The following is a 57671-nucleotide window of genomic DNA, read 5'->3' on the forward strand; positions in this document are numbered from 1 at the left end:
GCATACGGATCTATTGTCGAAAATCTAATAAAAGCACTAGCAAAAGAGGGTAAAGCAAGGCTTGAACATATGGCGAGAAATTCTTCAATAAACTCGGAAGGTAGTACTAATAAAAGCACTCATACAAATGCTGAGGAAGGAGGTATCACAGGAATTTTTAAAAAATTATTTGGCTCAAAAGAAGTTGCAAATGCTGTTAATACAGCAGCAAATGCCACCAATAATATGACATCGAGCCAAATCGGCAGTATCGGTGCTATTGCTGGAGCCATACTAGGAGGAGGAAGCTCCTCAATCAAGGGTGCATTAGGTGGCGGCGCATTAGCAATGCTAGGAACGCTTGCTATCAACGCATTGCAAAACAAATTGAATATCCAACCTACCGCAATGGCTTCAGAACCATTAGAAAAAATCCTTAGTAAAGATCAGATCGAATCCATGAAATCAGAAAACACTGAAAAATTAATGTTATGTGCGATGATCAGCGCAGCAAAAGCCGATGGTCAGTTGGATGATCAGGAAATGGACAGAATCATGGGAAAAGTCGGTGAAAATGGCATTACCGCAGAAGAACAAAATTTCATTCGTAGTGAAATTAATAAGCCTCTCAATATAAAAAATCTTGTTACAAGCGTTCCGAATGCTTTAGTAGCTGCGCAAGTTTATGCTGCTTCATTATTTGCAATCGACATTAATACCGATGCCGAAAGGCAATATTTAAAAGAATTGGCTCAAGCACTTGGTTTAGATGCAGATACGGTAAAGCGTATTCATGATATGATCGGCACGCCCTCGACCTAACATTTTGTATTTTTGCAGCAATTAATCAAAAATATTGCTTGATAATGTAATGCATCTAAGCAAAAATATCCGTGCGGTCCGTTCTCATCCAGTTCAGTGATATGGATTACCGTAAACCATATTGTTTATATTTAGGAGAAATAATGAACTCTCAGCCAAGGCATTTCAAGCTTATAGCATCATTTAAATTATTATTCTCAATGATATTTTACTTTTCTAGCACAAGCTTATATGCAAATTGGTCTTTTACTGAACTAGGATCGCTGGGGGGTAATCAAAGTAAAGCAAATGCAATTAATGATTCCGGTCAAATTGTCGGTCAATCGGTTAATGCTGCAGGTGAATCGAAAGCCTTTATTATTCAATCTAACGGCGCAGGAATGACTACGTTATTTCCATCGATTAATGCCAGTAATGCGCAGGATATTAATGACGCCGGGCAAATTACCGGAACTTATTATTTACCTACACTTCCCGGGCAAGGTGAATCCCCATTTCACGCCTTTATTACAGGTGCAAATGGCCAAGGCATCATTGACTTGGAGGTAGGCAGCAAGATGAACTCAGGGATTTCAATCAATAATGCCGGTCAGGTTTTAGGACGAACCTTTGAGATGGATGGTTCTTCTTCAACTTTTATTACAAGTGCTAATGGCATGAATGTACGCACTTTAGAGACCTTTAATGACAAATCGATTATTCCCGCCGGTATTAATGAACACGGCCAAATAGCTGGATGGGCTGGTGATTGGTCTATGCCAAAATTCAGTGTAATTACAGCTCCCAATGGCGTGGATATGCATGAGATAAAAGGATTGCCCGGTAGCAATGGCGTAACTGCTTTCGGTATCAATAATGCCGGTCAAGTAGTAGGGTCTGTCGATATCCAGACAGATTCTGGAGGCAACCTAGCATATGCCTTTTTAACAAGCGCAGACGGGAATAATATGATGAACCTGGGTGTATTAAAAGGGGATGACTCTTCTTCCGCAGTAGGCATGAATGATTTAGGTGAGGTTATAGGTTCTTCCTCCAGCTTTGATGTGGATCATAGTCGGATTTTTTTATATAGTCATGGAGGCATGACGGATTTATCAGCGCTAGATGTAGTGACGGATTCCGGGTGGAGAGACCTTTTCATCTCGGACATTAATAATCACGGCCAAATGGTAGGATTTGGCACCAATAAAGACGGTGCCACAGAAGCTTTCTTATTGTCCTATACGGCTGATACTATATTTAATCCGCAACCTATTTATATCCCTCCCGTACCAGAACCAGAAACCTATATGATGTTGTTGATAGGACTAGGACTTATCGGTTGGTTTGTCCGGCGTCAACGATCCGTAGCGCATTGATTCTCAAATTGAATAAGAAAGGGAGCCTCTGCTCCCTTTCTTGTTTTTGAAGAAATTTTCCCCGCAGTAAGCACTGATTGGTATCATCTTTTTTTGATTTGACACAACACATCATGATTTGGAAGCCCAGTACAACCGTTGCAGCTGTTATTGAGCAAAACGGAAAATACCTGTTGGTCGAAGAAAAGCCTGAACCCGATTCAGACTTGCTCTTAAACCAACCGGCGGGACACTTGGACCCGGGAGAATCGCTACTACAAGGCGCTGTCCGTGAAACCTTAGAAGAAACTGCTTACACTTTCGTACCCGAGTATTTAATTGGTATTTATCAGTGGCACTGCAAACGCGCTGATACTACCTATATTCGCTTTGCATTTGCCGGATCCATTACGCACTATGACCCACATCGCACGCTGGATGATGGAATCGTACGCGCAACCTGGTTTAATTTCAGCGAAATTTCACAGCAAATCCATCGACACCGCAGCCCACTAGTTATGCAATGCATTCTAGATCATCGCAATGGAAAGCAGTTTCCGCTTGACCTGATCAAGTATTATGACTAATACATCAAAGAAACAACGCGTCGTTGTAGGCATGTCGGGCGGAGTAGATTCATCTGTGGCTGCCTACTTATTGAAGCAACAAGGATTTGACGTGGTAGGCGTCTTTATGAAGAACTGGGAAGATGACGATACGGACGAATATTGCTCTTCACGCCAGGATTTTTTGGATGCAGTATCCGCTGCCGATGTATTAGATATTCCTATTGAAATTGTGAATTTTTCGATGGAATACAAAGATCGGGTTTTTTCTAATTTCTTGATGGAATATCAAGCAGGTCGGACGCCCAATCCTGACATATTGTGTAATGCAGAAATCAAATTCAAAGCATTCCTTGAACATGCGATTCAATTGGATGCTGATTACATCGCCACAGGACACTATGCGCAAATCAGAAAAACCGGAAAACTCTTCCAATTGCTCAAAGCAGAAGACGGTACTAAAGATCAAAGTTATTTTTTGTATCGCTTAAATCAGGCACAATTGGCGAAAGCACTTTTCCCAATCGGTCATTTATATAAACGTGAGGTACGTAAGATAGCCGAGGAAATTGCGCTTGCTAATTTTGCCAAAAAAGATAGCACCGGTATTTGCTTTATCGGCGAGCGCCCTTTCCGTGAATTTCTTAATCGCTATCTACCGCAACAACCAGGAGAAATACAAACACCCGACGGCAAAGTAATTGGACAGCATATGGGTTTAATGTATTACACCATTGGTCAGCGACAGGGTTTGGGCATCGGTGGAACACGTGAAGGTATTGATGCTCCTTGGTTTGTATCGAATAAGGACATGCAACGCAACGTACTTATTGCAGTGCAAGGACATGACCATCCTGATTTGTTGCGCTCAACGCTACGAGCGACGAACTTAACTTGGATCAGTGGTAATCTCCCTCATTGTCATTGGGTTTATGCCGGCAAAACGCGCTACCGACAAACTGATGCTCCCTGCGCCATTTCAGAACTTACGCAAAATTACTGTCAAGTGGATTTTGCACAATATCAATGGGCAGTTACACCCGGTCAGTCGGTTGTTATCTATGAAAGCAAAGTGTGCTTGGGAGGAGGCATCATTGATGATAAACCTTTACAGAAATAGATGCAGCACAATCTTATATAGATATATAAAAAACTCCAAAGATACTGTTATGCAGAAATTTTGAGAGATATTACAAAAATCTAAAGAACAAGACTAATTATGTCAATTGGTTTAATTTATCGCCTCAAACAGCTTGAGATTCTTGATGATGAAGATTTTCTAATCATGGATTCTATGATGTTAGCACAACGCAATACCCCTAGACACTTCTTCATTATCAGTGAAAAGTATCCTCAGCCGCATATCCATTTTGTGATAGAAGGCTGGGCAATCAAATACAAAACACTCGAAAATGGTGAACGGCAGATTATCAATTTTGTTTTGCCGGGGGATATTGTTGCTATCTATTCACCGCTTTTCCAAAATTCGGAACACACAGTTGAATCTATCACTGAAATGCGCTTGGGTTATTTCTCCGCAAGTCTTTTTTTTGAAACAATTCGTAAATCGCCCCGCTTGGCTGCGGCTTTAATGTGGATGGCCGGTCAAGATGAACGTGTACTTGAAGAGCAGATTGTTCGGGTAGGCCGCAGGCGTTCAATCAAAAGAATGGCACACCTATTAGCTGAACTCCATCGAAGATTGAGACTTGCAGGTTTATCGCGCGAGGAAGCCCAATTTTTGCCGCTTAATCAATCATTACTCAGTGATGCTTTAGGATTGAGTCATATTCATGCCCATCGTATTTTTCGCGAACTTGATAAGATGGGCTTGATTGTGCGTACTCATAACAGCATTCAGTTGCTAAATTTAAAGTTACTCGCTGATTTTGCAGATTTTGACGCAAGCTATCTAGAGCCTATAGCAAACAGTAGTACTGCCAAAACTTTAAAATCTTCCTAAAATTATTGCCTGATTTTATCAAAAGTTAAACTAGCGTTACCATGTAATAAGATAGACTTCTGTATTACATGTGTTACTTAGAGCTGAATTGTAAAGCATAAGAATGAGTCGCTATGTAAATCAGAAATTAAGAAAACCTGTTTCTCAAGTTGTTTACAGATCAATATACCGAAGGAAAAAACAATGAATGATCGAGATAATTACTTCAAAAAAATTGAAACTAAGCTTGATGAATGGGACTCGGATATTGAAGAACTTACAGATAAATTGAAAACTGTCAGTGCCGACGCAACAATTGTGTTGAATAGCAAGCTGAAGCAATTATCAAAAAAACGAAATGAAATCAGTGACAAACTCGAAGAATTGCGAGATGCCAGCGAGGATACTTGGGAGGATGTTCGCGACGATATCGAATCGACTTGGAAACAGGTTTCAACGGAATTTGACAATTTAGCAAATCGTTTAAAATCTTGATTTTGCTCTAGTTCTATATTAATACATAAGAAGTTTTACCAGACGTCATTTTAATAGGAGATATCCTATGTTTAACTGGGCCGTAACTTTTTTAATCATCGCTATCATTGCAGCTGTCTTGGGTTTTGGCAGTATTGCGGGGGCGTCTATTGAGATGGCGAAAATAGCTTTCTTTATTGCCATTATATTAGCCGTGATCTTTTGGTTTCTCGGAAGACGAGGACCACCCGGATGATTGCATCATACGCACCTTGGATAAGATTGTTTTTCCAAGTAGAATTGAAAAGCTTTTAATAAAGCATAAAGCACCCGTTGCATACAACGGGGGAATTGAACCCAATGAGATTTAAAAAAATACTTTATATAATATTCTGGGAAAGGAGTTCTTATGAGAAGCAATCAATGTATTTCCAATCGTTTAAGTAGCATCATGACTGTACTTGTAATATTTTTTAGTATGATGATGTTGATTGGTTGTAGTTCAACCGAAACGCAGTCTAGTACCGGTGAGCTTATTGATGATTCTGCAATCACAATGAAAGTTAAAGCTAAGTTGTTTGATGATGCGATTGTAAGATCAGCTGCTATCAGCGTTGAAACGTTCAAAGGAACTGTACAACTCAGTGGCTTTGCAAATTCCAAAGACGAAATCAAACAAGCAGAAAGCCTGGCCAAAAGTGTCGAGGGTGTTCGAGCCGTTAGAAACAACATCATTTTGAAATAATAACTTAGGTTGGGTTCCGAATAGATCGAGTTTGACAAAACTGGTAATCAAGATTGTCTATTCCGATCCTAGGTCAGAGCCTGCCAAGGAAACTCTGAATAACTACAGCTCCCATTCCGAGCACTGCGCGAGATTCTCAGTAGTAATGCGATAGATTTCTTACCTTTGTTCGAAATTATGGCTTATTCATTCAGGGTTTCCCTAACACCACCAAAGTAAGTCTATCAGATTCTGATATATGTTGATTTTCAAGGAATCCAAATTTCATAAAACACTAAGCTCGTTGAAAATCAAAGCTTGTATGCGTTTATGTAATCCTCAATATAACTAAATTCACTATAAGATATTTTTCTCAGGCGCATAAGCCGCAATGAAATCCGTCGTGGCTTCTGAATATGCGAATTAAATCGCATTGAATTGGAAGAATTTCCTAATTTTTGTGTACGCACCATAATCTGGTCAATCGTTGTCAAGAATCTATATATTCGATAATTTCTGAAGAATCCTACCAGCATGGCATAGGAGGCATAAATAATTGAGAAATAGGCACCTATTCCTGTCAGCATGGCCACATCCAAGAAAAATGGCGGATTATGGGTATAAAACCTGCGGGCGCCGTCATGCATTGGATAGAATAATTCTTTGGAAGGATCGTTATCGGTAGTACGCGCTAAGTTGAGCGGTACATCCCATAAGAGATCCTGGATATGTTCAGTTAATTTTTTGGTGATTTCGTAAGCTTCAGAATCTCCCAGCTCGGTTGATGCCACCAGAACGGTATGAGTACCAATGGTCTGGATTTCATTCTGAACATTCGTGTAAATTGCTGAAGGAATCGTTAGAGACTCTAAATAGGGAAAAAGCGTTCTTAAACTGTCGGTATTTGTAATGGGTAATAGCTCAAACTCATTGCTATCTTGCAAAAGAGATCGAAGTACCTCGTTATGAAGCCCTGCCAGAAAAAAACCGACATCAAATTCACCATTGATGAGCGCTTCAGCCGCTTGTTCAAAATCCAGCGTTTGCCCTTTTCGGTCGATCGACAAACCAAAATGCTCAACAATCAATCGACTAATGAAATGTGTCGAATTTCCATCGCTTCCGAGATAGGCTTTTAAACCCGGTGGCATTTCTTGTAAATCACGGAGTGCTAATTTTTTGCGTGCAACGATATGGAGCGGCGACTTGTACAAGCTCAGTAGCACTCGCATTTTGGTGCCAGCTCCCATTTTCTCGATACTCTCTTGCTCTGGCTTTGAAATCGATGAACAGTGCGCCGGTAAGACTGAATCTCCAAAAAAACCATCTTCGGCAAATCCAAGATGAGCCACTCCGGTATTGATTTGCAGGCTCGTATCTAAGCCGCCACACGATGATCGCAATTTAAAATCTGGAACGATATTAAAATGAAGAAATTTCTCAATCGAATCGGGTGTATTGAGAATCGACTGAATGCGGGGAGCAATATAAGCGGTAGTGCTTCCTGACGATCCTGTAAGAAAAATATACTGCGTGTGAGCACGGCTAATAAGAAAAATTCCGATAGCAATGATAGGTATTAGCAACACAAAAATTAATACAAAACTTATCACACTGATCATCGGTCGGCGAAAAAAAGTCTTATGCCTCAGCTTGATAAAGCGACGGTTTAATTTATTAAGATAACTATATAATTTTGTTAATCCGTCTGGAAAATCATCACTCATATCCTCTCCTTTCTGGAAACATGTTAACCAAAGGAGCACTACCGAGAGTTCTATCCACCATAATTGTCATGATTTTATTTTATCTATAGCTTAGCCAGAAGAGCCAGTAACTTTGAATCTTGTAATACTTAGTCATGCATTGATAAACTCAGGAGGTTGAGGTTGTCTAATTTTAATGGGCATTTCTTTCATTGAGCGAGGAGAATCTTGATCTATGAATGAGGAGTGTAGCTCGCCACGATTTTATTTTCCTCATTCAATTTTTTTCAAAATTGTTGAGCGGTAAGTATCTCAACCAGAAAGCCTAAGGGCCAAATTGTATCAGAACTCAATCCAAGTGAATACGAGCAGCCTTGCTCTAGTTTTATTTCTCATGGGTATCTATCGATCAGATCACATTCCACAGATTATCAAAAAATTTCAACCATCATACTATCGCAGGTATTGTAAACTCCCCATGGAAGGATGCCCCCATTTCCTTATATCACTTGCAAAGCTCAATATTGATTATTGACTTTCAGATTCCAAGTAATCTGGATTGCAACAGTAATAAGTAGTTATGTAACAGTTTATATATAATGACTTCACCCACAAATCGACTCAAGAGTTTACCCACAGGGAGTTTCACTTTGAATCTTAAGGATAAAAAAGTGACAGCATGCTATCACCGCCATAACACCCATAAGATGTATATAATAGAGAAAGTCAAAATCACTAACAAAGATTTGTTATAGCTAGTACATATCCATGATATTGCTACATATAAAAATAAAATTTAACAGGAAAGTTTTCAATGCTGGCATCACTATTCCAGACCATCTCCCCTATTGATTTATCTACCAAGCCATCACATATCCTTGTAATTTTTCCTAAGTTAGAAAAACTTCCCAAGAAATATAGCGTTCCTGGTGAAGAAGTATTAGAAAGATTGCTTTTAAGGCGCAACATGCAGCTGCATGACATTTTGAATGCTCCTGTTAGTGCTAATCTGGATAATGGCGAGCTTTGCGCTTGGGTGATGCTAGACACCGAACACTCTGTATTTGAACAGCAAGTCTGCTTAAGAAAAGCACTTAAACTGCTTTTAACTGAAAATCCAACGGAAATTTTTATCTCCGTGCATGGCACGATACAACAGAAAAAAGTATTTGCCGAGTTAGCGACCTACGTTACGTGGCTCAATGGCGCAATTCTACCTATACGAAAAAGTAAACCGACAAAAAAGCCCTTGAATAAGATTTTTCTTCATAATTATAAAGATGATAATAATTTCTTGTCCCAACGAGCCGTAGCGGAAGGCAATCTGTTAGCACGTGGTTTAACGATGTTACCCGCTAATGAATTAACACCCAAAACCTACCGGGAACAAATTAAGAAACTCGCAGAAAGCGAGGGATGGAAGTATCAAGAATTTGATTTTGACACGCTAAAGCAGATGGGAGCAGGCGCTTTTATTGCAGTAGCACAAGGCAGCCAGGATCCGAAAGAAGCCTCCATTATTCATCTACAGAATACTTTCAAGCAAGATCAGCCGCAAAAACAGGTTGCCATTGTCGGAAAAGGCATTTGCTTTGACACAGGCGGGCTCAATTTGAAATCCGCACGCTATATGCAAGGCATGCACGAAGATATGAATGGCTCGGCCGTTGCATTAGGGATTCTACTGGCTGCAACACGAGCAGAAATTCCCGTACAAATCGATTGTTGGTTAGCAATCGCACAAAATCACCTCAGTCCAGGCGCATATAAGCAAAATGACATCATTTCTTCACTGAATAAGATATCGATTGAAATCGTGCACACCGATGCTGAAGGACGCTTGGTTTTGGCGGACACCTTAAATCTCGCGGCAAACTTAAAACCATATTTGATTATCGATTTCGCCACTTTAACTGGCAGCATGATATCCGCGGTCGGATCACGCTATAGTGGGATTTTTAGCAACCGAGGAAATCTCGTTCAAAAAGCCATAGTGGCTGGAGAAGCAAGCGGCGAGAGAGTTTGCTGGTTTCCTATGGATGCAGATTATGATGAAGATCTCGAAAGTGAGGTTGCTGATATCAAGCAATGTACACTCGATTCAAATGTTGATCACATTTTAGCCGCACGCTTTTTAAACCGTTTTGTTAACGACATTCCATGGATACATATGGACTTGTCCGCTTGTAATCACAAGGACGGACTTGGTGCCGTAGATAGCCAGATCACCGGTTTCGGCGTCAACTGGGGAATACAGTTTCTGAAGTCTTTGCGATAAGTAGTTCTAAAATAAAGCTTGACCAATTAATGCGCGCATCAAATATTAATTTTTTGCCAATAACAGTTCTTGCCCAATTGATAAACTGATATCACTATTATTGTTCCACTGCTTGATTTGATCAATCGTTGTACCGTAACGCTTTGCAATGTGGTACAAGGTATCGCCTTTTTTAACAATATAAATATCCGCTGAAGCTTTTTTATAAGATACGGATGCATCAGACTGCTTGCTTGAAGAGGGAATCAATAACAATTGATCATTAGCGAGAGCGATTTGCTTATTGTCGAACAAGTTATTCATTGCTCGAAGCAGATGAACGGTTGTTCCATGTCTATTTGCAATTAATTGAATATTCTCACCTTTCTTGACATGAAATAATTGCCAAGGCACTTTGGCATTCTGATATATCTGCAGGTTCCTTAAAAAAGTTTTACTATTATCTCTAGGAAGCAACAATGTTCTTGGTTCATTAAAAACTTTGACAACAAAACCATTGTAAGCGGGATTTAGCTTGATAAACTCTGTTTCGGAAATATTGGCTAGGCGAGCAACGACAGGAACTTCAATAGGCTTGTGAATCTTGACTGTATCAAAATATGGTTGATTTGGTACCGATCGAAGCTTTATACCATATTTCTTTGAATTGGCAATAATATCTTTGACAACTAATAGCTTATAAACATATTGCTTAGCCTCAATCGGCAAATTCAGTTGATAAAACCCCTTCGCTTTATCTTTTATGGAGGTTTTGGCTAAAATTCTCCCAACGACACCTTCGCCGATATTGTAAGAAGCAATGGCAAGCTCCCAGCTATCAAATCGATCATACAAGTACTGCAAATAATTAAGCGCCGCTTCAGTTGAGGCGATTACATCACGACGGTCGTCATACCACATTGTTTGTGACAATCCTAAATATCTGCCTGTCCTGGGAACAAATTGCCATAATCCTGTCGAAGGATTACCTGGTGTTGCTTTTACAAGAGGATTATAAGAGCTTTCTACGACGGGTATGAGTGCAATTTCTAACGGCATACCACGCCGCTCAACTTCTTCTACGATATGAAATAAATAACGCTCACTGTTTGAAACTATGCGATTAAACATCCTAAGATTCTTGGCATACGATGCTTGGATAGTTCGTCTTTCTTTGCTATCAGGTGGCGCCGCTAATGTAAATCCATTCCTGACACGATCCCACAAATTTGTTTGCGAATTATTGTCTTGCAAAAATTGATTAGCAGAGATATTAAACGGTACTAGCAAGCAGATCCAAAAGAACGATGCCGCAATTCCCAGAAATTCTGTTTTTCTTTTTAAAATCATCTATATAAGTCATTTTATAACCATACGATCTAACAGGATAACCAAATTTTTAATTTTTGCAAACAACTTTTTTCTATGATTGATAGAGCAATATCGCTTAATTTATTAGATATCAATCGATTAAAAAAATATATTCTAGTTATCTATAAGCTACTTTCTTAGTTAGTATTCGATTGACTTTCGAAGGTTTGTAATTGAACAATCGATTTCGCTTTCCATCCCTTTTTTCTGTATTCAACGCTCACATCAGTAAAAATCCCACCGCGCACGTAGAAACGCGATATTAGGCGCAGATACCTCGGTTTTAACAAAGCAACGAGATCATCCATAATTTTGTTAGTTACCGCCTCATGAAATGCACCTTGATCGCGATACGACCACATATACAATTTCAGGCTTTTTAGCTCGACACATTTTTTATCAGGAATATAATCCAAAACTAGCTTTGCAAAATCAGGCTGGCCTGTTTTGGGACACAAGCAAGTAAATTCTGGAATCTCCATATGAATTTGATAATCCCTCTTAGTATAGGGATTATCGAAAGCCTCTAGTTTCTTATCAGTTTTATTCGTCATCATTCGCATCCACTACGCAAGGGTATTCGGTTACAATAAAAGTAATCGCGTTGAATTATCTTTACAATTTTAACTTTACATTATCTCATAAACTCGAATTGCGCTTAACCTGTATCAAACTCGCTGGCTTCAAATCGTTTGTGGATCCGACCACCATCCCTGTTTCAGCTAACCTGATCGGAGTTGTGGGACCGAATGGATGCGGAAAATCTAATGTCATTGATGCAGTAAGGTGGGTTTTGGGTGAGTCGAAAGCATCCGCATTGCGTGGCGATTCGATACAGGATGTCATTTTTGCAGGTTCCAATAACCGCAAAGCCATCGGACGCGCAAGTGTCGAAATTGTTTTCGATAACGAGCTAAAAAAAGCGCCCGGGCAGTGGCTAAATTATGCAGAAATTGCTATTAAGCGCGTGCTCCAACGCGATGGTATTTCCAACTATTACATTAACAACACTCAGGTACGCCGGCGTGACATTTTTGATCTTTTTTTGGGAACAGGTATTGGCGGTCATGGCTACGCGATTATCGAACAAGGTATGCTGTCCCGAATTATTGAAGCAAAACCTGTTGAACTCAAAGGCTTCCTAGAAGAAGCAGCGGGAATTTCGCAATACCGAGAAAGACGTCAAGAAACTTCCACGCGATTGATAGAAGCTCGAAAAAATTTAACACGCTTGGCAGACATTCAGCAAGAACTCATCATTCAGCTACAACACCTAGAGTTGCAAGCTGAAGCAGCCGAGCGCTATCAAATTTATCAACATGAATTACACATAGCTCAGTCGCTGCTATGGCTACACAAACGAAATGATGCATTGCAACAACGAAGCGTCGCCACAAATACAATTCTAAAACTTGAAACTGAATTAGCGCAGGTGTTTTCTACTCAGAGTAGCGCCGAAGTGGAATCTCAACATTACCGAGAATTGCAAAATCTCGCTAATGACAAGTTACAACTTGTACAACAAGATACGTATACCGTGAATGCGCAAATAAGCCGCATCGAACAAGAAATCAAGTACCTGAGAGATAATAAACATCGCTTACAAAATCAAAACATAGAAATACAAAATCAACTTGAAAAATCTTCTCAATTAAAAACGGATACTTTAAAAGAACAGCAATTTTGGTATCAAGAAAGAGAAAAAACACGACTGGTAGTCGATGCAAATGCACACAGACAAGAATACGAATACAACACGCTATCTGAGCTAGAGAAAGTAGTATTAACGCATCGAGAACAATATAATCAATGCCAACAAGAGCTTATTATCGTTGAACAAAATAACCGTCTTGAAAATACACAGCTTGCGCATTGTGAAAAAAATATCCAGCAGCTTAAAGTTCGTCGCTCACGATTGCTGGATGAACAAAGCCAGCTTCTGCAAGTTGATCCTGCAAAACTAAACACATTGCGATCAAAAATTAAACAAATCGAACTGGCGCTGGAAAAAGACAATCTTACACAGCAAAATGTGGTACAGCAACTTACGGCAGTAACTCATCAGAAGCAAGAAATCAACCTTAGCATCCGAGAATTACAAGATGCGCTCTCCCAGGCCACCGCACGATTCAAAGCAATCAATAATCTACAACAGAAACTCCAAAACGCTAATCATTCGGATTCCTGGTTTCATAGAAACCAGCTTGACCGAACACCCAAGCTATGGCAGAAAATAAGTATCCCCATCGAGTGGGAAAGCGCGCTTGAGTCAATTTTGCGGGAAAAATTGAACAGTATCGAATTGAAAAACCTAGATCATTTTCAAACCTGTATTGATGACGCTCCTAATAGCAAATGGATCGTTTACGAAAAACCCAGCAACGTTTTGTACACGCAACCATGCATCGAAAGTAATACCGCACATCACAGCATTAATTTTAAGAAATTACTGGCTTTGATCAACACTAAAGAACCAGAGATTTTATCGGTCTTACAAGAATGGTTAAATCACGTCTATGTAATCGAAAACATTGAACTGGGCTTTCAGCAACGCGGGCATTTAAATCATGGTGAACTTTTAGTAACGCCACAAGGGCACATCTTCACGCAGTCCAGCTTTTTCTTTTACGCGCCGGATTCGGAGTTGCATGGCGTTCTGTCACGACAGCATGAGCTTGAAGAAACGCAACAAGAAATGCATCGACTCGAATCGCTCGTAAACCAACAAAAAGATACGTTGCAACTGATTGAGAACGACTTTACCAAGCTAAACAGCATCGTTGAAAACACGATGAGCGAACGCAAGCAGAACGAAAAAAACAAGCATGATTTAGAACTTGAATTTGCTAAATTTTCACAGCTAAGTGAACAATTCCTGCACCGATATCAGCAGATAGATTCTGAATTGATAGAAATCAAGCAGTCGCTTGAACAAGAGTATGAATCGCAACAATTGACAGAAGCGAGATCGGAAGAAGCTTTGGAGCAGATTCAAGCACTCAAAGAGTATGCCGAACAGTATCAAAGAATCTGGGAAACATCAGATCAATCCCTGAAGGAGCAGCGAAAAAAACTGCACGAAATATCGCAACAATCTCAACAAACCGCACTGTACGTTAATACTTGCGATAATAAAATTAATACGACAAATAACAAGCTAGCATCGATCGAAGAAAATTTACAACAATTGGCTGATACGCAACAGCGTGTAAACGATGAGATTCACGCATTAAATGAAGACAATTTGCATCAACAACTCACCGCACTACAATCGCAACGCACATCGACCGAGCATACTTTATCAGTAGCTCGACAAGAAATTGAAACGATTATGCATCATCTACGTGAAACCGAAAACACGCGTCTAACTTGCGAACATCAAACCCATAAAATCAAAGACGAAATCAATCAAATCCGCCTCAAAGAACAAGCATCCACAATCAGCATTGAACAATTCGATGAATTGATCAATAATGCGAAACAAAGCATTGATGAATTGGCACCTTTAGCAAGTAAAAAAAATATTCCCGTCCTCCAATCTGAAATCAATCGACTTAACGCAAACATCGCTGCGCTGGGTACGGTTAACCTGGCATCTTTGGAAGAATTAGCCAACGCCAGAAACCGAGAATCCAATCTAACCAGTCAAATAGCGGATCTCAATGAAGCCATCGTAACTTTGGAAAATGTTATTCAGAAAATTGACGCTGAAACGGAATCGCGCCTAAAAGAAACTTTTAATCAAGTCAATCAATATCTCGGCGAGATTTTTCCAATCATTTTTTCTGGCGGCAAAGCAAGACTGGAATTAAACAATGATCAAATACTTGATGCCGGATTAGTATTAACCGCTCAACCTCCGGGAAAAAAGAACAGCTCAATCCATTTACTCTCGGGTGGAGAAAAAGCATTGACGGCTTTGGCACTAATTTTTGCACTATTTCGCCTCAACCCCGCCCCTTTTTGTTTATTGGATGAGGTGGATGCACCTCTGGACGATCGAAATACCGAGCGATTCTGTGAATTAGTAAAAAAAATGGCACTACAAACGCAATTTTTATTCATCAGTCATAATAAAATCACCATGGAAATGGCGCAGCAGTTAATCGGAGTTACGATGCAAGAACAAGGAGTATCAAAAATAGTTGCAGTGGATATTGCTGACGCCATTAGAATAGGCAGGCAAATTAAGCAGCCGAATCTAGTATAGCTGTGTTGATCCGCTTTCGTTAAAATGGTCTAATCTTATACGCTGTGCATCAGGATTTTAGGAGACAAAATGGATATATTTACCAACATGAGCGACTTGCAACTAAGCCTCATCATCATTGGCGCAATTATTATAGCCGGGGTAGCAATTTTCAACTGGATTCAACAACAACGCTATCAACGCAGAGTACAAGCCGCATTTGAATACAAACATGATGATGTTCTCCTAGACGCGGACTCAGATGATTCTATATCAGAAAGAATCGAACCTGTTTTTAACAAATCGTCACTGCATGAATCCGATGCTTATCATTCACATGCACAAGATATCAGAAAAAATGCGCCGATATCGCCAACGCCATCGACCGCTCCATCAAATACTGCCACCAGTAACTCGGCAATGCCTACATCGGTATTGCTAGATTACGACAACGCTACCAACTATATCGTCAATATTCGCTCGGATTCTCCAATTGCCAACACATATATTGCAAAACTGCTGCAAAGAAAGTTTGATTTTGGTAAAACGGTTGCTTGGCTTGGACAACGTAATAGTGACGAGCCTTGGGAAGAAATAACCAATGAAGCAAATATCGAGAGTGACGGATACAGACACATCAAAGGTTGTTTGCAATTGGCAGACAGAGCAGGAGCTATCAGTGAGGTCAACTTATCGAAATTTCGTGATCTGGTTGAAGAATTCGCTTCGCAAATTCAGGCAACTGCGGAATGCCCAGACATTGTATCAACGCACGAGAAAGCTGTTACTCTGGACAAGTTTTGTGTTGACGTGGATGTGATGATTGGCATCAATATTATCAGCAAAGACGACGGCGCCTTTGTCGGCACCAAGATTAGAGCATTGGCTGAAGCATCAGGCTTCAAGTTGGATGCAGATGGTGTTTTCAAATATCGTGATGATAATAATCATGTATTATTTACCTTAAGTAACTATGAATCGTCACCATTCTTACCCGAAAATATGCGATCTCTTAATACACATGGTGTCACTTTCTTGCTTGATGTTCCCAGGGTAGCACATGGAGAGAGAATTTTTGATCAAATGACGCACCTTGCCAAAATTTTCTCTAATACGTTGGGAGGTATTATCGTTGATGATAATCGCGTTCCGCTTAGCGAAAGTGGCTTACAACGAAGCAAACAGCAATTAATCGATATACAATCAGCGATGAAAAGAAACCATATTCACGCGGGCAGTGCCAGTGCATTGCGTTTATTTGTCTAAGCATCTAATATTTAATATACTTTGCTGAACTTGATCGCATTTGCGTCTTACAACACTGGATATGCGCTGAATTCAAGATATTTGAAAAACATTCTCTGCTGTCTCTATAAGCAGCACCGGAGCTGGGAAGAGATTATTTAGCTGTATTTTCATTTAATAATGAATCACTTTAGAAAGTGATGTGAATATGAAGGCTGAACTAAAATCTTTACAAGAGAAAACGCTTACACTTATTGTCTTATATCGAAAAACTCGTCAAGAAAACTCTAGACTACGCAAAGAACTTACGAATGCACAATCTCAAAACAAGAAGTTAAATGAAAAGATAACGACTGCAACCGAACGGCTTGAAAAGCTTTTGTTGAATATTCCAGACAATGAATCCTAACAAAACATTGAGTCTCACGATTATGGGGCGGGGTTTTTGTATTACTTGCCCAGATGATGAAAAAGAAGACATTCAACTGGCTGCCGCTTATTTAGATCAGAAAGTTCAAGAGGTTAAAACCGAAAGCAAGATTGTTGATTCCGACAGAATAGCTTTGATTGCCGCACTGGGTATTGCGCACGAATTATTAATGTTACGCAACGAAACAGGTTTTGACATAGCAGAGTTTAAGCGTACAATTAAGGTAATCGATAGGCAGCTTGATGAAGCTATCAATAGCAGAGAAGAGTAAAAATATGTAATTGTTTATACGGTTACTCCCTGCGGTGTTCGTTTAAGACTTATATTCTTTGAACTAATTGTTAGAAAATGGCTGTGGATTTTAGTGATGCTGTTGTGTGCGCCTACTATAGGATGTACCTGATGTATCCATGAAGCAGCCACCTTGAACCTACGGTTCAAGATGAAAAAGTCTGACGGCATATGCGGGGGTCCTCTTTTTCGTATCTTTGCTTAAAGCGTGACTGATATTGAAATTCATCAATGTCAAGAGACTCTGGGTACAAATTCAAACACTAGATTACTCACTAACTTTGTCAAATCTTGCTTGTCCGGCAAGCCACACCAACATCAAAACAGGTAATCCCAATATCGCGGTAGTAATGAAAAAGCTTTCATAGCCATAAGCATCCACGAATTGTCCACTAAAACCCGCAATAAATTTAGGCAGTAGCAACATGACCGAGCTGAACAAAGCATATTGCGTTGCTGAATAAGCAGAGTTGGTCAAACCAGATAAATAAGCAATAAAAGCACTGGAGGCAATCCCAGCCGATAAATTGTCTGCCGAAATGGTAAAAATTAAACCACTGACGTCATGGCCTTGTCTCGCTAACCAAACAAATAATAAATTGGTAACTGCCGATAATACAGCACCTAAAAACAAGGTACGCATAATACCAATTTTTGCCGTCAATACTCCGCCAATAGCCGCCCCAGCAATGGTCATAATCACACCATACACTTTTGAAATGGTAGCAACTTCTTCTTTTGTATATCCCATATCGACGTAAAATGGATTACTCATCACCCCCATCACTACATCCGATATCCGATAAACTGCGATCAACGCCAAAATCAGCAAAGCCTGCTGACCATGATGTACGATAAAATCCCTGAAAGGCGCAATGAGTGCACTATAGAGCCATGCCAACAATCGCTTGATTTGCGGGGAAAGATTCCATTTTGCCACTGCTTGTAGCGCAAACTCTTCATTTTGAGAGATTTGATCGTTGTAAGGTACTTGGGGCTCACGGATGACAAATGTTGTGACAATACCGATCATCATGCTGCAAGCCATAACAAGATACGCAATTTGCCATGGTAAATGCTCGTAAGTTGCTTCGGATAAATCTATTGCTGCAGCTATCCACAATACTCCTGCCGACGCCAGGATCATCGCAACTCGGTAACCAGCTTGATACGTGGCAGCCATAGCGCCTTGCAATTCAAGGGCAACGGCTTCAATACGATAAGCATCCAATGCAATATCTTGCGTTGCTGATGCAAAAGCAACCGCCAACGCAAAAAATACCAACTGCGTCAAATTTAATAGTGGATCGGTAAAAGCCATTCCTACCAAAGCAATCGTGATAACAACCTGCGATAGCAGCAACCAAGCGCGCCGACGCCCGAGAAGTCGCGTTAAAATCGGCAATGGCATACGATCAACCAATGGTGACCAAAGCCATTTGAAACTGTACGCTAAACCGATCCAACTCAAATGGCCAATCGTAGCACGATCAATACCCGCCTCACGCAACCAAAATGAGAGCGTTCCAAGAATCAACAGTAATGGCAATCCAGCTGAAAATCCCAGCGACAGCATACCAAGCACACGTGGATGCCCATAGATACGCAACGCACTCGACCAATTGGAAATTTCACCAGAGTTCATTGTTCATCATATCGTATGATTGTAGTCAATGATTAAGGGCGCATGGTCAGAGAAGCGTTCTGTTTTATAGATCGACACCTTTTGCGCTTTGCTCGCGATCCCTGGTGTGGCAATTTGATAATCAATGCGCCACCCCACATTATTTGCCCAAGCTTGTCCACGATTTGACCACCAAGTATATTGATTCGGTTCGTTATTCAGCAAGCGAAATACATCGACAAAACCTAATTCATTCAATACCTTGGATAACCACATTCGCTCCTCCGGCAAGAAACCGGAGTTTTTCTGGTTTGTACGCCAATTTTTCAAATCGATTTCCTGATGTGCAATATTCCAATCCCCGCATAAGATAATCTCTTGTCCGCTATCTCTCAGTATTTTTAGAATCGGAAAGAATTTCTCCATAAAGAAAAATTTTGCTGCCTGGCGATGTTCACCACTAGAACCTGAAGGAAGATATAACGAAATAATACTTAATTGATCATAAGTTGCCTGAAGAAAGCGACCCTCGACATCAATCTCAGCAATCCCAACACCTTCTATGACGCGATCTGGCTGGATACGAGAGTAGATGCCAACACCGCTATATCCTTTTTGTTCTGCACAGTGAAAATAACCGTAATAGCCGTTCGGCTCGAGTATATCTTCAACCAGATCCGGTGCTTGTGCTTTTAATTCTTGCACACATACGATGTCCGCCGATTGCTCTACCAGCCAAGATAGAAAACCTTTTTTTGTGGCCGCACGAATTCCGTTCAGGTTAAGCGTTATAATTTGCACTCTATTTTATAGCTGATTCAAGTATGTTGGACTTCCAGAAAGCATTCATACAATTTTCCATTGACCGCAATGTACTCCGCTTTGGCGAATTTAAAACCAAGGCGGGGCGGCTGTCACCCTATTTCTTCAACTTGGGATTATTTAATGATGGTGACTCATTGCGTTTATTAGGAGAATTCTACGCGAAAGCAATCCTCGCTGCAGCGTTACCGTTTGATATGTTATTTGGTCCTGCATACAAAGGCATTCCACTAGTAAGCACAATTGCAGTAGCATTATCCAGCATGGAACATAATTACCCTTACTGCTTTAATCGCAAAGAAACTAAAGATCATGGCGAAGGTGGCGCACTAATCGGTGCACCGCTCGTTGGACAAGTACTCATTGTTGACGATGTTATTTCAGCAGGTACCTCGGTACGTGAGTCAGTAGATTTGATTCGCGCAGCCAATGCACTACCAAGCGGCGTCATGATTGCACTGGATCGCATGGAACGTGGCACGGAACAATTGTCAGCCGTGCAGGAAGTCCACAAAGCATTCGGAATACCGGTTGCTTCGATTATTAATCTCGATCATTTGATTGAATATCTACCAAATGATAAAAATCATACGCATCACTTACATGCAATAAGGCGTTATCGCGATACGTATGGTGTTAAATAAGATTAAAGCTTAACCCTGCCAGAACCTAATTCGACCGGTATCGATATGTATAAAATTGGATCCGGGGTAGTAACCAACCCCCCCCATTTGCAAACCCAGTGCGGCTTTATGCACGTTATTCAAACGGTGACCTGGCAAGCGAATATCAATCGCTTTGCCAAGTGTGTGCAGACTCGATTTCGCCACGCCACCGCTTTGCGCTGCGAGCATTTGATTCGTCTGCATTGACCGATAAGCGGAAATCACATGAAACTCTTGTTTAGTTTGCAGTTTGCGTTGCAATATATACAACGTATCCAACAAATCTAAGTCGATCGGCACACGGTCGCCGGTACGATGATCGCGCAGCACTTTATAGATACTACGTAATGAGTCAGCAACATAATGTCCATTAGCCCAGAAAACAGAATGAACTCTCTCTCCAGTATGCAAATTGAGCAAGCTGATCTTTTTCTCAAAGGGCTTACGATTGAAATTGGCGCTAACAACGGGTGCTGCCATGGACAGTGCGAGCATCGTACAAGCACCCAAGCCTGCTTTTAATAAGCGACGGCGGCTCTGCACCTCGTGATTTTGATTTGAAACATTTAAATCCAAGTCTGTTTGGATCGGCATCGTATATTTTCTCCCAAAAAATACAACTGATCTGTAAGAACTATTTACCAGCCGGCATAACGCAGTGCTCGCATATCCCGATCGTATATGTCGGGTGAAAAGTGCACGCTTTGCTGCTCGTCCACCCAGGCCGTAATATACACCAAGTAAATAGGTAATTGTTTAGGTAAATGTATAGTGGTAGTTTTGCCTTCCTCCAATTTGGTCATAAAATCTTCTGGCAATTCTTCTCTCCCGAGTACAAAAGCAGCCAACTCGAATGGTTTTTCGAGTCGAATACAACCAGAGCTAAAAGTACGAATATCCTTCTGAAACAAGGATTTTGATGGCGTGTCATGCAAATAGATAGCAAATGAATTTGGAAACATGAATTTTACTCGACCTAATGCGTTATTTTTCCCAGGTTGCTGCCGCAGCAAGAAAGGAAAATTTCTCAGCGAATGCCAATCAACCGATGCTGGATCAATAGGTTCAGCATTGCGATCATAACTGGTATACACTTTAAAGTGCGATGCAGTAAAAAACGTAGGGTCTTTTTGTTGTTTTGGCAATAAATCTTTTTGCGCAATCTTTGCAGGAACAGTCCAGTATGGATTTACGACCATATGTGACATGGCGCTCTTGAAGCTTGGTGTAGAACGATAACCCATTCCAACAATGATGCGCATGTCTAGCAGCGATTTATCCTGCTCGACCGCAGTCAACCTAAAACCAGCAAGATTGACTAAAATATGACGATTTCCTAAGTTTCTCGGTAGCCATCGCAAACGCTCCATACTCATGCGCAATTGGCGAATTCTCCACTCCAGCGATAGATTTAGTGCTTTTAAAGTATTTTTTCCAATCACGCCATCCGCATTCAAGCTATGCTGAATTTGAAATGCTCTGATCGCATTGACCAATCCTTCGTCGTAAACAAGACTGTCACTAGATTCCACATTGTAGGCTTCATTTCCATCAACCGCATACATTTGCGCAATTCTTTGGCGTAGCAATGCAACCACTTGATCAGTTGCGTTCGGACGTAAAGGTGGGATATTAGGAATCTTTACCCAATCTACATTATTGCTAATCTGACGATAGTGAATTAACGTTTGTTTGAATCGCTGATAGCTCGGATGCTGCGGAATCAAGGCATTTAATGCTGAGATTAGATCAGATTGAAGCGCTTTCTGCAAAAAACCCACCGCATCAAATGCAGGTTGAGGAATATGCCAATCCGGATCGGCATCGCTCGCGATCAGTCGACCACGCGCCAAATCTTTTGCCAATATCAGGATTGATTGCGTTGTTTGTAACTCTAATGTGAGCGCTTCTGAAGAAGCATGTTCCACTTGTTCTTTCAATAGCAGCAGCTTTGGCAATTGATAATCACGGCTATCCAATCCCTCGTTATCTATATTTCCAATAAATTCCAGTATGCTTTCTAATTGAGGTGATGCTTTTTCATATAAAAACCAGACCGGTTGAAAATTACGCGCTTTATAAAAACGTAGCAAATCAGTCGCATCATTTTTGTCTACTGAATTAACGTGCGTTTCTGTAGATAGTTTTTGTTGCAGCATTTTGCTATCTAAAGCAAACGCTTTCAATAAGCAAGGACTCCCCAGCAACAATATGCAGCAAGCAAGGCGTAATAATAGCGAGTAATGAAATTCAACTCGTAAGTACTGCATACATTAATTCCTTAACTGAATAAAATCAAGGCCAACAGAAAATACTGACTGTTTATTTTGTAACCTAACAATCCCGTTCCGCAACTTCAAAACTTAATAAGTAGCATACAGATCGAATAAGGGGATCGCTATTTTACTATCGTTCGGATAGGTGCGTTACGACTAAATGAGGATATTCAACGCGGCTTATTACGAAATTGAAGTGCAGACAAGATTGGCCTCGTTCATATTTCAAGTCTTCGCGCAAATTCATCCACCCTTCTAAATCTATGATCTTGGCTCAAATCCGGCGCCTCCCGAATGATGGCATCAAGGCATTGGCGCAGTTCTTCTGGTGATAACCCCAATGATTGGTCGCCCAAGATGGTGAACAGCAACTGCATTGCGTCTTTTGGAAAACGCGCAGATAAGCCGGATTCTGGAGTTGGAGTTGTCCCATTTTGACGGACAGTTTTTTCATGGAGCCGAGAAAGTCTCGACTTATGAAAGCGGGTTAAAGTTTATTGCGATTTGATCATTCTCATTCAGTTTCCTCTCAAAATTGTTCGGTGATAAGTATCCCAGCCCAGAATGCCTGCGAATGGGGTTGTACCAGGACTCGATCCAGGTAAATATGGCCAGCCTTGCTTCAGTTTTGTTTTTCCAGGAACGCCTGTCAACCAGTTCACATTCCAGGGAAGCAAAAAAGCTCTCAGCCATTGCGTTATCGTAGGCATCGCCTATACTACCCATCGAAGGACGCACGCCCATTTCCCTGCATCGTTTGCCAAACTCAACGCTGGTGTATTGACTGCCCTGATCGCTGTGGTGAATCACTTTGCCCGGTTTCCGGGTGATTAGCGCCATATTCAAAGCACTGATCACTAGGTTTGCTGTCATGGTTTCACCGAAAGACCAGCCCACTACCTTACGGCTGAATACATCAATGATCACGGCCAAATACAAGAACCCTGCCCAGGTAGGAATGTAAGTCATGTCCGCAACCCATAGTTGGTTGATGCTAGTTGCCTTGAAATGACGTTGCACCAGATCCGGTGCAGGGCGGTCACGTTTATTCCGATGAGTCGTGGTTACAAAACCGCGCCTGCGACTTACCTCTTTAATTCCAGTTTCACGCATCAACCTGCCTACGCGCTTGTGATTGACCTTGATTTCACGATCGGCCAATTCAACGGTAATGCGAGGGCGACCATACGTACAATCGCTCGTTCGGTATATCGTCATGATCTGACTGATCAATCGGGAGTTAGCAATGACCCTTCGGCTGGGTGTGCGTTTTGCCCAGTCATAGTAACCGCTGTGCGATACACCAAGTGTTTCACATAAAATGCGTGCCGGAAATTGCGCCCGATTTGCCTTGATTAATTGGTACACCTGCTGCTCGACACCAGGTTTGTATCGACGTGTAATGGCAACCAAATTCCTTGGATAATTGCTTGGGGCATTTGCCTAATGCTACCAATTCCACCATCTGCTGGCGAAACTCAGCCGGGTAAGCAGGTTTGTAGTTTTGCGTCATATTTCTTCTCCTTTAAACAGAACATAATGTGTCCGTCCAAAGGGGACAACTTCAACTCCAGATAGTAATGCGGCATTGGCTTTGCGGATAACAGTGTACTTGACCTTAAGAGCTGTGACCTTGGTTTGCAAGCAGCCAAAGGTTTGTTGAGTAGTCAACGACGGGAACGGGATTTTAATAGCGTGAAATTGACAGAGCCAGATGCGATTCCTTCTGTTGATCCTCTGTGCTTTCTCATCACAAATTTGCCAAAAACCACGCCACTTGGTGACAAAGCGCATCCACTGTTGACACTGTGAATCAATCGAAGCTTGATCTAGAACGAAAGTTGAAAACTCTGTACCCATATATGAATTGAAGTCGCAAAGTTGGCGCACTATTTGGTATCTACTTCATCGATTTTTTCTCGATCATACACACCTTTGCAACTACAATGTAATTCCTTAAGAATTATTTGCATTTTTCTTAAAGAATATAAGTTCAGGTTTAATTATGAAACACCTAAACATCAACTAAAAATATTGAGAAATTAAGCTGATCTATTACGACCTCTTATTTCGTGAGCTTTTGTGAATCTATGTAGCCCACTGCACGACTTCTTTTCTTAGTTGTGGGAAATTAGAGCATTTAGCTTCGTTCTTTATTCACTCCCCTTGAAATCAGTAAGGCTGGAATAGGCCTATTAAAGTGTTTGTGTGGTTTCTCTGTCGATTCACTATTCTCTGTGGATTTAGTTCCAGAAATTTTTGGAACATACGGCTGGGTAAAAAGTGCGTCATCGCTGTTCTTTCTGGTATGCGTTTCAGGTCTTTTTCGAGGTGATCTTTCCCGATTCATTGAATTACGAGAATTATCTTGCCGCGATAAGCCATCTGATTTTGCACGAACAGCATTCGATGCAATACTTCTTGTACTTTTAGAAGATTTATTCTTAGACTGGTTCTCTGATGAAGTACTCTGAGTTGATACGCTCTGATCGGTTTCAAATCCGATGACTTTTTCTTTATGAATTGTTGTATTAAGAAGCTTCTCAATACCGGCCAGTTCATTATTGTCTTCCTTACTGACCAAAGAAATCGCGTATCCTTTAGTGCCTGCACGACCTGTGCGACCAATTCGGTGTATATAGTCTTCCGGATTTTTCGGCAATTCAAAATTAATTACACAAGCTAATGCATCAATATCAATGCCCCTTGCAGCCACATCCGTTGCAACTAATACTCTGACTTGGCCTTCCTTAAAGCTATTCAAAGCTTGCATACGTTGTAATTGATTGCGATCGCCATGTATCGCCAAGCTTGTAATACCGGAATTATTCAAATACTTAGTCAGGAGGTCTGCATTTCTCTTTGTCTTGGTAAAAACCAGCACTTGGCTTAATTCCCTACTCTCAATTAAAAATTTCAGCAGCGCCTTTTTCATTCCGGATTCAACCGGATAAACAATATGAGTAATCAGCTCATTGGTGGTGTTTTGCTTCGCAACCTCAACCAAAACGGGTTCGATAAGAATTTTGTTAGCAAGCTTTTTAATCTCTTCAGAAAATGTCGCCGAGAACATTAAGTTTTGTCGCTGATTGGGCAGCAATTGAATAACTTGCTTGATGTCAGGCATAAACCCCATATCAAGCATTCGATCAGCTTCGTCCAAAATGAATACTTCAACTTTGTTGAGTGCAATGTTTTTTTGCTGAATGTGATCCAATAAACGCCCGGGCGTCGCGACAAGAATCTCAACACCTGATCGCAATGCGCTTATTTGTGAATCAATACCCACGCCACCGTAGATAACCGCTGATCTCAATGACAAGTACTTTCCATAGACTTTGATACTATCGTAAACTTGTACTGCAAGTTCTCTCGTTGGAACAAGAATCAGAGCACGAATCGGATGTTTTGCGGGGGATGTGCTGCTATTGGCATGAATTTCCAGCTTTTGTAGGGTTGGTAGAACAAAGCCAGCAGTTTTTCCTGTTCCCGTTTGGGCTCCCCCCATCACGTCTTTCCCACTTAATATAATCGGTATTGCGCGCTCTTGAATGGGCGTAGGCTTTATATAGCCTTGATCAGAAATGGCTTGTAATAAATGGCTTGATAAACCGAGATGTTGGAATGACATAAATATTATTTTTTGTGCTTACTTAATTAACTCAGGAATGGGAATATACAGAAAAAACAGGGAAGTAAACGCAAGTAGTCCAGATAGAAAACATCGGACCGTGTGAATTGTTTTTTATTAATAGTGACTACTTTAATCGGTATCGATTACTGAATTATGCAGTTTCTAGTATGCGCTATAAAACAATTCCTCGTAAAGCTTTGGTAAAGCCTTACGAGGACCATTGATCACAGGCGATTTATTTATCCTGTAAGGGGAATGACACTAAATTATTCTTCATCATCCTCATCATCGCTGTCGTCGTCAGACGATTCGGCGTCACCAGTACTCGAATCGGATGATTCTTCAGATTCGGACTCTTCTTCCTCATCGTCCTCTTCTTCCTCTCCCTCACTACCTTCTTCCTCTTTCGCCAACACCATCTTGCCCGCAGCTAAACTCGCATTCAAGTCCGTCTTCGCTACCTCTTCATGCACCAAATTCTGATGACAATCTATACACGTCGCACCTTCCGTCTTCAACTTCTTATGCGCTTCCTGTGCGTCCGCTCCAGGTGGATTCGGGTCCCTATGACAATCTCGGCAAGTCACACTGTCCCATTTCTTCAGATTCATCCGCGCATCGTGCGCCATGATCAACCGACGTTCGTTAAATTTCTCTAGCGTCGAGTAATCGTTAACCAACTCCAAGTATAACTCTCTCGCACCATCTACCGCATGCGTATAGAGCGCTAAGTGGAAATTCTTGAATCCTTGCGGTATGTGACAATCCTTACATCCAGGATTTACCCCCAATGCACCATAATGCGTCGAGTCCTTCAACTCCTTCTGCGTGTACGTCATCGAATGACAGCTGGTACAAAACTCTTCCGTCGATAACGCCGCTTCCCCTCCAAATACTACCGCAACCAGTACTATCCCCAACAGTCCTCCTGTCAGGAGCGTACCTATCGCACCTTTCTGTAATCCTGTCATTACTCTTTCCCTTTCTTATCTTTTTTGTCCGCAACCTTTTCCTTAGCATTCGCTTGGAATTCATCGTGGAACTTGAATTTAGGCTCTCCTACAAAAGTCCCGTCCAATTTGTAGTGCTCGTGCATCGCCTTCACGTCTTTCACCATCTTGTCAAAATCAAATGTGTATTTCTTGTCAACTTCCGGTGTAAACGGTGTATACGGCGCTTTCGCTCCTTTCCACGGTGAACCTTCATAGTTCAGATGGCATGCACTACATGCTTCTTCAAACTGAAAGTCTTGTCCTTTATCAGCCAATACCTTACGTTGCATGGTGGTACCCTTGCTTTCAAAGGCTTGCCCACCTTTACGGTGATCTCCACGATAGGACTTGCCCGGTCCATGGCAGGATTCACAGCCAACCGCAGCAAGTGGCTTCTTCGCAGCTTCAATGGTGTATCCACCTTTCTTGCCAAACCCATCTACGTGGCAACCTACACAGTCTTTATCTTGTGTATAGTCTTTCTCCGGATCAAGCTTGGCTTTCACTTTGGCTTCCTTGCGCGCGCCCGGCTTCAGCGATTCCATCGCCTTAGCATGCGCCGTATCTTTCCATGACTTGGCTTGCGATTTGTGGCATGAACTACATTTGGTACGACCTTCAAATGTGTCGGCTAGTACTGTGCCAGTAAAAAATGCGCTCAACGCTAGTACAACAAAACCATATATCACTGTGTGCTTCATCTTTCCTCCTTGTTGTGCCTGTCTTATTCTATTTTTCTATTTGCCACTACGCCGTGTATTGTACGCTATCGTCAGATTGTGTAAATATTTTGTCGCGACCTCAATTGCCTTTTAGCGCTTTACGGTATCTTGTAAACCCAATAACCACCTTGCTGGTAGGCCACTGGCGCAATGTCTTGCTCAGTCGGCGCCGTTTTGTCCACAAACGGCAATAGCCTCGCTATCAGTGTCTCACTACTCATTTCATCACTTAAAAAGAATACGCGAATTTCATCGTCCGCTAACGATTGGAGTGTATAGGTGTGGAAATCGTTTTCTTTCAGTTGCACTTTCATGTGATTGATCATGCCGTGCATGTTGCCAGTCAATGGGAAGTTCTTATAGGCAACGCCAATTTTATCCGGGTACATGAGACCCAGCTTGTATAAGTCGGTGACATGAATAACCAGATACGCTTCTCGGTCACGGCCAATCAGTTCGCGTAGTTTCTGAATGCCCTGTTGCGCAGGAAGCGCTAAAGCAGCACTAAACCGCTTGAAATTTTCTTGTTCCTGCGAATCTGTCGTATTACCCCAAAATGCCGCTTCGTAGGCTTGTATGGCCTTACTTTGCTCAAGCCACGGTAACGGCAGTATCAGCGGTTCGTTTAAATGGTCGGTAAACAGCGTGTCTCGGCCCGTTAGAAGTTTGATTTGCCGCGCTGTGTCCCACCAGGATAGTATCAGTGATTCCGGCGCCGCATGTTTGCCAATGACTGTCACTAGCTCCATCAGCTCACTGGGCTTCTTTTCTAAATTATAGAGTACCTCTGCGGTGTTGTTTTTCCAGTCCAGTAATACCGGTGCATCGCTACCCTTTCGAGCAACTATCATTTCCGCAATCGGCTTTTCTACATCGATTGTCTTAACTTGATATCGCTCTAGCTTTAGTTCCGGCCAGTTACTCAGGTCTATTTTCGATATCCGCTTCTTGTCGCCTTGGTCTAAGGGTATCTGTTCATAACTGTAAAAAACTGGCAGCGGTTTAAACCACAGATAAAAAAACCACCCCAGCAAAAGCAAACCTCCCGTCACTAGAATAATCCCCAGTGACGGGAGAAATTTGTCTCCCGACCGCACTGCTTTTCCCGTGCGGTCAGTCGCGTTCACGTCTATCAAACTTGTTCGCTTTGTTTACGTTTACGCCAGCCTACTAAGGCCAATGTGCCCGCTAGCAACATACCGCCTCCCAAACCACCCAGAGAAATCTTCTCGGTCGTGCCGTCTAGGTCTAACAGGCTTCGTTTGCTTGATGATTCAAGATTTTTAACACGTTCTTGCAAGGCAATCATCTCGCGGATACGTGTGTTTGCATCTTGAATTTCAACATACGCACGATTCATCGGTCCCCAGCCTTCTGTGTAAGTCCATCCACCCGGATTCACGTGGGCTAGGCCTACGTGCATCTTAGCCAGATCATTTTCATGCATTTCCAATACCTTCAGTTCCAATGCCGCAGGACTGTTGCCTTTCGACCAGAATAATTGGGCAAAGTATGCATAGCCTTCTTTTTCTGGTGGCGGAGGTGCCGGACGGTTGGTCTTCTGACCCGTCAACAAGCCTTCTTCGTATAGCTTGTGCACAACATCATTGGCTTCTTGGTATTTGGCCAAGCCTTCCAAAGTGCCTTTGTCCATCAACTCAAGGTAAGAACGCGCAAAACGTTCTGAGTGACATTGCGTACAGGTAACAACCCATGAGTCTAAACGAGTCTCTGCCCATTCGCTTTTGATGTTCTCAGCTACACCCGGCACAAATGGATAGTTCGCCCAGCGAATCTTCCTAACCATATTGTGCGTGAACTCACCTTCATATTCCATGTGGCAGTAAGCACAGGTCGGCGCATTTTGCTTGCCTACCGCAAATGCATCTTTCAGTTGAACTTCCCAGTTCCACTTGTCTCCCAGCATCGCTACCATCTTGCCGTGCTTAGACATCGAGTACGCTTCCCAGTTGTTATGGTCTACACCACTATGACAGGTCGCGCAAGCTTCCGGTTTGCGTGATTCAGCCGCTGAAAACTCATGGCGTGTATGGCAAGAATCACATTTGTTTTGATTGGTATGACACATAGAGCAGCCTTCCGCTACTTCACGTTGCGGCATCGCAGCCCATACCGTCGTCTCTACGTTCGCTTTATAGTCCAGCGCATGCGATGGACGTCCATCCGGCCATTGACCGTGCGGCCATATCATCGTGTCTCTTTCCGATTCACGCTCAGCAAATTCTTGTAAGTGACAAACACCACACACGTCTGCCGTCGGCATACGTATGTCTTTGGTATGGTCCGCTTTTTTCTTCGTACCAATGTCCACGTGACAGTCTATACAACCAACTTCCTTCAGCTGCTCGTCTTGTCCCAGTCGCCCCATCGAACGCAAGTTCTTCTCAACATCTTCTAACTTGCCTTTCTTGTAATAGGTCGGGTCTTCCGGTTTCAAATTCCGAATCTTGTCTAAGTTCGAATGACTGCTGCGCTTCCATGCCTGCACCCATACCGGCGATTCGTCCGCATGACATTCCACACATTCCTTGCGGCTCGCTACTTCTTTGTTCGTCGTCGGTGATTTGTAAAATGTCGCCGGATCTAAATAAATCCCATACGGTATCGGCTCCCAATATTGCGCTAGCGTACCCCTGCCAGCACCTTGCTCCGGATCCTTGTAACGCTTCACTAACGCCTCATGCAACTCCTTCGGCGTTACCTTCGCACGGTCTATCTTCAATGCCTCAAATAACTCGTTCGGTACACTCGGCATGCTGTTCGCTTGCACTAACCCAACAAACATACAGCCTAACATTACCACCTGTGCCCTCAGCCATAACTTCATAGCCATCTTCTCTCCTTTGTGGTTTTAATTTTCTTACCAACCTTTTCTAAAAAAGGCGCTTAATTCGTTTCTTCTTGTACTTATACTTTTTCCAAGCATTACTATAATACATCGCTACGCAAAAACAGCAAACCTAGATACGATAAAAATTAATCAAGCTGATGCCTGAGTTGCTTTTTTTCGATATACAAAGTAGTAGTAACCACCGCCCCCAATCACAAGTAGCGCAAGAACAATTTCCATCATGCCCAAACCTCCACCATGACTGCCATGCCCTCCACCTTTACCAACGTTTAGAGGAATGCTCACAACTGTTTTCATATTGCCAGAGCCATCATCTTTCTCCAACAAAATATTGTATTTTGCTCGTTCGGTCAGATTAGTGGCAATTACAATAATGCCGGAGTTATGAACCATAGGCGCCAGATAATAATTGTCATGCTCCTTTGCACCATGTGTCGGATCGGCATGTTTATCACCAACATGCGAACCATGATCCATTCCTTCATGCGTCGCATGATCCTTATCATCCACTTTCTTCTGATCAGAAGAAGCGCCGTCACTTTGTTTGCTAGCACCGTGTGCCCCATGCCCTTCTTTTACGACTCGAATTGCTAATGGAATATCTCGTGCTTCATGTGGTAATTCAATGGTCAAATTTACCTTGCCAGGATTCGGTAAATTCTCACAAAATGAATGCATGGGTGGCAAATCACCTTCCGGTATTTCATAAGCACTGAAGGTAACAGGAAACTCCCCGGTTTTGATTGAACAACCGCCTGCATCGTGGTGGCCTTCATGCGCGAGCATCAATTGCGCATAAGCAGGCAATGCAAAAAAAGAAGGCACTAACAAAACACTCGCTACTTTTACTACCCAAGCTTTTATGTCTATCGAAACTAACTTCATTTATTTATATTCTCCAATTTACAATAATCTCTCATCAGTATAATTTTTCTAAACTCATGACACATTACCAAAGCACGTGAAATATTGTCTAACAAAATCAACCGATGATTGTATACCAAAAAAAAAAGAATATCGAAATGAAAATTTCGAGCGGCTTAATCTTTTTCAGAAACAAAAACCTATAGCAAAAATACCTGCTATCGGCCAATAGATAATCTTTCATCCAGCAATTCAATCCAATGCTTAACCGGTCGTGTCGCTTGTTTACGTAAATGCATTAAGCAACCAATATTGGCTGTTGCGATTTCCTCAGGTCGTCCTGATTCTAGAGCGGTTACTTTATTGCTCAACAATTTTTTTGAAAGCTGTGGTTGTAGAATCGAATAAGTACCGGCCGAACCGCAGCATAAATGCGCGTCTGGAACGTATGACAGTTCAAATCCCGCAACACGCATTATCTCTTCGACGATACCATGAATCCGCATACCATGTTGCAAAGTACAAGGTGAATGAAAAGCTAATTTCATTTTTTGATGATCTGGAAACGATTGTGCCGAAAACTTCTCTTTCAATTTCTTTAACTCAAGATAGACTACCTCACTAATATCTCTAGAAATGTCTGAAATAGCCTTCGCTTTCAGAGCATAAGCGGAATCATGCTGTAACATATGCCCATATTCTTTTATGGTTACTCCACAACCACTGGCATTCGTTACGATAGCTTCAATGCCGTTTTGTTGCACCCAAGGCCACCATGCATCGATATTACGCCGCATATAATCCAAACCATCCAACTGTGCGTTTAAATGATAGGTCACCGCACCACAACAACCCGCTTGATCCGCTTTTATTAAGGTAATTCCTAGATAATCCAGCACTCGTGCCGTAGCAATATTGATGTTAGGAGCTAATGCGGGTTGCACACAGCCATCCAGAATCAGCATCTTACGCGCATGGTTTGTCACAGGCCATGCATGATCTGAACGCGAGGAGATAGGCACAGTTTTCTGCAATTTTCTGGGTAGCAGTGGGCCTAATATTTGTGCAGTCTTTAATAAAGTATTAAATAATCGTGGATTGGGTAATATTTTCATCAATGCGTAACGCATCCCATTGGAAAGCACGTCTCGCTTGACTTGCTTCTCAATAACGCCGCGACCGATGTCTACCAAAGCACCATAACGTACTCCTGATGGACAAGTAGTTTCACAGGCACGGCACGTCAAACAGCGATCCAAATGCGAAAGTGTTTTTTTTGTTACCGGCTGGCCTTCGAGCATCTGCTTAATCAGATAAATGCGTCCACGCGGACTATCCAATTCATCACCCAAAATTTGGTAAGTCGGGCAAGTTGCAAGACAAAAGCCGCAATGCACGCAACTACGTAATATTGCATCGGCTTCTTGACCTTGCGGTGTGTTCTTTATGAAATCAGCGAGTTTTGTTTGCATTTATAGCTCTGGATAGAATCTTCCGGGATTAAGGATTCCCGCTGGGTCAAATTTTTCTTTTAATGCACGATGTATTTTCAAAATTGCCGGACTGAGCGAATGAAAAACGCCGTTCCTTGCTGAGTGACCGCGAAACAAAGTTGCATGACCACCGGCATTTTCAGCAGTTTGATAGATCAACCGATCATCGCCTTCAGAATCACATACCAGCCAACGCAGACTGCCATTCCATTCCATCAATTGCTCACCAGTAAGTAATAGAGGCGCCGTATTGGACGCAATTGACAAGCGCCACAATTTTTTACTTTTATCTATTTGAAAAAAATCACTGGTCTGCTCACGAATCGATCGCCAAAATAATGAACCTTCCTCGTCTTGTAATTTTTCTCCACCCAACTTTAACCAAGCTGCTTTTACAGCTGATTCGACGCCGGATAATCTAAAAAAAAATTTACCGTTTCGATAACAAGTTGCAGATATGGGTAATGATTGCCCCGCCCATCGATTCATTTTGTCAATCGCTGCGGTCTCGCTAGCCGATAAACATACAGTCATTTCAACAGCAGGCTTTGGCAGCACCTTCAAGGATATCTCCAACAACATGCCTAACGTCCCCATCGCCCCTACCATCAAGCGAGACACATCGTAACCCGCGACATTCTTCATGACTTGCCCACCAAAGCGTAAATCCTCACCCTTACCGTTAAGCATTCTGACACCCAGCACAAAATCACGCACAGAACCCGTGGTCGCTCGTCTCGGTCCAGACAATCCAACAGCAACGCAACCACCCAGAGTAGCAGACTGACCGAAATGCGGTGGTTCGAATGGCAACATTTGTCCCTGTTGCTCCAATACCGCTTCAAGTTCGCTCAAACGAGTGCCTGCTCGCGCAGTCACCACCAATTCAGCCGGATCATAATCGACAATGCCGTTACAGGTTTTTGTATCCAAGGTTATAGTAGGCTGACTGGATACTGTATTACCATAAAATTGTTTAGTGTTTCCACCGCAGATGTGTAGTGGCGTTTTATTTTCGGCGGCAGTCCGAATTGTTTCTCGGTAAGAATCGATAACATCCTGCATGAATCAATGACCTTTAAAACCGCGGCAAATGAGCAAATTTGCTCTCGCCTTGATGCACATGCATTGCTCCCAGCTCCGCACAACGATGCAGGGTCGGAACAGCTTTCCCAGGATTTAGCAATCCTAGCGGATCAAATGCAGCTTTGACAGCGTGAAAAATCTCCAACTCAGCACTGCCGAATTGTGTACACATTTGGCTGATTTTTTCTATCCCCACGCCATGTTCACCCGTAATGGTGCCTCCTGCATGAATGCACATTTCGAGTATTTTGGCGCCGAATTCTTCGGTCCTCTCCAATTCGCCTGACTGATTTCCATCATACAGAATCAATGGATGCAAATTACCATCGCCCGCATGAAATACATTCATGCACCGCAGCCCATACTCCTGTGATAATTCCTCGATTCCTTGTAGCACTTCTGCCAATCGCTTACGTGGAATCGTTCCATCCATGCAGTAATAATCTGGAGAAATTCTCCCAGCCGCGGGAAAAGCTGCCTTTCGCCCTGCCCATAAATTCAATCGCTCCTGGTCGTTTTGTGATGTGCTGATTCGCATAGCGCCACTCCGTTGCATAATGAACTGAATACGCGCAATTTCATCCACAACTTCCTCAACATTACCATCCGATTCGCATAACAAAATAGCTTCCGCTTTTAAATCGTAGCCAACTTGCAGAAACTCCTCAACCGCATGAATGGTAATTTTATCCATCATTTCCATACCCGCCGGAATTATTCCAGCACCGATCACACCGGCCACTGCCTGAGCTGCTTTATGCACACTGTCGAACGACGCCATTACCAACTGGGCCTTTTGTGGCAATGGGATCAATTTCACAACAATTTCCGTAACGATCCCAAGCATTCCCTCACTACCTGTCATCAACGCAAGCAAATCGTAACCGGGACTGTCCAAGCCCTCACCACCGATTTCCAGCACCTCGCCAGTAATAGTCAACACCCGTAATTTGAGAATATTATGTACAGTCAAACCATATTTCAAACAATGCACTCCGCCAGAATTTTCCGCTACATTGCCACCTATGGAGCATGCAATTTGTGAAGATGGGTCTGGTGCATAATACAAACCATAAGGTTTCGCCGCTTCACTGATCGCAAGATTTCTAACACCCGGCTGTACATAAGCCAACCTAGCCAAAGGATCAATCGATTGAATTTGATTCAATTTTGTCAAAGACAACAATACACCAGAAGCATGCGGCAAAGCTCCTCCGGATAAACCTGTGCCAGCACCTCTTGCAACAACTGGCGTCTGGGTCGCATGACACAGTTGTAAAACTTGAATGATTTGCGCTTCCGTATGCGGCAATACCACTACCTGGGGCAATTGCCTATAAGCCGATAGGCCATCGCACTCATAGGGTCTAAGATCTTCATCCCCATATAGCACCGACTCAACCGGCAAGATAGCTTGTAGTTCTCGAATCAATTGCTCACGTAACATAAATACTATTTCGAAGGCTTTCGGATTTCATGATTGGATAGTATTTCCAGCATTTTTATTATTGCGGAATTATCCCATTTTGCTCCACCATGCGCGAGACACCCAGTAAACAATTCACGAACCATAGCTGTATTGGGCAAGCTCATTCCCAATGACGATGCGCTTTCCAGTGCGATATTCAGATCTTTATGATGTAATTCAACACGAAAACCCGGTTCAAAGTGGCGATTCAACATGCGTTCACCATGTACTTCCAATGCTTTGGAAGCAGCAAAACCACCCATTAACGCTTGGCGTACTTTATGTGGGTCAGCTCCTGCTTTGGAAGCAAATAAAAGCGCTTCGGCGACTGCCGCAATAGTTATCGACACCAAGATCTGATTAGCGACTTTACAAATTTGCCCAGCGCCATTTTCACCGACATGCGTAATCGTTTTACCCATTAGCTCGAATAACGGCTTAACGGCAGCAAATGTCTTTGCACTGGAGCCCACCATAATAGTCAATGTGGCGTCTTTAGCGCCAATATCGCCGCCAGAAACCGGTGCATCGACATAGTCATGCCCTAGCGCTTTTATTTTTTGAGCAAACTTTTGTGTCTCTACAGGAGAAATCGAACTCATATCGATTACAGTACAGACTGAATCTTTGCGAGATTGCAATCCTTCAGCAATACCCCGGTTACCAAATAGAACCATTTCAACATCACGTGTATCGGGTAGCATGGTAATAACGATTTCCGAACGCTCCGCCACGTCTTTGGGTGACGCCATTAATTGGCCACCTTGGCGAATCAAATCCTCCGGTACGCCACTACGCGAATGCAAAAACAATTTGTGTCCGGCTTTAATTAGATGCCCAGCCATCGGCTTACCCATAACTCCCAAACCAATAAAACCCAAATTTGCCATTACGTTGAAATACCAATCATCAAAAATCAAATATAAAATAAAAAAACATCATCCGAAAATCTAAGTTCTGAAAAATCAATAGATAGTCTCTGACTGATGCCTTCAAAAATAGCATTCTACCATGCCACTGATTGCATAAAACCATGTCACCAAACCATTTCAATAGCGATATTTATTAAGTTTATATGAACAATGGTTTCGATTGGATTAACTTGAATTACAGCAATTCCAATAGCACCATCTGAATCGTAAAATAGCTCGATACCTATTGTCTTAACAGTTCTTTCATATCAATACACAACAAGCCTCTGGAAAAAATTGCCATATTACTTCCAAGGTATTGAGAGATAGCATAAAACCTTGTACATTAAATCGCTGCGTACCATCTAACCAGTCTAAGGCATACATGACTTTGATAAATAAAATACTTTCAGTTTCTTTACATTCTGTCTCTCTATACCTCTTAGTCGTCATTTTTGTGCTTTTCAGTGGTTGCCAAACGATACCGCTAAGCTATTTTTCTGCATCTCGATTACCTATCGCTCCGCAAACAAAATCACAACACCAAGCTCAGTCGCCTCGAATGCCCTTGGCGACTCATGAGTTCACTTTTGACGCTACTCATGACGATGTTATAGGAAGATTACAGGTTATTCAGGCCAAAGAAGAAGATACACTTTCTGATATAGCACGGCGCTTTAATTTAGGGTTAGAGGAAATTCTGCATGCAAACCCTAATGTAGACCCATGGCTACCCGGTGAAGGCACGCCCGTTATTATTCCAACTGAATTTGTGTTACCCAATGTACCACGAGAAGGTGTCGTAATAAATCTTGCAGCCATGCGTCTGTTTTATTTTCCCAAAGCTAAATCTAGCAAATCGCAGAAAGTCATTACACATCCGGTTGGTATCGGTCGTGTCGAATGGAAAACACCGGAAGGCCTAACAAAAATTACTACCAAGGAAGCTAATCCCTCTTGGATTCCCCCAGAATCCATCCGTAAAGAACATGCTGCGAATGGAGACCCACTTCCTGCCATTGTTAAGCCAGGCCCCGATAATCCAATGGGAACGCATGTTTTAAGACTGGGATGGCCAAGTTATGCCATTCATGGCACCAACAAACCTCCCAGTATTGGTTTAAGAGGCAGCCACGGTTGCCTACGCATGTATCCAGAAGACATCAAACAAATCTTTAAAGAAATTCCTGTTGGCACCCCCGTTCGTATCGTTAATCAGCCCCGTCTACTCGGCTGGCGAGATCATACACTTTATCTTCAAGTATACCCGACCTTGGAGGATGACAAACGCAATCACAATACGCTACTTAATGCATCTTTGACGCGCATGCCTACGACACAGAAAGCGAAGCTCATTGATCGAAAACGGATCAAAATCAATATGGCATTACTGCGAGAGGCAACTCTTAATCCAAGAGGTGTAGCTATACCTGTTAGTAATTCGAACATCACTCTACAAAAACATATTGATAGCGCAACACCTACACTCAACATACTTCCATTTAATGCGAACTGGGATGGCGATAATAACCGGCACCTTACGGCAACCGAGGTAATACACCACATCAATGAAAAATCGAAACAGAATTCACAGAAATTAAACAATCCAAACTGACTATCAAAACCTAAGCTGACGTTACTATAACCCCAAAAAACGCGAGTAAATCATGTCGCCACCTTGCGATCAAGCTATACCAGCTTAATTAACATCATGATGAATACAATGATAACCAACATGATAAAAATAAAGTTCATCCAGTCGGAAGAGGTTCCTTTAGGGCTATTTTTTACTCTATCTATCGCCCCTGGAAGCAATACCACAAAAAAAACAATCAATGCCAATGCCGAAACAATTTGCATCCATTCCATGTTGATCTTTCCTTTCGCAAATATTCAATAAAAAAACCCGGGTTAACCCGGGTTTTTTTATTGCTAAAACCAACTGACGATCAGTCATCGTTGCCCATAATCCCAAGTATTTGTAGCAAGCTAACAAAGATATTGAAGATGGTCATATAAAGACCGATCGTTGCCAATACATAATTGGTTTCACCGCCCTGAACGATCCGACTGGTGTCATACAAAATAAAACCGCTCATGATCATAATAACTACCGCGGAAATGGCTAATGACATCGCAGGTATTTGTAGGAATATATTAGCTATCGCAGCTAATAGCACCATTAAAAAACCCACCATCAGGAAGCCGCCCAGGAAACTAAAATCTTTCTTAGAAATCAGTGCATAAGCAGATAATCCGATGAATATTACGCCGGTACCTGCTAGCGACATTGTAATAATATTAGAACCGTTAGGTAATGCAGCATACAGACTCAATATAGGCCCTAAACCGAAACCAAGTAGCCCGGTAACCAGAAAAACAATTCCGATACCTGCGGTTGAGTTAGCAAAGCGTGGCAATATGAACATAGCGATTACCATTGCACCAATCACAGAAATCAAATAGGTCATGGGTGGCATTTTCAAAAACATAGAAACTGCAGCGGTAAAAGCGCTAAATAACAGCGTCATAGCCAATAACATATAGGTATTGCGTAGTACTTTATTGGTTTCCAGAACTGATGTAGCTCTTCGCGCAACTGTTGAATATTGTTGATTCATGTCGTAATAACCTCCAATTAATTTACAAACTTCGAACTATTACTATTCCGATGAACGTATGACCGACTATTGCAAGCCATAGTTCAAACTTACCTCGTTACTGTATAGTCTTCCACAAAACATTTCAAGCTTCTGATTTATTATTATAAGTTATTTCTCCGCAATTTGAGTCAGAGCAAAATTGTACACCAAAAAGAATCCCCCTCGCTCAACTAAGGTTATATTTAAACTAGCGGCTCCATTCTCAAAATTAGCAATTCCTGAATAATTAATGCGTTTCTCACCAATTAAAGAAAATGCGCTGACCGTGCGAGAAAAATTTATTTCTTGTATAGACCGAAAGCGTCCTAATCTTCGATATTGCTCCATCAATTTATCTAGTTGCTCATCTGAGATATTTTGCTTAGCCTCAGGTGCAAGATGCGTCAATAGTGTATCTTTCTGCCAATTAGAGATTTCACCGAGTATCTGCGTGATCGCAGGCTGTGCACTCTTTTCATAAAAATCTTTTTCGCGACCGGTATGAAAATAAAGCATCGCCATCACGGTCACTAAAATAGCGATAATAATTCTTAATGTTTGGATAGACATAATAGGACAGCGATAAAATTATTGACTACGACTCACTCTCTTTCCAAAGATCATAATGCAATGAATCTTTGGCTGGTGTCATGCCGAAATGCTGGTAGGCTATGGACGTAGCCACCCGTCCTCGCGGAGTCCTCTTGAGGAAACCTTGTTGTATTAAATAAGGCTCTAATACATCTTCTATAGTATCGCGTTCTTCGCTAATAGCAGCAGAAAGGTTATCCACACCAACCGGACCACCCGAAAATTTTTCCAATACAGTGAGTAGCAATTTCCGATCCATAACATCCAAGCCTATTTTATCGACATCCAGCATATCTAAAGCTGCATCGGCCACCGCACGATTCACATGACCATCCGATTTAACTTCAGCAAAATCCCGTACACGGCGCAACAAGCGATTGGCAATACGGGGGGTTCCTCGTGATCTGCGCGCAATTTCAAAGGCGCCGTCGGATAAAATATTTACCTCCAATAAACCTGCTGAGCGCATCACAATTTTAGTGAGTTCTTCGGGGGTATAAAATTCGAGACGCGAAATAATACCGAATCGATCCCGTAACGGATTCGTCAACATACCTGCACGAGTCGTTGCGCCAATCAAAGTAAACGGAGGTAAATCGAGTTTCACGGAACGGGCAGCAGGGCCTTCGCCAATCATGATATCCAATTGATAATCTTCCAATGCCGGATAAAGAATTTCTTCCACCACTGGTGAAAGCCGGTGAATCTCATCAATAAACAAAATATCGTTTGATTCCAAATTTGTCAGCAGCGCCGCTAAATCACCAGCGCGTTCCAGAACCGGTCCCGATGTTTGCCGCAAACTAACTCCCATTTCTTTTGCAATAATATGTGCAAGCGTTGTTTTTCCCAAACCGGGTGGGCCAAATAGCAAAACATGATCGAGCGCTTCGCGGCGATTTCTTGCCGCTTGAATGAAAATCTCTAACTGTTCGCGAATTTTCTCTTGACCGACATATTCTTCCAGATACTTTGGACGCAACGCACGTTCTAACGCTTCTTCCTGTGAAGAGGCAGCTACCGTGGCAATGAGGCGGTCTGTTTCTATCATGCGATCAATTTTCCGTTATTTCTTCTCTTTCGATAATAGCTGCAGAGCCTGGCGTATGCTATCGGATACGGTTGTATTAGCTGGGATTTGTTTAACTGCCCAGCTTGCTTCACGCTCACTATAACCCAGTGATAACAATGCATTTAATACATCACTGCCATGCAGTATTGCAGTAGATTTATCGAACGTCACTCCTGCTAGATCCAATTTATCGCGCAGTTCCAACAGCAAACGTTCAGCGGTTTTTTTACCAATGCCCGGAACTCTCGTCAGAAGCGTTCCATCCTGTGCAGCAACAGCTTGCTGCAAATCAAGTACACTCAAACCGGATAAAAGCGACAAAGCCGTTCTTGCTCCGATTCCAGAAATTTTGATGAGTTGACGGAAAACTTGTCGCTCCATTTCGGTTGCAAAACCGAATAACAAATGGGCGTCTTCACGAATAATCAAATGGGTGTGTAATGTCACATGAGCGCCGATTGCAGGGAGGTCATAAAATGTACTCATTGGCACATCAACCTCATAACTGACCCCTTGAATGTTAAGCAACACTTGGGGAGGGCGCTTTTCCAACAAGACTCCTGTAAGCCGCCCGATCATACTAAGCGACCCCGTTTCATGCGATAACCCCCGAGTGCAATCTTTCCAAGACCAAATCCACCATGTGCATGACAAATCGCACAGGCCAGCGCATCCGCCGCATCGGCATTGGGGCAATTGGCCAAACCGAGCAATCTCATCACCATTTCTTGTACTTGATTTTTTCTCGCATGACCATTTCCAACCACAGCCTGCTTAATTTGTAATGCTGTGTATTCACTTACTTTCAGATTATTGAGCATCGCCGCACAAATTGCGGCACCACGCGCTTGACCCAATAGTAAGGTCGACTTGGGATTAATATTGACAAATACCTGCTCGATAGCGACTTGATCCGGTTGATATTGAACGATCACCTCTCCTAAGTTATCGAGAATCGACTTGAGCCGAATTGGCAATTCACCTTCAGATGTTTTGACGCACCCACTGCCGACATAGGCCAAATGATTTCCACTTTTGTCTATCACACCGAAACCGGTAATGCGTAGACCTGGATCTATGCCAAGTATGCGGATTTTGTCACCTGTGAATCCGACAATTATGCATCTATGATTGCTGTGGTATATACATTCTGAACGTCATCAAGATTTTCCAATGCATCTAACAATTTTTGCATTTTTATCGCATCATCTCCAATCAGTAATGCTTCATTGCTTGATTTCATAGTCACTTCAGCAAATTCTGCTTTAAAGCCTGCTTTTTCCAATGCAGTTTTCACTGTAATAAACTCGTACGGCGCGGTCATCACTTCGATACTGCCATCGTCATTACTGATAACGTCCTCAGCACCACCTTCTAACGCCGCTTCTATGAGCTTTTCTTCATTGGTGCCGGGTGCAAAAACCAACTGGCCACAATGTTTAAACAAAAAACTGACCGATCCATCCGTACCTAAATTTCCACCATTTTTAGAAAATGCATGACGCACATCAGCAACGGTACGCACTCGATTATCGGTCATGCAATCCACCATTACCGCAGCACCTGCCACACCGTATCCTTCGTAACGAATTTCCTCATAGTCGACACCATCAAGAGCGCCACTGCCCCGTTTAATTGCCCTTTCAACGTTATCTTTAGGCATATTTTGATCATATGCTTTATCAACCGCCAGGCGTAAACGAGGATTGCTATCAGCATCGCCGCCGCCCATACGAGCTGCCACAGTGATTTCCTTGATAAGACGAGTAAAAACCTTGCCACGTTTTGCATCTTGCGCAGCTTTCTTGTGTTTGATATTAGCCCACTTGCTATGCCCTGCCATTTTTTTATCCCAATTAGAGGGGACTGTTATGTTACCACCACACTCTTGTAGGATAAAGCATCAAAGAGCAGAAAGACCGAATGGAATTTGTGTGCCAGCAAATCATTGGTTTAAGCAGTTTTTCGACTACAAACATGAAACAGAGTGGCAAAATCAGCGAGTACTTTGTCACCAAGTCAGACAAGTATGACAGTAGAAATAAGCCATGCAACAGCGATCCGACCGAACCGACCATCGTGCCGCACACATGACAAGGTATTCACAGAACAACGCGGAGTGGGGTGCTAACAATGCAGAGAACAACCTAAATTTTCGTTCAGATACATGGTATTTTTTACGATTCCTGACACTGTGCTATTCATAAAATAGCAATGACTAAGTTATAATTACTGGTTTTTCAAATATCATTGAATGGTTGGTGGTAATGCCTATATACGAATATCTTTGCAATGCGTGCGGTGCTGAGAAAGAGCATTTACAAAAAATTAGTGATGCGCCTATTGCCGTATGTCCAAACTGTGGCAGTAATGATTATATTAAACGCATATCTGCGGCGGGATTTCAGCTAAAGGGCAGTGGATGGTATGTAACAGATTTTAAAAATAACCAAGTAAAGCCGTCGAATACCTCACCGACTGAAAAGAATGTTAAAAATGATACAACCGTATCTGCAGAAGCAAAGCAATCAGCACCTGCGACATCTTCAGAATCAAGTCCAGGTAAAACAAGTAGTACAACTTCTAGCACAGTATCTGAAGGTTAGTCTCGCAAGTATTACAGCTAGCAGTTCATTAGATTATCTAATAGCTTGAATCACTCAACAACAATCGAAAATTATCAATTTCAGATGATCAAAAATATGCGTACCAACTACTGCGGCGCCATTAATACGAACTATCTCGATACATCAGTTACGCTCTTCGGTTGGGTTCATCGACGTCGAGATCATGGTGGTGTAATTTTTATTGATCTACGCGATCGTGAAGGGTTGGTGCAGATTGTTTGCGATCCCGATAACGCCGCGACTTTCCAGATTGCTGAAAAGATACGTAATGAATATGTTTTGAAAATTTCCGGTAAGGTTCGTCCACGCCCGGAAGGAACAGTCAATTCTGCACTGTATAGTGGTGAGATCGAAGTATTGGTTGCAGAAATTGAAGTGCTCAATCCTTCCTTGACGCCACCTTTCTTAATGGATGACGATAACATCAGTGAAGTGGTGCGACTGGAGCATCGCTACCTGGATTTGCGGCGTCCTGTGATGCAATCCAATTTGCGGTTACGTCATCGAGTAGCAATGGCGGTACGGGTGTTTCTCGATCAGCATGGATTTCTGGATATTGAAACACCGATGCTGACCAAATCAACACCGGAAGGCGCGCGCGATTATCTGGTGCCATCCCGAGTAAATGCAGGACACTTTTTTGCACTTCCGCAGTCACCCCAATTGTTTAAACAACTACTGATGATCTCGGGATTTGATCGTTATTATCAGATTACGCGTTGTTTTCGCGATGAGGATTTACGTGCCGACCGGCAGCCAGAATTTACGCAAATCGATATCGAGACATCCTTTTTATCTGCCGATGAGATTATGCAATTGATGGAAGAAATGATCCGCAATTTATTCAGAAGCGTGATCAATGTCGATTTACCGAACCCGTTTCCACGCATCACTTACGCTGAAGCAATGTTCCGGTATGGCTCGGACAAGCCTGATTTACGCGTGCCATTGGAGTTTACAGAGCTCACGGATCTCATGAAAGAGGTATCTTTTAAGGTGTTTCGTGAAGCTGCGGAAAAACCGGGCGGCCGTGTTGCGGCGTTACGCATACCCAAGGGAGCGGAATTATCCCGCAAAGAGATTGATGACTACACCAGTTTCGTAGCCATTTATGGCGCAAAAGGCTTGGCATACATCAAAGTGAACAGTATTGAAAATGGCATGGAAGGATTACAATCACCGATTCTCAAATTCCTACCTGAAAACACCGTTCAAGCAATTCTGCAACGTACTCAAGCACAAGGAGGAGATTTAATATTTTTTGGTGCGGATACAGCTAAAGTCGTCAATGAATCGCTTGGTGCATTGCGTATCAAAATCGGTCATCAACATGGACATGCCGAATTGAATTGGAAACCTTTGTGGGTAGTTGATTTTCCTATGTTTGAACGCGATGAAGAAGAAAATCGCTGGCAAGCGCTGCACCACCCATTCACCTCTCCAATAGATGGTCATGAAAATTTTCTGGAGAGCGATCCTGGTAAAGCGCTCTCAAAAGCATACGACATGGTGTTGAACGGTTCCGAAATCGGTGGTGGATCGGTGCGGATCCATCGTCAGGATATTCAATCTAAAGTATTTCGTGCGTTGAATATTTCAGAGCAAGAAGCACAAGAAAAATTTGGTTTTTTGTTACAAGCACTGCAATATGGCGCCCCTCCTCATGGCGGTATCGCTTTCGGATTGGATCGTATTTTAACTATGATGACTGGATCTGAGTCGATTCGAGATGTAATCGCATTTCCTAAAACACAACGTGCACAGTGTCTATTGACACAAGCTCCTAGCTCGGTAGATGAAAAACAATTGCGTGAATTGAATATCCGTTTGCGCCAAGTAGAAGCTAAGCCGGGAGTAAGTGGCTAAATTCTTGTACGATCATGTACAAAATTCCTATTTCAGTCTTAGTCGTTATTTACACCAATGATTTACAAGTTTTGTTATTGGAGCGAGCTGATCATCCGGGCTACTGGCAGTCGATAACCGGCAGTCAAGATCCGGGTGAAACGTTATACCAAACAGCCGTGCGTGAAGTTTTTGAAGAAACGGGATTGAATGCGCTTACCTATGAATTACAGAACTGGCAAATAACCAACCAATATAAAATTTACGAGGAATGGCGCTGGCGCTACGCACCAGGAGTTACTGTCAATACGGAGCACGTATTTGGTTTGTGTTTACCTGAAGTATTACCCATAAAAATTGCAACTCGCGAGCATCTCAGTTATCAATGGTTGCCTTGGCAGCAAGCACGCGAAAAAGTTTTCTCTGACAGTAATGAAAGAGCCATCTTTGGTTTATCAAAGATGGTGGGGTGAATATGTTTCAACGCAAATTGCTTTAAAATAATCGCCCCTACCAGGGTCAGTTCATTTTTTCTAGAAAGCGCTGATATGAAACTCCGGATTCCACGAGAATCCGCATATCTCAGGATGCGTGGGTATTGTTACTGAGTATTTCCGGATACGGGTAAAGCATGTTCAAAGCAGTGCTTTTACCGGCTGTTTCAACGATACGTACATGCTCTCGTTTAAATTGACGGGCATGGTGCAAACCGCAGGAATGAGCAATCATATTGATTTCCTTGTTAACATTTATAGCGTAATTAGCCACGCGCAAATATTTTTCTTCCACCACCAAGCCATTCTGCAAGCGCACATCATGCGTCGTGATTCCGGTTGGGCAGGTATTGAGATGACAACGCATCGCTTGAATGCAGCCAAGTGAAAACATGAATCCTCGTGCGGTATTGACAAAATCAGCGCCAGCACAAAGTGCCCATGCCCCTTCTGAAGAAGTAACCAGTTTTCCTGCAGCGACAACATAAATACGGCTTCTCAGGTTGGATTGGATAAGTGCGTCCACCACACGCGGTAGCGCTTCTGAAATAGGCAGACTAACATGGTCCATCAAGCTTTGGGGCGCTGCGCCGCTACCGCCTTCACCGCCGTCAATGGTAAGAAAATCCGGAGCATACTCCAATCCACGACGATTGATGTTATCGCATAGTTCATTGATAAAATTCCATCCTCCGATAGCCGTTTTGACTCCGATCGGACGACCGGTCAATTCGCGAAGGTGACTGATTTTATCGAGTAACTCGTCAATGCTATTGATATCCTTATGGCGATTTGGACTGATCGAAGCTTGATTTTCAGGAATACCGCGTATCATAGCAATCTCACTACTCACTTTGGTAGCTGGCAATAATCCACCTTTCCCGGGTTTTGCACCTTGCGATAACTTGATCTCAAACGCTTTGACAACTTTGCTCAATTCTTTGGCTCGCTGCGGAGAAAAATTGCCATGCTCGTCACGAATTCCGTATTTGGCGGTGCCTATCTGCATGATCAAATCACCCCCTCCCTCCAGGTGATACGGCGACAAACCGCCCTCACCAGTATTCAACCAACAGCCAGCTTGTGCTGCACCGAGCGATAACGCCCGTATCGCAGGCTTGGAGAGGGCACCATAACTCATGGCGCTGATATTGATGATGGATTTGGCTTCGAATGGATGTTCGCAGTAGCCTTGACCGATATACAATGACGGCGTAGGCAATTGATCTTCTTCCTGAATTGGAAAAGCAGCATTGACGAAAATAACCGAACCAGGTTGACGCAAATCGTTAGTGGAACCAAAACCAATCAAACTGCCTTCGTTCTTGGCGCTTTTATAAACCCAAGTACGCGTGGCGCGATCAAAAGGCATTTCATCACGGTCATTAGCAAAAAAGTATTGGCGAAAATATTTTCCCTGGGTTTCAAAAAAAAAGCGTAAGCGCCCGATGACCGGGTAATTGCGTAAAATCGAATGTTTCTTTTGCGTTACATCTTGGATGAACCAAACAATGACCAGAACGACTATTACCATGCCAAGCATTGCGGCGATACTAAAAAAAATTAAATCAAGTACGTTGGACATATTTTCTCCTTGTTCTACTTACCAATCGTCACGCTATCTGTTCAATCACAGTAAGAACGTGCATTCACTATAATGCATTGCCTCACTGCCGGCTAGAGTGGCAGCATAGAACATAGAAAAAGGGCAGATCTTATTCAGTCTCGACAGTCTTTCGAACTGTCATATAGCATTGATTACTCGTGGTAATTGTTTAGAAAAAATAGATACAGAACATACCTATTCAAATGTGGGCTTATCCGAAAAGAATTTCTCTTGACGTTTTTGATCGTCAAAATATAAGGATTCATTTGGCTCGAGCCGATTACCCAGGGTTTGTATTTGCGCCCAGATATCAGGAAACTCATTCAATCTTTTGAAACGCCGAGCATTCTTCTTGAAATCAGCTTTATCGCCTACCTGGTATAACAATTCGAATAACTGCAACCATCCATAAACATCAAGACGATCGACCGCCAATTGCTTTTGTAAAAATTGAATTGCCAATTCTTTCGATGCCCCTTGCTCGATCATCCGGCTGGCTTGCGCAGCCATCTTAGAAGTACGTGCCACGACATTATCGGATGGCTGAATCCCGGATGATTTGCTTTTTCTATTAAAAAGCCCTTGAAAACGATGGCGATCGATAGGTTCAATGACTGCCACATCATATTCATCCCGACGGGATTTTCTTCTCGACTTGGATTTACGATAAACATTCAACAGTACGATAGTAATGAGTAATGTCAGCGATAGGCCTACCATCAAAAGTAGATCGATATCAGCAAAATATTCTGTTGCGATATCATCGCTCTGTATGTTGTTCAAAACTGCTACTGCCAAAGGAGCATCGCTTTCTGGTTCTGGTTGCCGAGACAAATCTGTGATGATATTTGTGTCAGAACTTTTAACTGCAACGGATTCAATGATTGAATGAATGTTGATTGCTTGAACGGCCGTTTGGATATTAGCGATTTGGGCAGCGAGCGTGTCAATTTTTTGATTGAGTTTATGTAAATCATTGGCGCTATTGTCGGCATCTTGTTCCAATTGTGTCATGCGCTGTTCGTATTCGTCGATAAGTTCAGCACCAGGCGTTGAATCAACACTTTTATTTTGAAAAGCGAGATCGGAGCTTTCATCCACAATTCTTTTTCGTTCCTTATTATGCGATGAATCGGCATAACGATCATTTGCTCTTAAATCTGATATGAGGATGGTAGCGCCACCCGGAATTGATTCATTTATCTGATTGAGGGAAGGTGCATTCTCGTTCTGAGATGCTAAGGTATTGTCAGGTACAGGATGAAAAACCGGTGTTTCAGCAGTTGCTCCCAAGTAACCAAAGCCTCCCAGTGATAACAAAAAAACAACTGTTAGACCAAACGATTTTGTGTGAATTATCATTAGCTTTTTAAAATTGCATTAGATTTATTTTTTACAATGCGTTGCAATATCTTTGTTTGTTTGATCGATTTTCTTTTGCCGTTCGTTATCATCTACATACGCAATGCCACCTGCTCCATCTGGTACGGTTAAACGAGGTGATTCAGTATACATGCGTAACCGGGTCTGCGCTTCAGTACATTTTTGTTTATTTTCTTCTACTTTACTCTGTTGTTTGGCTTGTTCTTCTTTCCGCTCCGCTTGACGCTTGTCGAGCGCCTCTCTGGCTTCAGATAAATTTTGCGATTGATTGGTACCACTCGCATTAGAGGATGAGGGAGATGTTCCTTTGGTATTAAAATGTTTTTTTTCAGTTGTCATACCGGGCGGTGGCGGACGGTCTGTATATTGTGTTTTACCGCTTTCATCGACCCATTTGTACACCTGTGCGAACGAGTGGGAATTCATTATAAGGTTGAACATTACGAATCCTGTTAATACAAGAAATCTCACTGTTTTCTCCTAAAGAGTGTAGTTAATCAGCTCAACTGTATTTACGAAAGATTGATGACATTACATCATGATACCTGGAAATATACTGCATTCTAAACGAGAATTAACCTATTTTTTGGCTATAATATCGCTTTGCCAAGGATTGACATGCTATGCAGTTAACTGAAAAAGCGCTTACTTTTGATGATGTACTACTCATTCCTGCTCATTCAACAGTTCTGCCACGTGATGTAAGTCTGGCGACACAATTGACTTCGACCATCACACTCAATATACCGCTATTATCAGCGGCAATGGATACCGTAACAGAAGCTCCGCTTGCCATTGCGTTAGCGCAAGAAGGAGGCATCGGTATCATTCACAAAAACATGACGATCGAAGCGCAGGCAATGCAGGTTGCGCAAGTCAAACGTTTTGAGAGTGGCGTTGTCAAGGATCCGATCACGATTCACCCGGATATGACTGTGCGCGAAGTATTGGAAATGATACGCAGACATAAGATATCCGGATTACCGGTGGTGAAAGGGAAAAAAGTGGTCGGTATTGTGACAAATCGTGATTTGCGTTTTGAAAATAATTTAGATCAAACGATTAAGCACATTATGACACCGAAAGCTCACTTAGTGACGGTTAAGGAAGATACAGCGCGAGAGCAAGTGTTGGCGTTATTGCATAAACATCGATTGGAGCGCCTATTAGTTGTCAACGACCAGTTTGAATTATGCGGCTTGATTACAGTAAAAGACATCGTCAAAACTTCTGAATATCCTTCAGCCAACAAGGATGAGCAAGGGAGCTTGTGCGTCGGTGCTGCAATCGGCGTGGGTGAAGGCAGCGATGAGCGCGCAATTGCCCTGGTGGAAGCTGGTGTTGATGTGATTATTGTCGATACTGCGCACGGTCATTCACAAGGTGTATTGGATCGCATTACGTGGCTGAAAAAGAAATTTCCCAAACTGCAAGTGATTGGCGGCAATGTTGCCACTGCAGATGGAGCAAGAGCATTGGTTGATAGTGGCGCTGATGCGGTAAAAGTGGGCATTGGTCCTGGGTCTATTTGTACCACGCGTATTGTTGCGGGCGTAGGCGTACCGCAAATCACCGCGATTCATAACGTATCAGAAGCGCTCAAGGGTAGCGGCATTCCGACCATCGTCGATGGCGGTATTCGTTATTCCGGTGATATTGCAAAAGCACTAGCTGCTGGCGCCAGTACTGTCATGTTGGGTGGGTTATTTGCCGGCACGACGGAAGCACCCGGTGAAATTGAGCTTTTCCAAGGGCGTGCTTATAAAACTTATCGTGGCATGGGGTCTTTATCAGCAATGCAACAAGGTTCAAGCGATCGTTACTTTCAAGAAAGAGAACAAAAAAACAATGACAAATTGGTACCCGAAGGAGTAGAAGGTCGAGTGCCTTTCAAAGGAAATATTGCTTCGGTCATTCATCAACTCATTGGAGGCGTACGCTCAAGCATGGGTTATTTGGGTTGTGAAACAATTGCCGATATGCATGATAAAGCGAAATTTGTCGAAATTACTTCCGCAGGAATTCATGAATCGCATGTACATGATGTGCAAATCACCAAAGAAGCGCCTAACTACCAAATTAAATAACAATTAATCCTTAATCTGATGCATCAGAAAATTCTCATCCTTGATTTTGGTTCTCAATATACGCAATTGATTGCCCGACGTATCCGTGAAACTAATGTGTATTGTGAATTGCACCCTTATGATGTGAGTGCAGAGTTTATTGTCGCATTTGCGCCCAAAGGTATCATACTCTCCGGCGGTCCTGCTTCGGTTAACGTTGAAGAAACACCGCGCGCACCTCAAATCGTATTTGAACTCAATGTTCCAGTATTGGGTATATGTTATGGGATGCAAACCATGGCGGCACAGCTAGGTGGTGTAGTTGAAAATGCTAGAGTCCGTGAGTTTGGCTATGCTGAGATTGAAACCTCTAAAGATGGGGCGCTGCTTCATGAAATTAAAGATCGAACTAGTAGGCAAGGTAGTGATTTCTTAGACGTGTGGATGAGTCATGGCGATTCAGTGGTTTCTCTTCCAACTGGGTTTTCTGTCATGGCGCACAATGCAGTCACGCCAATTGCAGCAATGGCAGACGATCAACGCCGCTTTTACGGTGTGCAATTTCATCCCGAGGTAACGCACACTTTGCAAGGAAAAGCTATTCTTGATCGATTTGTGCACGATATTTGCGCAATTGGTCGCGATTGGACAATGTCGAATTATGTCGATGAGGCAATCGGTAAGATACGTGCAACGGTAGGTAACGATCATGTTATTTTGGGGCTGTCTGGTGGCGTGGATTCATCGGTTGCGGCGGTACTGATTCATCGTGCAATTGGTAAGCAATTGACCTGCGTGTTCGTGGATAACGGACTGTTACGGGCCAATGAAGCTAAACAAGTGATGGAGACTTTTACCCATCATCTGACGGTAAAAGTGATGTATGTCGATGCTAGCCGAGATTTCTATAGCAACCTTAGAGGAATTACCGATCCAGAAGCCAAGCGCCGCGTGATTGGTCGTGAATTTGTAGAAATTTTTCAGCGGGAAGCAGGAAAAATTAATGAAGCCAAATGGCTGGCACAAGGCACTATTTATCCTGATGTCATCGAATCGGCGAGCAGCAAAACCAAAAAAGCGCATAAAATTAAATCGCATCATAACGTTGGTGGGTTGCCTGAGTCATTGCATTTGCAATTACTCGAGCCCTTGCGTGAATTGTTCAAAGATGAAGTACGTGAATTGGGCTTGGCATTAGGCTTGCCACGGGAAATGGTATTTCGTCACCCATTTCCAGGCCCAGGCCTAGGCGTGCGTATTCTGGGTGAAGTCAAGTATGAATACGCTGAATTGCTCAGACAGGCCGATCAAATCTTTATCGAAGAATTGCAACATTCTGGCTGGTATGAAAAAACTTCGCAAGCTTTTGCAGTTTTTCTGCCGGTCAAATCCGTTGGCGTGATGGGGGATGGGCGCACTTACGACTATGTGATTGCATTACGAGCGGTACAAACTCAGGATTTTATGACAGCCAACTGGGCGGAGCTGCCATATTCACTGCTTAGTAAAGTTTCCAATCGTATTATTAATGAGATTCGTGGCATCAACCGAGTGGTTTACGATATTTCAGGCAAACCACCAGCAACGATAGAATGGGAATGAAATATATACCCAACGTCGTCCAGCAACATCTACAAAGCTCGCTTAAATACCTGGTTTCTTGGTTTCAGAGAATTAACTGCCCAACCTTTCTGTATTAATGCTGTTTCTCAGAGCCATTGATAAATTGCGTGAAAATAAAACACCCTATTTATGAGCAATGACCATCATACATCGGAGTCAATGGGTTGATCTTGGTATGTTATCAACGAATTAAACTATTCACTAATCAAGTATTGGATTCCCTCTGTTTGAATGAATGGTTGTGCTTGTATTGAAGTAAAAGTTCGAGTGTCAGATTCTCCTTGTAGCATAACATAACCATTGCTAAGTTCTGTGGCATTTACAAGTTTAAATGTCTGTGTAGTAGGTGAATAATCAAAAATCAGATTGAAAGCGTTTGGAAAAAAGCTATTATCATTAAATGGTATAGGATTTCCTAGCACATATCCTTTATTTTCAAATATGAGTCCGTAAGAAATAACTAGTACAGTGCCATTAAAATATGCTATTGCTCTTATATTTGAAGTTTCCGGATCCGGAGCTTCAATTGATTTTAGGCAAGGTTTACCATTACTACCAGGAATAGAATACAAATATCCACCTAGCAATACCAATTGATAATTGCCATTTCCTAAATCAGATTCAACTATAAATTTACTTTGATAGGCTCACCGAGAATAGCTGAATCATCTGTACATTTAAAACCGTCATAAATGATCGACAATGCATTGGCATGGTTAATCATTAAACAAAATAATAGTGAAGTAAAAATGGTTTTCATCAATCGCTCCCTCTTGAATTGCAACATAAGCATCAAGATACATTAAGTAAGTTAATAAATCGGATTGTGAAAAATGATAGCTTAAATAAAGCTATTGGTTTAAATCTTCTTTCTTTAAATGATGGATACCTATACCGTATTCATATACGAGCTTTCCTCCCACCCAACCTGCACCACAAAGAAAAATGAATCCTAAAATCGAAAAAGATATAGCGATTAAATTGGGTTGCTCGAGATGAGTGCCGTTTAGGCGTAAAAACAAACTGACCGCATACAAAGACCAACTGACCATAACGAGTATCATGTGCTGATTCGCAATTTTAAGGGCCGGGCTTTGTTGATCAATTTTTCCTAGCTCCAGTAATCCGGTCGTCATGGCAAACAACGCAGTGATCGTTCCAATGACAAGTAACACCCCAGCTACCCAGCCAACTTGTTCATTTGTAAAAAGACTGGCAATGTCTGCTATTGTTGCCAGGAACCAGGTTGCTATTGGAAAATGAACTAGCATTGGGTGGATAGGGTGTTTCATAAGAGTTACTTCCTGATTAATCAAATAAATAAACTGAGTAGTGTTAGAAAACCGGCTACCGCAACGCCTGCATGAATGAGCACGACATTTTTTGGTGCAACGCTACCCTTAACATGTATCGAAGCAAGATAGAACCCACCTAATGCAGCCACCACAAGCAAACCAAGAGCAGCAGTCAAGCGTCCATCTCCTGAGCCTTCCAGAACTAACATGATTAACATGACCAAACCTGTTGCACCTAATAAGGCGTGCACTATGGATAAAGGCCACGGCGCTAACTGTCCGGAAAATATTTTTGTAGCCAATACAACACCGCCGACGGCTGCAATTGCTAAAACTATGATTAAATATGTAAGCATTGATTTCTCCTCTCTTCCTATAAATATTATGAGGACTTTTACTTTACTTCATATTTTGGAGCTTTTGCAATAAAAATATGCTAAAACTTCTAATTTTAACTATTCTAAAAAACTAGAATGTCCTCTTTATCATTGCTAGGTCAGAGCCAACAATCGTTAGTCACCGCTTTACTTCGCCACCGAAACGGACTTACGGTGGACGAGCTGTCACAATTATTATCGATTTCCCGCAACGCAGTAAATCAACATCTTGCCAGTCTTGGAGGTAGTGGTTTTATTCAGAATACTATGCAAGAAAGCACAGGGGGCAGGCCATGCAAAATTTATTCATTATCTCCAAGCGGTTTAGAGCTATTCCAGAGACGTTATTCATTTATTGCAAAGCTGCTTCTTTCCTGGATTGATAAGAATCTGGGTGAGCGGGAATCACAGTTGTGCTTACAATCACTTGGGGAACAAATGGCTGGGGAGTTTGAGAGCCGTATGACAGAGCAGCCATCACCCGCTGAAAGATTGCACGAAGCGGTGAGCATTCTGTGTGAACTTGGTTATGATGCAAGTATAAAGTCGATTTCAGAAAATCGTACCGAGATTATTGCTAATAACTGCATTTTTTATAAACTTGCAGAAGAATATCATGGATTTTGCGCACTCGATTTGAGTTTCTTAGCTTCTTTGTTAAAAGCAGATATTCAACATAAAGAATGTATTATCAAAAAAGGGAATTACTGTCGCTTCGCAATTACAAGTCATACTGGCTAGAAATTTATATGTACTTATGCTTGCCAGGATAACCCCCTCAAATATTAAGGGAGCAAAACAGTAGAGTTTTAGGTTCTGTTGCAGAAATAGCCCATTCTTATACAGAATAGTAGCAAGCGCAACTGATCATTAACCCCGGCGTAACCCGGGATTAATGATTTGATTTTCAATGTACATAACATATCAGTTTATTGGTACCCTGAACACGAATCGAACGTGCGACCTACCCCTTAGGAGGGGGTTGCTCTATCCACTGAGCTACCAGGGCAATCCGGTTATTTTACGCTATTCTTGGCCAGAAGAAATCTAGCAGAAGCTCATACTTGGATATTTACAAAGAGAACCCCGCACGGCTTAACTGTGGAAAACGATATGATCATGTGTATCAGCGCCGTTCAGATCTTACAGTTACTCGTTTTGAAGTCTCTGCAAAACTATTTGCTACGTTTTAAGCTCCAAATTCAACCCGTGATTTAAGGGTTTTTTTTGCCTTACATCAAGTATTACAGAAGATGGTGCGCTATCTATAATAGCTAAATCGATTGGAGGGATTAGTAATGGTAGAAAAAAAATTTCGGCTAGTTACTCGTAGCGATTTTGATGGATTGGTTTGTGCTGTTTTGCTAAGGCATCTCGATATATTGGGCGATGTTTTGTTCGTCCACCCTAAAGATATGCAAGACGGCAAAATCGAAATCGGGCCGAATGACATTACCACGAATCTTCCTTATGTTGCCAATGCACACTTGGTGTTCGATCACCATTCATCGGAGCTCGTGCGTAATAAAGCAATAAGCAATAACTATGTAATCGATCCTAAAGCGCCTTCGGCAGCACGTGTGGTTTACGATTATTACGGCGGCTCAAGCAAATTTCCTAGCGCTTGGAATGACATGATGACGGCGGTAGATAAAGCCGACTCAGCACAATTCTCCCGTGAAGAGATCTTGCATCCGAAAGATTGGGTTCTCTTGAATTATCTGATGGATTCCCGAACTGGCTTAGGGCGTTTCCACAATTTCAGGATCTCGAATTATCAGCTCATGATGGATTTAATCGATTACTGCAAAAACCACACGATCAATGAAATCATGCAATTGGCCGACGTCAAAGAACGTTCCGATTTGTATCGCAAGCACGAAAGCCTATTTAAAGAACAATTACAACGTTGCAGCAAGGTATATAACAATCTGGTGGTATTGGATTTACGCAACGAAGAAACGATTTATTCGGGCAATCGCTTCATGATTTATGCACTTTACCCCCAAACCAATATTTCCATTCATGTATTGTGGGGCGTTAAGCAACAAAATACGGTTTTTGCAACCGGAAAATCGATTCTGAATCGCACTTCACAAACCAATATTGGTGAATTGATGCTGAAATATGGAGGGGGCGGTCATGCCAATGCAGGAACATGCCAGATTGCTAATGAAAAAGCGGAAGAAACATTACAACGCTTAATTCAAATCATTACAAGCGAAGGTTGATACTAATACCGCAGCAGTATTAGCCATTCTTCAATTAGGGCGCTCCTATTTGTATGCGATTTTATGACTAATTGAAAACGTCACCTCAACAATCATCGTACACTTCCCAAATACACACCCTACTTTAACTGCAATCTTGCAATAGTCCGCACATGACCGTTTGAAATTCACTGGTCAATTCAAGCGATTATACGGTAGCATAGCGCCATTATTAAAACGTTTGGAAAGCTCGCTATGCCCGTCAATATCCCCCCGCTGTCTCCCGAACAATTGTTGCCCATCCAAGGCGTAACACTCGGTATTACCGAGGCCGGTATCAAAAAACCTGGCCGCAAGGATCTGTTGGTAATGGTATTGGATGAAGGTACACAGGTTGGGGGTGTATTTACGCAGAACCGATTTTGCGCCGCACCTGTGGTCGTTGCCAAACAGCATTTGATGGGATCGCCGATTCGAGCATTGGTGGTCAATACAGGCAATGCCAATGCGGGCACCGGAGAAACAGGCATTCAACATGCGCAAACGACTTGTTCCGAGCTGGCTCGAGTATTGAATTGCACAGCACAGCAAGTACTACCATTTTCCACCGGCGTCATCATGGAACCGCTACCGATCGAGAAAATCGTTGCAGCGCTTCCGGCTGCGGTATCAAACGGTAAGACGGATAATTGGTTTGCTGCAGCACAAGCGATCATGACGACAGATATCGTACCCAAAGCCATTTCGCGGCAAATACAGTTGAATGGAAAAACCGTGGCCATCACAGGCATCGCCAAAGGTTCCGGCATGATCCGCCCGAACATGGCAACCATGCTAGGATATATTGCCACGGATGCAGCTATTACAAAGAATGCATTACAGGACATGGCACGCTTTGTGGTCGACCATTCGTTTAATCGCATCACGGTCGATGGCGATACCTCAACCAACGATGCATTGATCATCATCGCAACCGGTAAAACTGGAAATACTCCAATTTCTGCTGCCGACAGCAGCGAATTTAAGCAGTTACAGCAAGCGATCACAGATGTCGCCGCCGAATTGGCTAAAATGATCG

General features: G+C 42.4%; 55 protein-coding genes, 1 tRNA gene, 1 other RNA gene and 1 pseudogene (2 of these 58 only partly in view). 24 read left to right on the plus strand and 34 right to left on the minus strand.

The features are described from left to right. The 8 genes from W03_RS10975 to W03_RS11010 all read left to right on the plus strand — a co-directional run. Positions 1-801, plus strand: partial view of a tellurite resistance TerB family protein gene (locus W03_RS10975; RefSeq protein ID WP_244073278.1) — the 3' portion only. The gene continues 3 nt to the left of window position 1, outside the view; only the last 801 of its 804 coding nucleotides appear in the window; its start codon lies beyond the left edge, outside the window; its stop codon occupies positions 799-801. 143 nt (positions 802-944) lie between these two features. Further along, a complete protein-coding gene (locus W03_RS10980; RefSeq protein ID WP_244073280.1) occupies positions 945-2159 on the plus strand; it encodes a PEP-CTERM sorting domain-containing protein in 1215 nt (404 codons plus the stop codon). 113 nt (positions 2160-2272) lie between these two features. After that, entirely contained in the window at positions 2273-2725 is a 453-nt protein-coding gene (locus W03_RS10985) for an NUDIX hydrolase (RefSeq protein ID WP_244073282.1), read from the plus strand. Then, positions 2718-3824, plus strand: a complete 1107-nt coding sequence (gene mnmA / locus W03_RS10990) for a tRNA 2-thiouridine(34) synthase MnmA (RefSeq protein ID WP_244073284.1) — start codon at positions 2718-2720, stop codon at positions 3822-3824. Before W03_RS10985 ends, mnmA begins: the two co-directional genes overlap by 8 nt. 99 nt (positions 3825-3923) lie before the next feature. Next, positions 3924-4667, plus strand: a complete 744-nt coding sequence (locus W03_RS10995) for a Crp/Fnr family transcriptional regulator (protein ID WP_244073285.1) — start codon at positions 3924-3926, stop codon at positions 4665-4667. A 183-nt stretch (positions 4668-4850) separates the two neighbouring features. Next, the gene (locus W03_RS11000; protein ID WP_244073287.1) at positions 4851-5141 is read left to right on the plus strand and encodes an apolipoprotein A1/A4/E family protein; all 291 of its coding nucleotides are present in this window, start codon (positions 4851-4853) and stop codon (positions 5139-5141) included. A 67-nt stretch (positions 5142-5208) separates the two neighbouring features. Continuing rightward, entirely contained in the window at positions 5209-5376 is a 168-nt protein-coding gene (locus tag W03_RS11005; RefSeq protein ID WP_244073289.1) for a DUF1328 domain-containing protein, read from the plus strand. Between the two features lie 153 nt (positions 5377-5529). Further along, a complete protein-coding gene (locus W03_RS11010; RefSeq protein WP_244073291.1) occupies positions 5530-5865 on the plus strand; it encodes a BON domain-containing protein in 336 nt (111 codons plus the stop codon). Between the two features lie 290 nt (positions 5866-6155). Here W03_RS11010 and W03_RS11015 read toward each other — a convergent pair whose 3' ends face one another. Beyond that, a complete protein-coding gene (locus W03_RS11015; protein WP_244073293.1) occupies positions 6156-7571 on the minus strand; it encodes a TAXI family TRAP transporter solute-binding subunit in 1416 nt (471 codons plus the stop codon). Between the two features lie 793 nt (positions 7572-8364). Between W03_RS11015 and W03_RS11020 the strand changes: the two genes are divergently transcribed. Then, the gene (locus W03_RS11020; protein WP_244073295.1) at positions 8365-9828 is read left to right on the plus strand and encodes a leucyl aminopeptidase family protein; all 1464 of its coding nucleotides are present in this window, start codon (positions 8365-8367) and stop codon (positions 9826-9828) included. A gap of 45 nt (positions 9829-9873) precedes the next feature. Here the strand turns inward: W03_RS11020 and W03_RS11025 are convergent, their stop codons facing one another. After that, complete coding sequence (locus tag W03_RS11025; RefSeq protein WP_244073297.1) at positions 9874-11157, minus strand: transglycosylase SLT domain-containing protein; 1284 nt, start codon at positions 11155-11157, stop codon at positions 9874-9876. A 158-nt stretch (positions 11158-11315) separates the two neighbouring features. After that, positions 11316-11732: a preQ(1) synthase gene (gene queF, locus W03_RS11030; protein WP_244073741.1), complete on the minus strand. Its 417-nt coding sequence runs from the start codon at positions 11730-11732 to the stop codon at positions 11316-11318. 98 nt (positions 11733-11830) lie between these two features. On the opposite strand from queF, the gene smc reads away from it, so the two are divergent. The 5 genes from smc to ssrS all read left to right on the plus strand — a co-directional run bounded on the left by smc (position 11831) and on the right by ssrS (position 17516). Further along, entirely contained in the window at positions 11831-15388 is a 3558-nt protein-coding gene (gene smc / locus W03_RS11035; RefSeq protein WP_279600095.1) for a chromosome segregation protein SMC, read from the plus strand. A 69-nt stretch (positions 15389-15457) separates the two neighbouring features. Next, positions 15458-16633: a cell division protein ZipA C-terminal FtsZ-binding domain-containing protein gene (locus W03_RS11040; RefSeq protein WP_244073301.1), complete on the plus strand. Its 1176-nt coding sequence runs from the start codon at positions 15458-15460 to the stop codon at positions 16631-16633. Positions 16634-16820: 187 nt separating this feature from the next. Then, positions 16821-17021 carry a hypothetical protein gene (locus W03_RS11045; protein ID WP_244073302.1) on the plus strand — a complete coding sequence of 67 codons (201 nt, stop codon included), beginning with the start codon at positions 16821-16823 and terminating at the stop codon, positions 17019-17021. Then, positions 17011-17313 carry a cell division protein ZapA gene (locus W03_RS11050; protein WP_244073304.1) on the plus strand — a complete coding sequence of 101 codons (303 nt, stop codon included), beginning with the start codon at positions 17011-17013 and terminating at the stop codon, positions 17311-17313. The genes W03_RS11045 and W03_RS11050 overlap by 11 nt, the downstream gene beginning before the upstream one ends. Positions 17314-17336: 23 nt before the next feature. Next, positions 17337-17516, plus strand: a non-coding RNA gene (gene ssrS, locus W03_RS11055) — 6S RNA. A gap of 85 nt (positions 17517-17601) precedes the next feature. On the opposite strand, the gene W03_RS11060 is transcribed toward ssrS, so the two are convergent. Both W03_RS11060 and W03_RS11065 read right to left on the minus strand, forming a co-directional pair. Then, positions 17602-18978, minus strand: coding sequence for an MFS transporter (locus tag W03_RS11060; protein WP_244073306.1), 1377 nt, complete (start codon positions 18976-18978; stop codon positions 17602-17604). Positions 18979-18984: 6 nt separating this feature from the next. Continuing rightward, complete coding sequence (locus tag W03_RS11065) at positions 18985-19758, minus strand: exodeoxyribonuclease III (RefSeq protein WP_244073308.1); 774 nt, start codon at positions 19756-19758, stop codon at positions 18985-18987. A gap of 23 nt (positions 19759-19781) precedes the next feature. Here W03_RS11065 and pyrE point away from each other — a divergent pair, with 23 nt between their 5' ends. Beyond that, positions 19782-20423, plus strand: a complete 642-nt coding sequence (pyrE, locus tag W03_RS11070) for an orotate phosphoribosyltransferase (RefSeq protein WP_244073309.1) — start codon at positions 19782-19784, stop codon at positions 20421-20423. A 9-nt stretch (positions 20424-20432) separates the two neighbouring features. Here the strand turns inward: pyrE and W03_RS11075 are convergent, their stop codons facing one another. From W03_RS11075 to W03_RS11145, 15 genes and pseudogenes are all read right to left on the minus strand, one after another. Then, a complete protein-coding gene (locus tag W03_RS11075; RefSeq protein ID WP_244073311.1) occupies positions 20433-21038 on the minus strand; it encodes a DUF882 domain-containing protein in 606 nt (201 codons plus the stop codon). 44 nt (positions 21039-21082) lie between these two features. Beyond that, positions 21083-22714 carry a murein L,D-transpeptidase gene (locus tag W03_RS11080; protein ID WP_244073313.1) on the minus strand — a complete coding sequence of 544 codons (1632 nt, stop codon included), beginning with the start codon at positions 22712-22714 and terminating at the stop codon, positions 21083-21085. Positions 22715-22938: 224 nt separating this feature from the next. Further along, entirely contained in the window at positions 22939-23097 is a 159-nt protein-coding gene (locus W03_RS11085; protein ID WP_244073315.1) for a hypothetical protein, read from the minus strand. Positions 23098-23194: 97 nt separating this feature from the next. Continuing rightward, positions 23195-24233: pseudogene (locus tag W03_RS11090) on the minus strand (IS3 family transposase). Further along, on the minus strand, positions 24230-24580 hold the full coding sequence (locus W03_RS11095) for a hypothetical protein (protein ID WP_244073317.1): 351 nt from the start codon (positions 24578-24580) through the stop codon (positions 24230-24232). The pseudogene W03_RS11090 and the gene W03_RS11095 overlap by 4 nt, the downstream one beginning before the upstream one ends. Before the next feature lie 280 nt (positions 24581-24860). After that, complete coding sequence (locus W03_RS11100) at positions 24861-26351, minus strand: DEAD/DEAH box helicase (RefSeq protein ID WP_244073319.1); 1491 nt, start codon at positions 26349-26351, stop codon at positions 24861-24863. Between the two features lie 269 nt (positions 26352-26620). Further along, complete coding sequence (locus W03_RS11105) at positions 26621-27325, minus strand: NapC/NirT family cytochrome c (protein WP_244072608.1); 705 nt, start codon at positions 27323-27325, stop codon at positions 26621-26623. Next, the gene (gene cycA, locus W03_RS11110) at positions 27325-28047 is read right to left on the minus strand and encodes a cytochrome c-550 CycA (protein ID WP_244072300.1); all 723 of its coding nucleotides are present in this window, start codon (positions 28045-28047) and stop codon (positions 27325-27327) included. The genes W03_RS11105 and cycA overlap by 1 nt, the downstream gene beginning before the upstream one ends. 119 nt (positions 28048-28166) lie before the next feature. Further along, a complete protein-coding gene (haoB, locus tag W03_RS11115; protein WP_244072301.1) occupies positions 28167-29195 on the minus strand; it encodes a hydroxylamine oxidation protein HaoB in 1029 nt (342 codons plus the stop codon). A 5-nt stretch (positions 29196-29200) separates the two neighbouring features. Then, the gene (locus W03_RS11120) at positions 29201-30922 is read right to left on the minus strand and encodes a multiheme c-type cytochrome (protein WP_309296089.1); all 1722 of its coding nucleotides are present in this window, start codon (positions 30920-30922) and stop codon (positions 29201-29203) included. Between the two features lie 147 nt (positions 30923-31069). Further along, the gene (locus W03_RS11125; RefSeq protein ID WP_244073320.1) at positions 31070-31825 is read right to left on the minus strand and encodes a hypothetical protein; all 756 of its coding nucleotides are present in this window, start codon (positions 31823-31825) and stop codon (positions 31070-31072) included. Positions 31826-32022: 197 nt separating this feature from the next. Continuing rightward, positions 32023-33276, minus strand: coding sequence for a glycolate oxidase subunit GlcF (gene glcF, locus W03_RS11130; RefSeq protein WP_244073322.1), 1254 nt, complete (start codon positions 33274-33276; stop codon positions 32023-32025). Continuing rightward, the gene (gene glcE / locus W03_RS11135; RefSeq protein ID WP_244073324.1) at positions 33277-34362 is read right to left on the minus strand and encodes a glycolate oxidase subunit GlcE; all 1086 of its coding nucleotides are present in this window, start codon (positions 34360-34362) and stop codon (positions 33277-33279) included. A gap of 13 nt (positions 34363-34375) precedes the next feature. After that, positions 34376-35830 carry an FAD-linked oxidase C-terminal domain-containing protein gene (locus tag W03_RS11140; protein ID WP_244073326.1) on the minus strand — a complete coding sequence of 485 codons (1455 nt, stop codon included), beginning with the start codon at positions 35828-35830 and terminating at the stop codon, positions 34376-34378. Between the two features lie 5 nt (positions 35831-35835). Further along, the gene (locus tag W03_RS11145) at positions 35836-36741 is read right to left on the minus strand and encodes a 2-hydroxy-3-oxopropionate reductase (protein WP_244073327.1); all 906 of its coding nucleotides are present in this window, start codon (positions 36739-36741) and stop codon (positions 35836-35838) included. Between the two features lie 406 nt (positions 36742-37147). Here W03_RS11145 and W03_RS11150 point away from each other — a divergent pair, with 406 nt between their 5' ends. Next, positions 37148-38377 (plus strand): L,D-transpeptidase family protein, encoded by a 1230-nt coding sequence (locus W03_RS11150; RefSeq protein WP_244073335.1) that lies wholly within the window; start codon positions 37148-37150, stop codon positions 38375-38377. A 74-nt stretch (positions 38378-38451) separates the two neighbouring features. On the opposite strand, the gene W03_RS11155 is transcribed toward W03_RS11150, so the two are convergent. The 7 genes from W03_RS11155 to W03_RS11185 all read right to left on the minus strand — a co-directional run bounded on the left by W03_RS11155 (position 38452) and on the right by W03_RS11185 (position 42910). Further along, the gene (locus W03_RS11155; protein WP_244073336.1) at positions 38452-38631 is read right to left on the minus strand and encodes a hypothetical protein; all 180 of its coding nucleotides are present in this window, start codon (positions 38629-38631) and stop codon (positions 38452-38454) included. An 80-nt stretch (positions 38632-38711) separates the two neighbouring features. Beyond that, positions 38712-39383, minus strand: a complete 672-nt coding sequence (locus tag W03_RS11160; RefSeq protein ID WP_244073338.1) for a Bax inhibitor-1/YccA family protein — start codon at positions 39381-39383, stop codon at positions 38712-38714. A gap of 150 nt (positions 39384-39533) precedes the next feature. Next, positions 39534-39974: a hypothetical protein gene (locus W03_RS11165; RefSeq protein ID WP_244073340.1), complete on the minus strand. Its 441-nt coding sequence runs from the start codon at positions 39972-39974 to the stop codon at positions 39534-39536. 25 nt (positions 39975-39999) lie between these two features. Beyond that, positions 40000-41046 carry a Holliday junction branch migration DNA helicase RuvB gene (gene ruvB / locus W03_RS11170; RefSeq protein ID WP_244073341.1) on the minus strand — a complete coding sequence of 349 codons (1047 nt, stop codon included), beginning with the start codon at positions 41044-41046 and terminating at the stop codon, positions 40000-40002. Positions 41047-41061: 15 nt separating this feature from the next. Then, positions 41062-41646, minus strand: coding sequence for a Holliday junction branch migration protein RuvA (gene ruvA / locus W03_RS11175; protein ID WP_244073343.1), 585 nt, complete (start codon positions 41644-41646; stop codon positions 41062-41064). After that, positions 41643-42161, minus strand: a complete 519-nt coding sequence (gene ruvC, locus W03_RS11180; RefSeq protein ID WP_244073742.1) for a crossover junction endodeoxyribonuclease RuvC — start codon at positions 42159-42161, stop codon at positions 41643-41645. The genes ruvA and ruvC overlap by 4 nt, the downstream gene beginning before the upstream one ends. Before the next feature lie 23 nt (positions 42162-42184). Next, positions 42185-42910: a YebC/PmpR family DNA-binding transcriptional regulator gene (locus tag W03_RS11185; protein ID WP_244073349.1), complete on the minus strand. Its 726-nt coding sequence runs from the start codon at positions 42908-42910 to the stop codon at positions 42185-42187. 424 nt (positions 42911-43334) lie between these two features. Here W03_RS11185 and W03_RS11190 point away from each other — a divergent pair, with 424 nt between their 5' ends. From W03_RS11190 to nudB, 3 genes are all read left to right on the plus strand, one after another. Next, entirely contained in the window at positions 43335-43673 is a 339-nt protein-coding gene (locus W03_RS11190) for a zinc ribbon domain-containing protein (RefSeq protein WP_244073350.1), read from the plus strand. A 96-nt stretch (positions 43674-43769) separates the two neighbouring features. Then, a complete protein-coding gene (gene aspS, locus W03_RS11195) occupies positions 43770-45560 on the plus strand; it encodes an aspartate--tRNA ligase (RefSeq protein ID WP_244073743.1) in 1791 nt (596 codons plus the stop codon). 14 nt (positions 45561-45574) lie between these two features. Further along, a complete protein-coding gene (nudB, locus tag W03_RS11200) occupies positions 45575-46012 on the plus strand; it encodes a dihydroneopterin triphosphate diphosphatase (RefSeq protein WP_244073352.1) in 438 nt (145 codons plus the stop codon). Between the two features lie 109 nt (positions 46013-46121). Here nudB and W03_RS11205 read toward each other — a convergent pair whose 3' ends face one another. From W03_RS11205 to W03_RS11215, 3 genes are all read right to left on the minus strand, one after another. Next, positions 46122-47618 (minus strand): FMN-binding glutamate synthase family protein, encoded by a 1497-nt coding sequence (locus W03_RS11205; protein WP_244073353.1) that lies wholly within the window; start codon positions 47616-47618, stop codon positions 46122-46124. A 216-nt stretch (positions 47619-47834) separates the two neighbouring features. Further along, positions 47835-49001 carry a hypothetical protein gene (locus tag W03_RS11210; protein WP_244073355.1) on the minus strand — a complete coding sequence of 389 codons (1167 nt, stop codon included), beginning with the start codon at positions 48999-49001 and terminating at the stop codon, positions 47835-47837. Positions 49002-49025: 24 nt separating this feature from the next. Next, entirely contained in the window at positions 49026-49463 is a 438-nt protein-coding gene (locus tag W03_RS11215; protein WP_244073357.1) for a DUF4124 domain-containing protein, read from the minus strand. A 182-nt stretch (positions 49464-49645) separates the two neighbouring features. On the opposite strand from W03_RS11215, the gene guaB reads away from it, so the two are divergent. Together guaB and guaA are read left to right on the plus strand one after the other, a co-directional pair. Next, positions 49646-51109 (plus strand): IMP dehydrogenase, encoded by a 1464-nt coding sequence (guaB, locus tag W03_RS11220; protein WP_244073359.1) that lies wholly within the window; start codon positions 49646-49648, stop codon positions 51107-51109. Positions 51110-51127: 18 nt separating this feature from the next. Then, positions 51128-52690, plus strand: a complete 1563-nt coding sequence (gene guaA / locus W03_RS11225; RefSeq protein ID WP_244073361.1) for a glutamine-hydrolyzing GMP synthase — start codon at positions 51128-51130, stop codon at positions 52688-52690. A 215-nt stretch (positions 52691-52905) separates the two neighbouring features. Here the strand turns inward: guaA and W03_RS11230 are convergent, their stop codons facing one another. The 3 genes from W03_RS11230 to W03_RS11240 all read right to left on the minus strand — a co-directional run bounded on the left by W03_RS11230 (position 52906) and on the right by W03_RS11240 (position 54362). Then, on the minus strand, positions 52906-53283 hold the full coding sequence (locus W03_RS11230) for a hypothetical protein (protein ID WP_244073363.1): 378 nt from the start codon (positions 53281-53283) through the stop codon (positions 52906-52908). Positions 53284-53562: 279 nt separating this feature from the next. Further along, positions 53563-54003, minus strand: coding sequence for a DUF2231 domain-containing protein (locus W03_RS11235; RefSeq protein ID WP_244073365.1), 441 nt, complete (start codon positions 54001-54003; stop codon positions 53563-53565). 20 nt (positions 54004-54023) lie between these two features. After that, complete coding sequence (locus W03_RS11240; protein ID WP_244073367.1) at positions 54024-54362, minus strand: hypothetical protein; 339 nt, start codon at positions 54360-54362, stop codon at positions 54024-54026. A gap of 117 nt (positions 54363-54479) precedes the next feature. Between W03_RS11240 and W03_RS11245 the strand changes: the two genes are divergently transcribed. Continuing rightward, positions 54480-55124: a metalloregulator ArsR/SmtB family transcription factor gene (locus W03_RS11245; RefSeq protein ID WP_244073368.1), complete on the plus strand. Its 645-nt coding sequence runs from the start codon at positions 54480-54482 to the stop codon at positions 55122-55124. Positions 55125-55316: 192 nt separating this feature from the next. Here W03_RS11245 and W03_RS11250 read toward each other — a convergent pair. Beyond that, a tRNA-Arg gene (locus W03_RS11250) sits at positions 55317-55392 on the minus strand. A 289-nt stretch (positions 55393-55681) separates the two neighbouring features. Here W03_RS11250 and W03_RS11255 point away from each other — a divergent pair. Next, a complete protein-coding gene (locus W03_RS11255; RefSeq protein ID WP_244073369.1) occupies positions 55682-56614 on the plus strand; it encodes an exopolyphosphatase in 933 nt (310 codons plus the stop codon). Between the two features lie 234 nt (positions 56615-56848). Next, positions 56849-57671, plus strand: partial view of a bifunctional glutamate N-acetyltransferase/amino-acid acetyltransferase ArgJ gene (gene argJ / locus W03_RS11260; RefSeq protein WP_244073371.1) — the 5' portion only. Its footprint extends 404 nt past the window's final position; the window shows 823 of its 1227 coding nt (coding positions 1-823); it begins with the start codon at positions 56849-56851; its stop codon lies beyond the right edge, outside the window.

The sequence above is a fragment of the Nitrosomonas sp. PY1 genome, assembly GCF_022836435.1.
GTDB lineage: Bacteria > Pseudomonadota > Gammaproteobacteria > Burkholderiales > Nitrosomonadaceae > Nitrosomonas.

Excerpts from the sequence above, each read along its gene's own strand:
- W03_RS10980 (WP_244073280.1), top strand. The coding sequence starts at position 945 with ATGAACTCTCAGCCAAGGCATTTCAAGCTTATAGCATCATTTAAATTA.
- W03_RS10985 (WP_244073282.1), top strand. The coding sequence starts at position 2,273 with ATGATTTGGAAGCCCAGTACAACCGTTGCAGCTGTTATTGAGCAAAAC.
- mnmA (WP_244073284.1), top strand. The coding sequence starts at position 2,718 with ATGACTAATACATCAAAGAAACAACGCGTCGTTGTAGGCATGTCGGGC.
- W03_RS10995 (WP_244073285.1), top strand. The coding sequence starts at position 3,924 with ATGTCAATTGGTTTAATTTATCGCCTCAAACAGCTTGAGATTCTTGAT.
- W03_RS11000 (WP_244073287.1), top strand. The coding sequence starts at position 4,851 with ATGAATGATCGAGATAATTACTTCAAAAAAATTGAAACTAAGCTTGAT.
- W03_RS11005 (WP_244073289.1), top strand. The coding sequence starts at position 5,209 with ATGTTTAACTGGGCCGTAACTTTTTTAATCATCGCTATCATTGCAGCT.
- W03_RS11010 (WP_244073291.1), top strand. The coding sequence starts at position 5,530 with ATGAGAAGCAATCAATGTATTTCCAATCGTTTAAGTAGCATCATGACT.
- W03_RS11015 (WP_244073293.1), bottom strand. The coding sequence starts at position 7,571 with ATGAGTGATGATTTTCCAGACGGATTAACAAAATTATATAGTTATCTT.
- W03_RS11020 (WP_244073295.1), top strand. The coding sequence starts at position 8,365 with ATGCTGGCATCACTATTCCAGACCATCTCCCCTATTGATTTATCTACC.
- W03_RS11025 (WP_244073297.1), bottom strand. The coding sequence starts at position 11,157 with ATGATTTTAAAAAGAAAAACAGAATTTCTGGGAATTGCGGCATCGTTC.
- queF (WP_244073741.1), bottom strand. The coding sequence starts at position 11,732 with ATGACGAATAAAACTGATAAGAAACTAGAGGCTTTCGATAATCCCTAT.
- W03_RS11040 (WP_244073301.1), top strand. The coding sequence starts at position 15,458 with ATGGATATATTTACCAACATGAGCGACTTGCAACTAAGCCTCATCATC.
- W03_RS11045 (WP_244073302.1), top strand. The coding sequence starts at position 16,821 with ATGAAGGCTGAACTAAAATCTTTACAAGAGAAAACGCTTACACTTATT.
- W03_RS11050 (WP_244073304.1), top strand. The coding sequence starts at position 17,011 with ATGAATCCTAACAAAACATTGAGTCTCACGATTATGGGGCGGGGTTTT.
- W03_RS11060 (WP_244073306.1), bottom strand. The coding sequence starts at position 18,978 with ATGAACTCTGGTGAAATTTCCAATTGGTCGAGTGCGTTGCGTATCTAT.
- pyrE (WP_244073309.1), top strand. The coding sequence starts at position 19,782 with ATGTTGGACTTCCAGAAAGCATTCATACAATTTTCCATTGACCGCAAT.
- W03_RS11075 (WP_244073311.1), bottom strand. The coding sequence starts at position 21,038 with ATGCCGATCCAAACAGACTTGGATTTAAATGTTTCAAATCAAAATCAC.
- W03_RS11080 (WP_244073313.1), bottom strand. The coding sequence starts at position 22,714 with ATGCAGTACTTACGAGTTGAATTTCATTACTCGCTATTATTACGCCTT.
- W03_RS11085 (WP_244073315.1), bottom strand. The coding sequence starts at position 23,097 with ATGCAGTTGCTGTTCACCATCTTGGGCGACCAATCATTGGGGTTATCA.
- W03_RS11095 (WP_244073317.1), bottom strand. The coding sequence starts at position 24,580 with ATGGGTACAGAGTTTTCAACTTTCGTTCTAGATCAAGCTTCGATTGAT.
- W03_RS11100 (WP_244073319.1), bottom strand. The coding sequence starts at position 26,351 with ATGTCATTCCAACATCTCGGTTTATCAAGCCATTTATTACAAGCCATT.
- W03_RS11105 (WP_244072608.1), bottom strand. The coding sequence starts at position 27,325 with ATGACAGGATTACAGAAAGGTGCGATAGGTACGCTCCTGACAGGAGGA.
- cycA (WP_244072300.1), bottom strand. The coding sequence starts at position 28,047 with ATGAAGCACACAGTGATATATGGTTTTGTTGTACTAGCGTTGAGCGCA.
- W03_RS11120 (WP_309296089.1), bottom strand. The coding sequence starts at position 30,922 with ATGGCTATGAAGTTATGGCTGAGGGCACAGGTGGTAATGTTAGGCTGT.
- W03_RS11125 (WP_244073320.1), bottom strand. The coding sequence starts at position 31,825 with ATGAAGTTAGTTTCGATAGACATAAAAGCTTGGGTAGTAAAAGTAGCG.
- glcF (WP_244073322.1), bottom strand. The coding sequence starts at position 33,276 with ATGCAAACAAAACTCGCTGATTTCATAAAGAACACACCGCAAGGTCAA.
- glcE (WP_244073324.1), bottom strand. The coding sequence starts at position 34,362 with ATGCAGGATGTTATCGATTCTTACCGAGAAACAATTCGGACTGCCGCC.
- W03_RS11140 (WP_244073326.1), bottom strand. The coding sequence starts at position 35,830 with ATGTTACGTGAGCAATTGATTCGAGAACTACAAGCTATCTTGCCGGTT.
- W03_RS11145 (WP_244073327.1), bottom strand. The coding sequence starts at position 36,741 with ATGGCAAATTTGGGTTTTATTGGTTTGGGAGTTATGGGTAAGCCGATG.
- W03_RS11150 (WP_244073335.1), top strand. The coding sequence starts at position 37,148 with ATGACTTTGATAAATAAAATACTTTCAGTTTCTTTACATTCTGTCTCT.
- W03_RS11155 (WP_244073336.1), bottom strand. The coding sequence starts at position 38,631 with ATGGAATGGATGCAAATTGTTTCGGCATTGGCATTGATTGTTTTTTTT.
- W03_RS11160 (WP_244073338.1), bottom strand. The coding sequence starts at position 39,383 with ATGAATCAACAATATTCAACAGTTGCGCGAAGAGCTACATCAGTTCTG.
- W03_RS11165 (WP_244073340.1), bottom strand. The coding sequence starts at position 39,974 with ATGTCTATCCAAACATTAAGAATTATTATCGCTATTTTAGTGACCGTG.
- ruvB (WP_244073341.1), bottom strand. The coding sequence starts at position 41,046 with ATGATAGAAACAGACCGCCTCATTGCCACGGTAGCTGCCTCTTCACAG.
- ruvA (WP_244073343.1), bottom strand. The coding sequence starts at position 41,646 with ATGATCGGGCGGCTTACAGGAGTCTTGTTGGAAAAGCGCCCTCCCCAA.
- W03_RS11185 (WP_244073349.1), bottom strand. The coding sequence starts at position 42,910 with ATGGCAGGGCATAGCAAGTGGGCTAATATCAAACACAAGAAAGCTGCG.
- W03_RS11190 (WP_244073350.1), top strand. The coding sequence starts at position 43,335 with ATGCCTATATACGAATATCTTTGCAATGCGTGCGGTGCTGAGAAAGAG.
- aspS (WP_244073743.1), top strand. The coding sequence starts at position 43,770 with ATGCGTACCAACTACTGCGGCGCCATTAATACGAACTATCTCGATACA.
- nudB (WP_244073352.1), top strand. The coding sequence starts at position 45,575 with ATGTACAAAATTCCTATTTCAGTCTTAGTCGTTATTTACACCAATGAT.
- W03_RS11205 (WP_244073353.1), bottom strand. The coding sequence starts at position 47,618 with ATGTCCAACGTACTTGATTTAATTTTTTTTAGTATCGCCGCAATGCTT.
- W03_RS11210 (WP_244073355.1), bottom strand. The coding sequence starts at position 49,001 with ATGATAATTCACACAAAATCGTTTGGTCTAACAGTTGTTTTTTTGTTA.
- W03_RS11215 (WP_244073357.1), bottom strand. The coding sequence starts at position 49,463 with ATGTTCAACCTTATAATGAATTCCCACTCGTTCGCACAGGTGTACAAA.
- guaB (WP_244073359.1), top strand. The coding sequence starts at position 49,646 with ATGCAGTTAACTGAAAAAGCGCTTACTTTTGATGATGTACTACTCATT.
- guaA (WP_244073361.1), top strand. The coding sequence starts at position 51,128 with ATGCATCAGAAAATTCTCATCCTTGATTTTGGTTCTCAATATACGCAA.
- W03_RS11235 (WP_244073365.1), bottom strand. The coding sequence starts at position 54,003 with ATGAAACACCCTATCCACCCAATGCTAGTTCATTTTCCAATAGCAACC.
- W03_RS11240 (WP_244073367.1), bottom strand. The coding sequence starts at position 54,362 with ATGCTTACATATTTAATCATAGTTTTAGCAATTGCAGCCGTCGGCGGT.
- W03_RS11245 (WP_244073368.1), top strand. The coding sequence starts at position 54,480 with ATGTCCTCTTTATCATTGCTAGGTCAGAGCCAACAATCGTTAGTCACC.
- W03_RS11255 (WP_244073369.1), top strand. The coding sequence starts at position 55,682 with ATGGTAGAAAAAAAATTTCGGCTAGTTACTCGTAGCGATTTTGATGGA.